Origin of the sequence: Dyadobacter sp. BHUBP1, assembly GCF_050587785.1 — a bacterium.
GTDB lineage: Bacteria > Bacteroidota > Bacteroidia > Cytophagales > Spirosomataceae > Dyadobacter.
Genome location: NZ_JBOBIH010000001.1, coordinates 1497613 through 1555283, shown reverse-complemented (window position 1 = coordinate 1555283; position 57671 = coordinate 1497613). Strand labels below are relative to the sequence as shown.

At 50.9% G+C, this 57671-nt stretch carries 53 protein-coding genes (2 of these 53 only partly in view); 21 read left to right on the top strand and 32 right to left on the bottom strand.

The genetic code is table 11. The annotated features are described in order from the left end of the window. On the bottom strand, positions 1 to 1303 hold the 5' portion of the coding sequence (gene glgB, locus ACQ4MZ_RS06380) for a 1,4-alpha-glucan branching protein GlgB (RefSeq protein WP_430843742.1). It extends 704 nt beyond the left edge of the window; only the first 1303 of its 2007 coding nucleotides appear in the window; its start codon is at positions 1301 to 1303; its stop codon lies beyond the left edge, outside the window. Positions 1304 to 1430: 127 nt separating this feature from the next. Continuing rightward, positions 1431 to 2639: a dipeptidase gene (locus ACQ4MZ_RS06375; protein ID WP_430843741.1), complete on the bottom strand. Its 1209-nt coding sequence runs from the start codon at positions 2637 to 2639 to the stop codon at positions 1431 to 1433. Between the two features lie 264 nt (positions 2640 to 2903). On the opposite strand from ACQ4MZ_RS06375, the gene budA reads away from it, so the two are divergent. The 8 genes from budA (at position 2904) to ACQ4MZ_RS06335 (ending at position 11270) form a co-directional block, all read left to right on the top strand. Then, complete coding sequence (gene budA / locus ACQ4MZ_RS06370; protein WP_430843740.1) at positions 2904 to 3683, top strand: acetolactate decarboxylase; 780 nt, start codon at positions 2904 to 2906, stop codon at positions 3681 to 3683. Between the two features lie 77 nt (positions 3684 to 3760). Beyond that, on the top strand, positions 3761 to 4771 hold the full coding sequence (locus ACQ4MZ_RS06365; protein ID WP_430843739.1) for an alpha/beta hydrolase: 1011 nt from the start codon (positions 3761 to 3763) through the stop codon (positions 4769 to 4771). Between the two features lie 83 nt (positions 4772 to 4854). Continuing rightward, positions 4855 to 5532, top strand: a complete 678-nt coding sequence (locus ACQ4MZ_RS06360; protein ID WP_430843738.1) for a response regulator transcription factor — start codon at positions 4855 to 4857, stop codon at positions 5530 to 5532. Further along, positions 5529 to 6782 carry a sensor histidine kinase gene (locus ACQ4MZ_RS06355; RefSeq protein WP_430843737.1) on the top strand — a complete coding sequence of 418 codons (1254 nt, stop codon included), beginning with the start codon at positions 5529 to 5531 and terminating at the stop codon, positions 6780 to 6782. Before ACQ4MZ_RS06360 ends, ACQ4MZ_RS06355 begins: the two co-directional genes overlap by 4 nt. 169 nt (positions 6783 to 6951) lie before the next feature. Next, positions 6952 to 8472 (top strand): Do family serine endopeptidase, encoded by a 1521-nt coding sequence (locus ACQ4MZ_RS06350; protein WP_430843736.1) that lies wholly within the window; start codon positions 6952 to 6954, stop codon positions 8470 to 8472. Between the two features lie 68 nt (positions 8473 to 8540). Further along, on the top strand, positions 8541 to 9104 hold the full coding sequence (locus tag ACQ4MZ_RS06345; protein WP_430843735.1) for a DUF4136 domain-containing protein: 564 nt from the start codon (positions 8541 to 8543) through the stop codon (positions 9102 to 9104). Next, complete coding sequence (locus ACQ4MZ_RS06340; protein ID WP_430843734.1) at positions 9101 to 10429, top strand: hypothetical protein; 1329 nt, start codon at positions 9101 to 9103, stop codon at positions 10427 to 10429. Before ACQ4MZ_RS06345 ends, ACQ4MZ_RS06340 begins: the two co-directional genes overlap by 4 nt. Before the next feature lie 199 nt (positions 10430 to 10628). Beyond that, entirely contained in the window at positions 10629 to 11270 is a 642-nt protein-coding gene (locus ACQ4MZ_RS06335; protein ID WP_223405286.1) for an HAD family hydrolase, read from the top strand. On the opposite strand, the gene ACQ4MZ_RS06330 is transcribed toward ACQ4MZ_RS06335, so the two are convergent. Next, entirely contained in the window at positions 11271 to 11771 is a 501-nt protein-coding gene (locus ACQ4MZ_RS06330; RefSeq protein WP_430843733.1) for a DinB family protein, read from the bottom strand. A 131-nt stretch (positions 11772 to 11902) separates the two neighbouring features. Here ACQ4MZ_RS06330 and ACQ4MZ_RS06325 point away from each other — a divergent pair, with 131 nt between their 5' ends. From ACQ4MZ_RS06325 to map, 4 genes are all read left to right on the top strand, one after another. Next, entirely contained in the window at positions 11903 to 12718 is an 816-nt protein-coding gene (locus ACQ4MZ_RS06325) for an AraC family transcriptional regulator (RefSeq protein WP_430843732.1), read from the top strand. 73 nt (positions 12719 to 12791) lie between these two features. Continuing rightward, entirely contained in the window at positions 12792 to 13265 is a 474-nt protein-coding gene (locus ACQ4MZ_RS06320) for a VOC family protein (protein WP_430843731.1), read from the top strand. A 149-nt stretch (positions 13266 to 13414) separates the two neighbouring features. Next, positions 13415 to 14203: a DUF3050 domain-containing protein gene (locus tag ACQ4MZ_RS06315; protein ID WP_430843730.1), complete on the top strand. Its 789-nt coding sequence runs from the start codon at positions 13415 to 13417 to the stop codon at positions 14201 to 14203. Positions 14204 to 14219: 16 nt separating this feature from the next. After that, the gene (map, locus tag ACQ4MZ_RS06310) at positions 14220 to 14990 is read left to right on the top strand and encodes a type I methionyl aminopeptidase (protein ID WP_430843729.1); all 771 of its coding nucleotides are present in this window, start codon (positions 14220 to 14222) and stop codon (positions 14988 to 14990) included. On the opposite strand, the gene ACQ4MZ_RS06305 is transcribed toward map, so the two are convergent. The 3 genes from ACQ4MZ_RS06305 to ACQ4MZ_RS06295 all read right to left on the bottom strand — a co-directional run bounded on the left by ACQ4MZ_RS06305 (position 14985) and on the right by ACQ4MZ_RS06295 (position 19137). Continuing rightward, positions 14985 to 15674, bottom strand: a complete 690-nt coding sequence (locus ACQ4MZ_RS06305) for a hypothetical protein (protein ID WP_430843728.1) — start codon at positions 15672 to 15674, stop codon at positions 14985 to 14987. The genes map and ACQ4MZ_RS06305 overlap by 6 nt on opposite strands. A 129-nt stretch (positions 15675 to 15803) precedes the next feature. Next, entirely contained in the window at positions 15804 to 16655 is an 852-nt protein-coding gene (locus tag ACQ4MZ_RS06300; protein WP_430843727.1) for an AraC family transcriptional regulator, read from the bottom strand. After that, positions 16615 to 19137: a M1 family metallopeptidase gene (locus tag ACQ4MZ_RS06295; protein WP_430843726.1), complete on the bottom strand. Its 2523-nt coding sequence runs from the start codon at positions 19135 to 19137 to the stop codon at positions 16615 to 16617. Before ACQ4MZ_RS06295 ends, ACQ4MZ_RS06300 begins: the two co-directional genes overlap by 41 nt. A 200-nt stretch (positions 19138 to 19337) precedes the next feature. Here ACQ4MZ_RS06295 and ACQ4MZ_RS06290 point away from each other — a divergent pair, with 200 nt between their 5' ends. The 4 genes from ACQ4MZ_RS06290 (at position 19338) to ACQ4MZ_RS06275 (ending at position 23782) form a co-directional block, all read left to right on the top strand. Next, positions 19338 to 19640, top strand: coding sequence for a hypothetical protein (locus tag ACQ4MZ_RS06290; protein WP_430843725.1), 303 nt, complete (start codon positions 19338 to 19340; stop codon positions 19638 to 19640). Between the two features lie 27 nt (positions 19641 to 19667). Continuing rightward, positions 19668 to 22034 (top strand): prolyl oligopeptidase family serine peptidase, encoded by a 2367-nt coding sequence (locus ACQ4MZ_RS06285; protein ID WP_430843724.1) that lies wholly within the window; start codon positions 19668 to 19670, stop codon positions 22032 to 22034. A gap of 63 nt (positions 22035 to 22097) precedes the next feature. After that, a complete protein-coding gene (locus ACQ4MZ_RS06280; protein WP_430843723.1) occupies positions 22098 to 22880 on the top strand; it encodes a 3-keto-disaccharide hydrolase in 783 nt (260 codons plus the stop codon). Between the two features lie 17 nt (positions 22881 to 22897). Beyond that, a complete protein-coding gene (locus ACQ4MZ_RS06275; protein ID WP_430843722.1) occupies positions 22898 to 23782 on the top strand; it encodes a cyclase family protein in 885 nt (294 codons plus the stop codon). A 68-nt stretch (positions 23783 to 23850) separates the two neighbouring features. Here ACQ4MZ_RS06275 and ACQ4MZ_RS06270 read toward each other — a convergent pair whose 3' ends face one another. Further along, the gene (locus tag ACQ4MZ_RS06270) at positions 23851 to 25128 is read right to left on the bottom strand and encodes a PQQ-dependent sugar dehydrogenase (protein ID WP_430843721.1); all 1278 of its coding nucleotides are present in this window, start codon (positions 25126 to 25128) and stop codon (positions 23851 to 23853) included. 112 nt (positions 25129 to 25240) lie between these two features. Here ACQ4MZ_RS06270 and ACQ4MZ_RS06265 point away from each other — a divergent pair, with 112 nt between their 5' ends. Further along, a complete protein-coding gene (locus tag ACQ4MZ_RS06265) occupies positions 25241 to 25567 on the top strand; it encodes a hypothetical protein (RefSeq protein ID WP_430843720.1) in 327 nt (108 codons plus the stop codon). A gap of 382 nt (positions 25568 to 25949) precedes the next feature. Next, positions 25950 to 27128, top strand: a complete 1179-nt coding sequence (locus ACQ4MZ_RS06260; protein ID WP_430843719.1) for an AGE family epimerase/isomerase — start codon at positions 25950 to 25952, stop codon at positions 27126 to 27128. On the opposite strand, the gene ACQ4MZ_RS06255 is transcribed toward ACQ4MZ_RS06260, so the two are convergent. From ACQ4MZ_RS06255 to ACQ4MZ_RS06225, 7 genes are all read right to left on the bottom strand, one after another. After that, complete coding sequence (locus ACQ4MZ_RS06255) at positions 27129 to 29303, bottom strand: c-type cytochrome domain-containing protein (RefSeq protein WP_430843718.1); 2175 nt, start codon at positions 29301 to 29303, stop codon at positions 27129 to 27131. 47 nt (positions 29304 to 29350) lie between these two features. Continuing rightward, on the bottom strand, positions 29351 to 30805 hold the full coding sequence (locus ACQ4MZ_RS06250; protein WP_430843717.1) for a DUF1501 domain-containing protein: 1455 nt from the start codon (positions 30803 to 30805) through the stop codon (positions 29351 to 29353). 150 nt (positions 30806 to 30955) lie between these two features. Further along, positions 30956 to 33274 (bottom strand): PSD1 and planctomycete cytochrome C domain-containing protein, encoded by a 2319-nt coding sequence (locus ACQ4MZ_RS06245; RefSeq protein ID WP_430843810.1) that lies wholly within the window; start codon positions 33272 to 33274, stop codon positions 30956 to 30958. A gap of 207 nt (positions 33275 to 33481) precedes the next feature. Then, positions 33482 to 35260 carry a DUF885 domain-containing protein gene (locus ACQ4MZ_RS06240; protein WP_430843716.1) on the bottom strand — a complete coding sequence of 593 codons (1779 nt, stop codon included), beginning with the start codon at positions 35258 to 35260 and terminating at the stop codon, positions 33482 to 33484. 98 nt (positions 35261 to 35358) lie between these two features. Further along, positions 35359 to 36891, bottom strand: a complete 1533-nt coding sequence (locus ACQ4MZ_RS06235; RefSeq protein WP_430843715.1) for a DUF1501 domain-containing protein — start codon at positions 36889 to 36891, stop codon at positions 35359 to 35361. An 11-nt stretch (positions 36892 to 36902) separates the two neighbouring features. Next, the gene (locus ACQ4MZ_RS06230; RefSeq protein WP_430843714.1) at positions 36903 to 38534 is read right to left on the bottom strand and encodes a DUF1800 domain-containing protein; all 1632 of its coding nucleotides are present in this window, start codon (positions 38532 to 38534) and stop codon (positions 36903 to 36905) included. Between the two features lie 41 nt (positions 38535 to 38575). Next, positions 38576 to 39805, bottom strand: coding sequence for a T9SS type A sorting domain-containing protein (locus ACQ4MZ_RS06225; protein WP_430843713.1), 1230 nt, complete (start codon positions 39803 to 39805; stop codon positions 38576 to 38578). A 376-nt stretch (positions 39806 to 40181) separates the two neighbouring features. Here ACQ4MZ_RS06225 and rbsK point away from each other — a divergent pair, with 376 nt between their 5' ends. Beyond that, positions 40182 to 41096 (top strand): ribokinase, encoded by a 915-nt coding sequence (gene rbsK, locus ACQ4MZ_RS06220; RefSeq protein WP_430843809.1) that lies wholly within the window; start codon positions 40182 to 40184, stop codon positions 41094 to 41096. Beyond that, a complete protein-coding gene (locus ACQ4MZ_RS06215; RefSeq protein WP_430843712.1) occupies positions 41089 to 42030 on the top strand; it encodes a nucleoside hydrolase in 942 nt (313 codons plus the stop codon). Before rbsK ends, ACQ4MZ_RS06215 begins: the two co-directional genes overlap by 8 nt. On the opposite strand, the gene ACQ4MZ_RS06210 is transcribed toward ACQ4MZ_RS06215, so the two are convergent. Further along, positions 42027 to 43259: a multidrug effflux MFS transporter gene (locus ACQ4MZ_RS06210; RefSeq protein WP_430843711.1), complete on the bottom strand. Its 1233-nt coding sequence runs from the start codon at positions 43257 to 43259 to the stop codon at positions 42027 to 42029. The two genes, ACQ4MZ_RS06215 and ACQ4MZ_RS06210, sit on opposite strands and share 4 nt — an antisense overlap. A gap of 184 nt (positions 43260 to 43443) precedes the next feature. Between ACQ4MZ_RS06210 and ACQ4MZ_RS06205 the strand changes: the two genes are divergently transcribed. Beyond that, positions 43444 to 44292 carry a dienelactone hydrolase family protein gene (locus ACQ4MZ_RS06205; protein WP_430843710.1) on the top strand — a complete coding sequence of 283 codons (849 nt, stop codon included), beginning with the start codon at positions 43444 to 43446 and terminating at the stop codon, positions 44290 to 44292. Positions 44293 to 44703: 411 nt separating this feature from the next. On the opposite strand, the gene ACQ4MZ_RS06200 is transcribed toward ACQ4MZ_RS06205, so the two are convergent. From ACQ4MZ_RS06200 to ACQ4MZ_RS06120, 17 genes are all read right to left on the bottom strand, one after another. Then, on the bottom strand, positions 44704 to 45117 hold the full coding sequence (locus tag ACQ4MZ_RS06200; RefSeq protein WP_430843709.1) for a putative toxin-antitoxin system toxin component, PIN family: 414 nt from the start codon (positions 45115 to 45117) through the stop codon (positions 44704 to 44706). Further along, positions 45114 to 45329, bottom strand: a complete 216-nt coding sequence (locus ACQ4MZ_RS06195) for a hypothetical protein (protein ID WP_430843708.1) — start codon at positions 45327 to 45329, stop codon at positions 45114 to 45116. Before ACQ4MZ_RS06195 ends, ACQ4MZ_RS06200 begins: the two co-directional genes overlap by 4 nt. Before the next feature lie 124 nt (positions 45330 to 45453). Then, entirely contained in the window at positions 45454 to 47685 is a 2232-nt protein-coding gene (locus tag ACQ4MZ_RS06190; protein WP_430843707.1) for a sodium-translocating pyrophosphatase, read from the bottom strand. Positions 47686 to 47969: 284 nt separating this feature from the next. Then, positions 47970 to 49130, bottom strand: coding sequence for a DUF2062 domain-containing protein (locus ACQ4MZ_RS06185; protein ID WP_430843706.1), 1161 nt, complete (start codon positions 49128 to 49130; stop codon positions 47970 to 47972). A 20-nt stretch (positions 49131 to 49150) separates the two neighbouring features. Continuing rightward, positions 49151 to 49522 carry a 3-hydroxyacyl-ACP dehydratase gene (locus tag ACQ4MZ_RS06180; protein ID WP_430843705.1) on the bottom strand — a complete coding sequence of 124 codons (372 nt, stop codon included), beginning with the start codon at positions 49520 to 49522 and terminating at the stop codon, positions 49151 to 49153. After that, entirely contained in the window at positions 49522 to 50154 is a 633-nt protein-coding gene (locus tag ACQ4MZ_RS06175; protein ID WP_430843704.1) for a LolA family protein, read from the bottom strand. Before ACQ4MZ_RS06175 ends, ACQ4MZ_RS06180 begins: the two co-directional genes overlap by 1 nt. After that, positions 50141 to 50911 (bottom strand): polysaccharide deacetylase family protein, encoded by a 771-nt coding sequence (locus tag ACQ4MZ_RS06170; RefSeq protein WP_430843703.1) that lies wholly within the window; start codon positions 50909 to 50911, stop codon positions 50141 to 50143. The genes ACQ4MZ_RS06175 and ACQ4MZ_RS06170 overlap by 14 nt, the downstream gene beginning before the upstream one ends. Further along, entirely contained in the window at positions 50901 to 51833 is a 933-nt protein-coding gene (locus ACQ4MZ_RS06165) for a beta-ketoacyl synthase chain length factor (RefSeq protein WP_430843702.1), read from the bottom strand. The genes ACQ4MZ_RS06170 and ACQ4MZ_RS06165 overlap by 11 nt, the downstream gene beginning before the upstream one ends. Next, positions 51826 to 53010, bottom strand: coding sequence for a beta-ketoacyl-[acyl-carrier-protein] synthase family protein (locus ACQ4MZ_RS06160; protein ID WP_430843701.1), 1185 nt, complete (start codon positions 53008 to 53010; stop codon positions 51826 to 51828). Before ACQ4MZ_RS06160 ends, ACQ4MZ_RS06165 begins: the two co-directional genes overlap by 8 nt. Before the next feature lie 12 nt (positions 53011 to 53022). Then, complete coding sequence (locus ACQ4MZ_RS06155; protein WP_106596293.1) at positions 53023 to 53283, bottom strand: phosphopantetheine-binding protein; 261 nt, start codon at positions 53281 to 53283, stop codon at positions 53023 to 53025. 23 nt (positions 53284 to 53306) lie between these two features. Then, positions 53307 to 53927 carry a hypothetical protein gene (locus tag ACQ4MZ_RS06150; protein WP_430843700.1) on the bottom strand — a complete coding sequence of 207 codons (621 nt, stop codon included), beginning with the start codon at positions 53925 to 53927 and terminating at the stop codon, positions 53307 to 53309. Continuing rightward, positions 53924 to 55006, bottom strand: a complete 1083-nt coding sequence (locus ACQ4MZ_RS06145) for a beta-ketoacyl synthase N-terminal-like domain-containing protein (RefSeq protein ID WP_430843699.1) — start codon at positions 55004 to 55006, stop codon at positions 53924 to 53926. The genes ACQ4MZ_RS06150 and ACQ4MZ_RS06145 overlap by 4 nt, the downstream gene beginning before the upstream one ends. Then, positions 55003 to 55416 (bottom strand): acyl-CoA thioesterase, encoded by a 414-nt coding sequence (locus ACQ4MZ_RS06140; RefSeq protein ID WP_430843698.1) that lies wholly within the window; start codon positions 55414 to 55416, stop codon positions 55003 to 55005. Before ACQ4MZ_RS06140 ends, ACQ4MZ_RS06145 begins: the two co-directional genes overlap by 4 nt. Before the next feature lie 17 nt (positions 55417 to 55433). After that, complete coding sequence (locus ACQ4MZ_RS06135; protein WP_430843697.1) at positions 55434 to 55853, bottom strand: hypothetical protein; 420 nt, start codon at positions 55851 to 55853, stop codon at positions 55434 to 55436. Position 55854: 1 nt separating this feature from the next. Next, positions 55855 to 56721, bottom strand: a complete 867-nt coding sequence (locus ACQ4MZ_RS06130) for a lipid A biosynthesis acyltransferase (RefSeq protein ID WP_430843696.1) — start codon at positions 56719 to 56721, stop codon at positions 55855 to 55857. 2 nt (positions 56722 to 56723) lie between these two features. After that, a complete protein-coding gene (locus ACQ4MZ_RS06125; RefSeq protein ID WP_106596299.1) occupies positions 56724 to 56990 on the bottom strand; it encodes a phosphopantetheine-binding protein in 267 nt (88 codons plus the stop codon). 215 nt (positions 56991 to 57205) lie between these two features. Further along, positions 57206 to 57671: the final stretch of a beta-ketoacyl-[acyl-carrier-protein] synthase family protein gene (locus ACQ4MZ_RS06120; RefSeq protein WP_430843695.1), read on the bottom strand. Its footprint extends 752 nt past the window's final position; the window shows 466 of its 1218 coding nt (coding positions 753-1218); the start codon falls outside the window, past its right edge — the gene reads right to left on this strand; it ends in the stop codon at positions 57206 to 57208.

Sequence of the window (57671 nt, the reverse complement as noted above, 5' to 3'; positions counted from 1 at the left end):
GGTCTTTCTCGAAATACTTGAGGGTATCGTTCATCCAGCCCATCATCCATTTCATCCCAAAGCCCAGCCCGCCTACGAACACAGGGCGGGATACGCCCGGGAACGCGGTCGACTCCTCGGCGATAGTCTGAATATCCGGAAACTCGGTGTAAACGGCCACATTCATTTCCCGCAGTAATGAGATCGCTTCCAGGTTCTCGCGGCCACCGAATTCGTTGGGAATCCATTCGCCGTGCTTACGGGAGTAATCGAGGTAGAGCATCGATGCCACCGCATCCACGCGCAAGCCGTCGGAATGGTAACGGTCGAGCCAGAAAATGGCATTACTGATCAAAAATGACCTTACTTCGTTTCTTCCGTAGTTGAAAATATAGCTTTTCCAGTCGGGATGGTAACCTTTCCGCGGATCTTCATGCTCGTATAATGCCGTGCCGTCGAACCGGAAAAGCCCGTGGGCATCGCCCGGGAAGTGTGAAGGCACCCAGTCCATATACACGCCAATGCCCGCCTGGTGCAACTGGTCGATAAGGAACATCAGTTCCTGCGGTGTGCCCATCCGTGATGAGCACGAGAAATAGCCGGTGATCTGGTATCCCCACGACGGTGCGTAGGGGTGCTCCATAATCGGCATCAGCTCCACATGGGTGAAGCCCATTTCCTTCACGTAAGGCACGAGGCTTGCTGCGATTTCCTTGTAGGTCAAATGCCTTTCGGGATTGGACGGGTCGCGCTGCCAGGAGCCCAAATGCACTTCATACACCGAAATAGGTGCATTCAGCTTGTTTTTCTCCTTGCGGACCTTCATCCATTCGGCGTCATTCCATTCGTACCAGGTATCCCATACAATGGAAGCCGTGCGCGGTGCTACTTCGCACCAGAGCGCAAACGGGTCCGACTTCTCGAGGTGCTGTCCATTCTGCGAGATAATGTAGTATTTGTAAACTTCTCCTACCCCGACGTTCGGAATCCAGCCCTCCCAGATACCGGAGCTATCCCAGCGCGGTGCCAGCGAATGGCTGCCGTGGTTCCAGCCGTTGAAATTTCCGATTACCGACAGGTAGGTCGCATTGGGCGCCCACACTGCGAAATACGTCCCTACCACCCCATTGACCTCCATCACATGCGAACCCAGCTTCTCGTAAAGCTTGTAATGCTTACCCTGACGGAACAGGTGTATATCGAAGTCTGAAAAACGGCTAATGGTTTCCACCGCATTCACCGACTGGGCCGCCACGGGAGTGCCGGCATCCTCGGCAGGGTCGACGGTTGCGTTTGTTTTTTTCTTTCCGGTTGACTTAGCCATTTGTAATTCTTCAATTAATGTGTAATCTGTTCGAGGACGTAAGATTTACAATTTTATTAAACTATTTATTAAAATGTATATATTTTTTGTCCCCTCTGTCCCGCCAGGAGCGCCACTGGAAGGCAAATCAGATATTGCCTGCGGCCTTTTCTACCTGATCCAGAACGCGCATAATGTTGCCGCCCCATATTTTTTCGATATCCTTCGCCGAATAGCCTCTTTTGACCAGTTCCTCAGTGATGGCCCCGATCTGGCTCACGTCCTGCAAGCCAATCACCTCCCCGCCGCCGTCCATATCCATACCGATCCCCACGTGGTCCACACTCGTGAGTTTGATCACGTGCTCGATATGGTTCACCGCATCCTGTACCGTGGGCATATCTGACTTATACTTCTCATTAATGGCCTTCATTTCTTCACGCAATGCTTTCTTGTCGGCATCCGAGAGGTCGGTCTGGCGGATTTTGAGGCGTAATGCTTTCAGCGACATCTCGTGCGGCTCCGAGGGTTTCTTCACAAAACCGGGCACAAAATTGATCTGGATCACGCCACCATTTTTGGCAAGCGTTTTAATCATATCGTCGGTCATATTGCGCGGTACATCGCACAATGCGCGGCACGACGAATGCGAGGCGATCACCGGAGCCTTCGTCAGTTTGATCACATCGTAAAAAGTGGAATCCGAAACGTGTGAAATATCAACCATAATGCCGAGGCGGTTCATTTCCTTCACCACCTGCTCTCCAAATGCGCTCAGTCCGTTGTATTCCGGGCCGTCGCCGTCGGTCGACGAGTCACAAATGTCGTTGTTCAGCGAATGCGAGAGTGTAATGTAGCGCAGGCCGAGGTCGTAGTAGAGTTTCAGGTTGGTCAGGTCCTTGCCTACCGGCCAGCCATTTTCCATCCCAATAAAAACGGCGCGTTTGCCTTCTTTTTGAAGTCGATAGGCATCTTTGGAAGTGGTTGCGAGCCCGGCGGTTTGCGGATTGGCTTTTACTGCCTCGTGGATTTTGTCAAAAATTTCCAGTGCCTTTTTTTTGGCTTCGGCATTGGCTTCTTCGGTGCGCTTGCCCTGTCCGAGATACACGGCAAAAAACATCCCGTCCATCCCGCCCCGGATCATCCGCGGGAAATCGATTTGCGACCGGTCTTTTTCAAAATCATGCTCCACAGCCACGTCGAAGCCGGGTTTCATCATATTAATAGGTACGTCGGCGTGGGTGTCGATAGTCAATGCAGCGGCGTGGATCTTCTTGGCTTTGTCCGACATCACGGGTGGTGCGAGTTGCGCATGTGCGAGCGCGGGAACGAGTAGCAGGAGTAAAAACCTTTTCATTTTCAGGATTAATTGGTGATTGGTAAAGGAATATTAGCAGTTTTTAAATTGATCTTTTTTTCCCGCATTATCAACTTCCGCCCCGCTTTCCCTGCTATTCTCCAAAATATCCCCTGCCAGGTGCTATAAATGCCTTTGAATAGAATGTCGCAGCACGCGTTGCAAAGATTCGGCCGTATGCCGTCATTTGTAACCATTTCCAAACCCCTTCCATACATGGTTCGTCTTTCCCCATTCCATAAAAGTGTATTCAAATGCCTCCTAGTGGCCCTACTCCCGGGCATTTGGGGAAGTAATACCATCGCTCAACCGGCAAAAAAACGCCATAACGCGGCTTCCGACCAGGATTTTATGTACCAATATTCGATCATCGATGCACTTATGGCCGGCGTTTTTGACGGCGACCTGACGATCGGACAATTGAAAAAGAAAGGCGATTTCGGCGTCGGCACCTTCAACCGGGTCGATGGCGAGCTCCTGATTGACAAAGGGCACGTTTATAAAATCAGCTACGACGGCTCGGTGAAGGAAGTCCCCGATTCGGACAGCACTTCTGCCGCATTTGTCAAGTTTTTCAAAGCTGACACCGTGCTTCGGTTGAATGGCCCCGGACTTACTTATGAAAAGGTTCAGGAGCAAATCAAACATATCCTGAACCCCAACGGCATTTACGCATTGAGGATTTCGGCCACTTTCCCAACCATGACCACACGGGCCGAGAAGCCGGCCGTGAAGCCATATACCAGTTTACCGGAGCATTTGAAGCACAATCAGGTTGTATTTGAATTAAACAACACCAAAGGAATATGCGCCGGCTTCCTGCTGCCGCCCTACCTGGCCCGTACCAATGTGCCCGGGTTCCATTTGCATTATCTGGCGGATGATCGTAAATCGGGTGGGCACATCTTCAACTTTACGGCCGACGCAGTTACCATAGAAGTTGATGTGGCGAAGGGTTTCACGATCGAGAACAATACCAATGCGGAATTTGGCAAGGTAAACCTCCAACCCGACCGTGGGGCCGAACTAAAAAAGATCGAATAAGCCGGAGGAGTTACCGTCTGTGACTTGCCGTCTGGCCCCTCAGCTTTTATATTTGCCCTTGATTAGTACGTATTTCCATGAAAAACAGCCTCCTGTCCGCACTTATCCTCACACTTTTCGCCAGCGCCGCCAACGCGCAGGTTACCTATTTCGCGGATTTGATAGGCAAAGGCTTCAAACAGGCGACGATCGTTCAACCGTCCGATTACGAAGGCAGCGTTACTTGTACGATTATCCGGAAAACCGCTCCGGAAAAAAGCACCAAAGCGGTACTTTACGTCCACGGTTTCAACGATTACTTCTTCCAGGAGGAAATGGCCGAGCGGTACATCAAAGAAGGTTTCAACTTTTATGCGATCGATCTGCGGAAATACGGGCGATCGTGGCTCAGTCATCAGAAGATCAACAACGTCCGCGACCTCTCCGAGTATTACGCCGACATCGACACTGCCCTGGCGGTCATTAAAGGGGAAGGCAACGAAAAAGTCCTTTTGAGCGGGCATTCGTTGGGCGGATTAACCATTTCCCTCTATGCCAGTGAGCGCGCGGGCAAGGAAAAATTCGATGCGGTGCTGCTCAACAGCCCGATGTTTGCATTAAATATCAAATCAGGGCTCAAAAAGACGGCATTGCCGCTACTCCTGAAAAGGGCTGAAAAACATCCGGAAACGAACTTTGACCTGGGCATTAACCCGCTTTACGGCGAAAGCCTGCACGTAACGGCTCATGGCGAATGGTCTTACAGCCTCGGCTTGAAACCATTTATCGCTCCGCCGGTTAACCTGGGCTGGATACGCGCCGTGCTCAACGCACAGGAGCGGCTTGCACAGGGTATTACCATCAACAAACCGGTGCTGGTGCTGCATTCTGCCAAATCCATCGACGAGAAGAAGTGGAGCGATGCGTTTTTCACCGGCGACGCAGTGCTGAATGTGGAGGACGTGGCGCGCCAGGCCCAGAATATTGTGGGTCAATACAGCATTCAGGCGGTTCAGGGCGGTATGCACGACCTGATCCTTTCCAAACAGCCCGTCCGCGACGAAGTGTACTCCACGATTTTCAACTGGGCTAAAAGGACCGTGAAGTAGCCCCCGGCATGGAATGCCCTGTTTGGAATACACTTCAGATTTCCTCCAAAATTGGTAGTTTCATTTGCACAAACGACAATGCTATGAAACTGCTGCTCATTGAAGACGAAAAAGCGCTGGCTACCAGCATACAGAACTATTTTCAGCGCGAAAACTTCATTTGCGAATGGGCAGCGGACTACCGCACGGCCGTAGAAAAGATCAATATCTATCGTTACGACTGCGTGCTGGTGGATCTGATGCTGCCCGACGGCGACGGCCTCGACGCCGTGCGGGAACTGAAACGGAGCTTCCCGGAAACAGGTATCATCATTATCTCAGCTAAAAACTCGCTCGACGACCGCATTACCGGCCTCAACCTCGGCTCGGACGATTACCTCACCAAACCTTTCCACCTTTCGGAGCTCAATGCCCGCGTGCAAGCGGTCATCCGCAGGCGGAGCTTCCAGGGCAGCCAGCAGATCCGCTTCGGCAAGATCCAGATCGACCCGCAGGAGCATTTGGTATTGGTCGACCAGCAGGAAATCGTCTTGACCCGCAAAGAGTATGACCTGCTCGTGTACCTGATCGCCAACAAAAACCGCGTACTCACTAAAGAATCCATCGCCGAACACCTCTGGGGCGACGATGCGGATTTAATGGACAATTTTGACTTTATATACACACATATTAAAAACCTCAGGAAGAAGCTGATGGACAAAGGCTGCCCCGATTACCTGAAATCGATTTATGGCGTCGGCTATAAATTCAGCGAGCAATGAAACTGCTGGAACGCATTCTCAAATACCAGATCGTCACATCGCTGTGCGTACTGACGTTAGGTGCCGTATTGTTCTATTTTTCAGTAGATTACCTGATCGACCGGGAAGTAAACAAGGAGCTCATGCGCAGCAAGGCGAAGGTAAGCTGGCAGCTCCGGCATATCGACGAACTGCCGGTGTACATCCTGCAACTCGGTGACAGCCTGCAACTCGACCAGGTCCGGTACCCGGGCCAAATGGTGCTTGTTGAGCGAAAACTGTTCAACGAGGCTGAAAATGACTACGAGCCCTACCGGCAGCTCATCTTCTACGAACACGTCGAAGGCGCCTGGTACCGGGTGACTATCAGTAAGTTACTGGCACAGCGCCAGCAATTACTGGAAGCAGTAGTCATGACCGTTACATTCATTGTAGCTCTGTTACTCATATCGCTTCTCCTGCTCAACAGCTGGCTTTCCCGCCGGTTATGGCAGCCGTTTTACAAGACATTGCGTGCATTGGATTCCTATAATCTTGAAAAACACGAGGTGCTTACTTTTCCCAAACAGCATACCGTCGAATTCGAGCAGTTGAACCAGTCGGTAACCCAGTTTACCGATCGCCTTGCCGCCACTTACCAGAACCTGAAAGAGTTTACCGAGAATGCCTCGCATGAAATACAGACGCCGCTGGCGGTGATATTGTCCAAGATCGAAGGATTGTTTCAGGACGAGAGCCTGAAAGAGTCGCAGCTCGTAGCGCTTTCCGAGATCAGCGAGGCCGCCAACCGGCTTGCGAAGCTGAACCAGGCATTATTATTGCTTACCAAAATCGAAAACCGGCAGTTTCTGGCCGGTACCGAGCCGATCAGCCTGGTTCCGATCATCAACCGGAAGCTCCGCGACCTGGAAGACCTGATCGAGCAGCGGGAGATTACCGTGAAGACGGCGATCGAGCCGACGGGGCCTGTAATGCACCCGGCATTGGCGGAAGTACTGGTCAATAATTTGCTGACCAATGCGATACGTTATAATGTAAATGGGGGAACGATCGATATTACGCTCAGCCCGGGGCGACTGGTTGTCCGCAACACCGGAGTGCCTATTCATATCGACCCCGAACTGATGTTCGAACGCTTCCGGAAAGAAGGCACGCATTCGGCCTCGCTGGGGCTGGGACTGGCACTGGCCAAGACGATCTGCCAGGTGAACGGGCAGACGCTTACTTACGAAACAGAAGGCCCGTGGCATATTCTCACGGTGACCTGGTGACGATACTCAAAGTTTTTCATGGCTAGTAGTGAATAAAGGGAGGGTTTCTGACCCTCCTTTTTTTATGTATTTCAAAAAAATGTTCAACTACAAATTGTCTTCAGAATTCACACAGAATTGCAACAGGATCGCTACTGAAATTTGAATACACTTAATCAATTTAATAGCGATGACAACAACACGGAACTTCAGAAAAATTACAGCAGTAGCCATTGCATCCGCATTGCTGGGCGGAACCTCCTACGCTACCTACGAACATTTTGGCAAACCAGATACGATTTCAACCTGGGTCAACGACGCGACCCCGTTCGTCAAAGCCCGGTTGGATGCCAAGTCCGGTGCTACGGCCAACGGCCCTGCCGCCATGATTCCCGCCGACTTTTCATTTGCCTCCAAAAAGGCCACCGCGGCAGTGGTACACATCAAATCGACACTCAAACCGGAACGGACGGTGAGCCAGATGCAAATCCCGGAGGAGTTCAGGGATTTTTTCGGCGGCCGCAACCCCTTCGGCCAGCAAGCCCCAGAGGGTAAAATGGAGAAACCGCAGGCTACCGGCTCGGGCGTGATCATCAATCCTGATGGCTATATTGTCACCAACAACCACGTGATCCAGGGCGCCGAAACGCTGGAAGTAACCCTCGCCGACAAACATACCTACAAAGCCAAAGTCATCGGCAGTGACCCGAACACCGACATCGCGCTGATCAAGATCGATGCGAAGAATTTGCCCGCATTATCGTTCGGCAACTCCGAAAATGTGGAGGTCGGCCAATGGGTGCTTGCCGTAGGTAATCCATACAACCTCACATCGACCGTTACCGCGGGCATTGTGAGCGCCAAAGGACGCAGCATTAACATCCTTGGCGAGAATGCAAAGGCTCCTATCGAGTCGTTCATCCAGACCGACGCGGCTGTAAACCCGGGCAACTCCGGTGGTGCGTTGGTAGATTTGAATGGTAACCTCATCGGCATCAACACCGCCATTGCCAGCCAGACAGGCTCGTTTGCAGGCTATTCGTTCGCCGTCCCTTCGAGCATTGCGCACAAAGTGGTGGAAGATATTTCCAAATTCGGTTCCGTGCAGCGCGGATACCTCGGCGTGGGGATCAGCGAAGTGGATGCAGCGAAAGTCAAATCATTCGACCTGAAAGTGGATGAAGGTGTGCGCGTCGAGAATTTCGCCGATGAAAGCGCTGCAAAAGAAGCCGGCATCAAAATCGGTGATGTGATTACCAAAATCGACGGCCACGATATTACCAGCGTACCGCAATTGCAGGAAGCCATCGCCCAGCATAAACCATCCGACAAAGTAACCGTGAATGTGAATCGCGATGGCGTCGACAAAGTGGTTTCCGTGACATTGAAAGGCATTTCAGAACCTTCCGTAGCAGACCGATCCTCGTCGGCGGTAATGGAGCAACTGGGTATCGAGCTGAAAGACCTGACCAGTCAACAGAAAAAAGAATACGGAATCGGCGCGGGTGCGCAGGTAACGGCGATCAACGCCGGCAAAATTCGCCAGAACACCGATATGGAAGAAGGCTTTGTGATTACCAGGATTGATAAAACACCGGTTGCCAATGCCCGTGAAGCCGTGAAAATGCTCCAAGGCAAAAAAGGCGGAGTGATGATCGAAGGGCTTTATCCCGGCAACGATGAAACCCAATATTTCGCAATTGGATTGTAGTACCCAGGCTTTCCGGGGTTATCTCCCGGAGCCAACCCCTGGAAAGCCTTTTAAAATGACCCATTAAAATGAAAAAGAACCTGATTTTGTTGGGAATGCTGACTGTGCTGGGCAGTGTGGTGCTCGCGCAAAGTCCCCAACTGCCAACTTCCGGCAAGGCATTGACTTATAACTGGATTGTCCCCGACATGAAAACCAACCAGAATCCCATGTACGCCAGTTCGCTTGCACGTCACCGCATTCAGAGTGCCTTCGACAAGGCACTGGAAAGCCGGGGACTCACACGCAACACCCAGCACCCCGACCTGCTCCTGCAATTCCACACGTACACGCAACGCGTACGCAGGAATTATTATGGTGGCTATCCGTTCGGAGCTTATCCGATGATGGGCTGGGGCCGGTTTGGCTGGGGATATCCCTACTACGGAGGTTTTGGCGGCTACGGATACGGCGGCTACCCCTATTCGACCACCAGCACCGACGGTACGCTCATACTCGATGTGGTGGATACCAAAACCGGGGATATTATCTGGCAAAAAGCGATTTCCGGTGACGTGAGCAATCCGAACCGGCTTGAAAAACAAATCAATAAGGGTGTTAAGAAGTTAATGAAAAGCTTCCCTGTGTCATGAAAACGCTTCAATATTTCGCCGCTATTCTGCTCTCCGCCGCCAGCTTCACAAGCTACGGCCAGGATAACCAAATGGTTAGTAATGCGCAACAAAACATTGTCACTGAACAAAGTTTGCTCAAAGCCATCGCACCTTACAATGAAGATGTCCGCAATGACATCCTGGTCGCCATCCAATATCCCGATGTACTCGCCAAACTGGCCGGAATCCGGGAGAAAAGCAGCGCAGGTTTTCAGCAAATCATTCAAAACTATTCTCAAAAAAAACAAAACTGGTTTTATGAAGTCAGCCGGTATCCCGAGCTGATGCATAAACTCGCTACACTTCCGCGCAAAACTTCACACGAAGCAGTCGACGGAATGGTAGCCAATGTGGCCCCTTCTTCCGAATTGAAAGAAGCAGCCTGGAAACTGTACAACAATCACCACAGCGACCTGGTGGCAGTCGACAACCTCAACGAAGAAGCCAACTCTTCCTTCCAGGGTATGATCGCATTGCTGGATCCCGATGCGCAGCGGGCATTCAAAACCCTGGAGGAGATGCCGGATGCATTGTCCCTGCTAAACGACCACTCCGACCTCGTAACACGGCTCGGCGAACGTTTCAAAGACAATCCGGCCGCCGTACGCAATGACCTGGCGACCATTCACGACCAGATTGAAGCACAAAACAAGGAAGAATTGGCTGCTTATCAGGATGAGCTGAAACAAAATCCGCAGGCCATGCAGGAACTCAGCCAGGCTTCGCAGGAATATGCGTCCCAGGGCGGTTACAGCTACCCTGCCCCAGCCGGTGATAAAGTGGTGAACTATGGCAGCCCTTATTCCTACTGGTTCGGCTATCCTTACTGGTACGGCTCACCGATGTGGTACCCTGGCTTGTATGCCTATGGTTCCGGCTTCTATCTGGGTCTGGGTGGTTATCCAATGGTTTACGCAATGCCTTCTCTGGGCTTTTCCAGATGGTTCTTCGGCGGTGCCTACCGGTATTATCCGCACCTGTACCGCCAGTACGACCATTATTATCACACCATCGCTCCCCGGAATTTCGTGTATTCGCCTAGAACGGCATTTATCGGCTCAGCAGCGAGACATTTCAGTCCGTCCCTCGGCTCACGCTCCTACCTGTTCGACAGAGGCCAATCGTTCCGTACGGCACCACGTTCGGTGAATGCCCAAGGGTACCGGTCGATGCCGCGTGGTAATACATTCAGCGCTCCTTCGCGGTCTTATGGTTCATTTGGTGGTAGAACCTTTAATGGCGGTGGAGGTGGTTTCAGCCGCGGGGGATTTAGTGGCGGTGGTTTTCGAGGGGGGAGACGGTAGATAGTAAAGCTGGTTTGAAGGTCTCACCTTCAAACACACTACTCGCAGTCCTCCGGCCGGTCGGTACCGTAAAGATGTACCGACCGGCCGGAGGACTGCGAATAATAGGCACGAACGTCTACGTTCGTGCCATTCGGCGTTTACGCGATTATAGCTAACTTAGCGGCCATCCTTTTTACCAATATACACAACAATTATCATGCAGATCAGCGATCTCAAAATCCTCTTTTTCGACATTGGCGGCGTCCTTTTAAGTAACGGGTGGGGCCATGAATCCCGTCTTCTGGCTGCAGAGAAATTCGGCCTCAATTATAAGGAAATGGATCAACTCCATAATTTCATTTTCAATGTCTACGAAATCGGGAGCGTGAACCTCGATCAGTACCTCGATACGGTAATCTTCAATCACCCGCGCGACTTCGTCCGGGAAGATTTCAAGGAATTCATGTACTCGCAGTCGGTTGAGTTGCCCGGCATGCTGGCCTGGCTCAAAGAGTGGAAAAAGGATTGCGGTTTCCGCATCATTTCCATTAATAACGAGGGTAAGGAGCTGAACGACTATCGCATTCAGAAGTTCAAACTACATACCTGCTTCGATGCATTCATTTCTTCCTGCGAAGTAAAAATGCGCAAACCCGATCCGCGGATATTCGAGCTGGCCATGGGCATCGCGCAGGCAACACCCAGCCAGTGCGTGTATTTCGACGATCGCATTATGTTTGCCAATATGGCCAAAACACTCGGACTGCGTGCGTACCAGCACACGAGCTTCGAATCGACGAAGGAAATCCTTGAAGAACTGAAAAAAGAACAGTTCGACCGCTTCGGTCCTCCGCGCTGATCAGAACGTACGATCGTCGGCAGAAGGCCCATAAATAGAAGGAACGGGAATTTCGTTCAACCGCATATATACGGTGAACTGGCCCCGGTGATGCACCCAGTGATTGATCGTCGAGCCGATGCCCTCGCGTTTGGGCTGGGTAAACAGTACCTGGCCCTGCCGTTTCAGATAGAACGGCGCATCGAGATCATCGTCGGTAATGCCCGCCAGCGATTTTTGAGCGCCTTTGAAAACTTCCTCATAATGGTCAAGCAATTCCTCGCTGGTAGAGAACTCGAAACGCTTGTAAGTCGCAAAGTCAACTTCGCCCTGCTCCACCATAAAAGTGATCCAAAGAGGGATTTCAGCTACCAAAAGAGCGAGGTAGCCCATCTCCATGGAGGTAGGATGCGGTTTATAGCCAAATAATGCCACCGGAAACCTTTCCAGGCATTTACGGGTCGAAGTATACTCCGCTTCCAGTTCTTTAATGTAGGCATCTACTAAGGTCCTGTTGCTCATGGTATTGTTCGTTTTTTTGTCTACAATTAAAAAAACAATGCCGTAACAATGCCTTACAAAACGCTAGCGGCCGTACGTTGGCATTCGTTGGGCCAGATACGGCGGATCAATAAATAAAACCTCCAGACCGGATGTATAAAAACCCAGATATTCGCGGGCTGTATATGCCAGTTCAGCCGACGGTAAAGCAGTCGGCTGAGCGGGTAACGTACCAGGAATTTCTTCCGGATAACGCCTTGCTGGGCTTTATTTATTGTTATTGGCAATTGCGCACCACTATTCCGTTGGATGAGCCATTTCTCTATCGCGTGGTCGCCGATGGCTGCATCGACATCTTCTTCGAGCTGCATAACCCCTCCGAAAATTTCGTGATGGGCTTCTGTAAAAAGTATACGGAGTTTCCGCTGGAAAACAGTTTCAATTACGTGGGTGTGCGATTTTTACCTACCATGTTTCCGCAGCTTTTCAAAGTCAATGCTTCGGAACTGAGCAATCGCTTTGAGAATCTGGATGTGGTAATACCCGGCACAGCACAATTCATTGCCTCGGCCTTCGAACCGGGACTGTCTCTCGCGGAAATCAAGCGCAGGCTGGACGACTATTTCCTGCATTGGGTAGCCGGTATTGATTTCAACCACGACACCCGTTTGTACGGTGCATTGACCCTAATTCTTCAAAATTTCGGTGTGCTGAACGTCGAAAAAGACCTCGACACTGGTCTTAGCTCCCGACAGCTCCGCCGGCTTTTCGAGTATTACATCGGCGACTCAGCCAAAACTTTCAGCCAGATCGTGCGTTTCCAGAAGATCCTCCGTGCCAAACCCTCACAGCAGAGCCTTCGCGAGAACAAGCTGTTTTATGACAACGGCTACTACGACCAGGCCCATTTCATCAAGGAATTCAAGAACCTCTATGGCGTGACGCCGGGAAAAGCTTTCGGGAGGTGATTTTGTCCGTTTTTTACAATCCTGCCCGGCTGGCCAAACCGAAATTTGCACCGTCAACAAAACGGACGGTATTATGAAACGGCTCATCCTACTACTGGCATTGGTCTGCATCTGCGCCAGTACATTCTCTCAAAACAATCCATCCACTCAAACTAAACCCCAAATGAAACTGAACGCAGGCATTGTCACCTCCAAACTCGCGGAAACCAAAGCATTTTACACGCAGATACTCGGCTTCGGCGTTACATTCGAAAATGAGTTTTACCTGCTGCTCCACACGCCGGGCGGCGCGTCGGAACTTAGCTTCCTGCTACCCGGGCATCCTTCACAACAACCCTTGTTTCACAAAGCATTCCAGGGACAAGGCATGTACCTGACCATCGAGGTAGACGACGTCGATGAACTTTACAAAGAACTTCAAAACAAGGGAATACCCATCAAAATTGATATCCGTGATGAGCCCTGGGGCGACAGGCATTTTGCGATCCAGGACCCGAACGGTATCGGGATCGATCTCGTGAAATATTCACCTTCGCAGGAGAAATAGCAGACCCGATACCATGCAGGTACCCTTCATGCATTTGCATGGTATTTTCTGTAAACCCCGGCGAAGCACTTTACCAGATTCCCTTTATTTGCTGAAAATTCGAACAAACATTCTCAAAAGGCAGTTTAGAAGAAAGAACTACGCAAATAATGAACGATCACATTACCAGAATTCAGCAGAACATCGAGCCCCTCCGGCAGCAGATTATCCAGCACAAAGTTTATTCGGTTATCAATGACATCGAGGACCTGAAAGTATTCATGAAATACCATGTTTACGCGGTCTGGGACTTTATGTCGCTGCTCAAATCACTTCAAAACAGCCTTACCTGCACGTCTGTACCCTGGTTTCCGACCGGTGACGGTGAAACGCGCAACCTCATCAACGAGATCGTGGCGGGCGAAGAGTCAGATGTGGATAGTGAAGGGAATTTCAAAAGCCATTTCGAACTGTACCTCGATGCCATGGCACAATGCGGCGCCGATACCACGGAAATTGGCCGGTTTATTTATTCGCTGCGGGAGACGCGTGATTTCGAAAAGGCATTCGACGCAGCCGGCACACCCGAAAAAGCCCGTGAATTTGTCCGCTTTACATTCGACACCATCGGCACCAGGAAAGACCATTTGCAAGCCGCCATTTTTACCTTCGGGCGCGAGGACCTCATTCCGGGCATGTTTATGTCGATCATCGAGGACATACACCGCAATTTCCCGGACAGTATTTCCATTTTTAAATACTACCTTGAACGCCACATCGAGGTCGACGGCGACCACCACAGCCACCTCGCGCTTCGCATGACCGCCAATCTCTGCGAACGGAACGAGGCATTCTGGCAGGAAGCCGAACAGGCCACCATCGCATCCCTCGAAAAGCGTATTGCATTGTGGAACGGCGCTTTCGAGGAGATTACTTTACAGGTAAGTGGGTCGTATTAATCAAGACTATAAATAAATGTCTATCAATAAAGAATCGGAACTGGCCGGCATGCAGGAAGCCAGCCGTGCAGTAGCTACTACTTTACGCGCGATGCGCGAGCATGCGAAGCCGGGTATGACGGCAAAGGAACTCGACGATTTCGGAGGCGAACTGCTCAATAGTCTCGGCGCGAAATCGGCACCGAAGCTCACGTATGGCTTCCCGGGCTGGACCTGCATTAGTGTCAACAATGAAGTCGCACACGGAGTACCTTCTGAAACAAAAATTTTGCAGGAGGGAGATCTGGTCAATATCGACGTTTCTGCCGAACTGAATGGATTCTGGTCCGATAACGGAGGCTCTTTCGTGCTGGGTGAAGATATTCACGGGCACAACAAACTGGTGAATGCGTCGAAACGGATCCTGGGCAAAGCACTTAGCCAGATCAAGGGCGGCGTAAGGATTGCCGACATTGGGCGGCTGATCGAGACGGAAGCCAAACGGTCAGGCTACAAAGTCATCAGAAACCTGGCCGGCCATGGCGTAGGGCGCAGTCTCCACGAGGAACCGCACGAAATTGCCAACTTCTACGATCGTTACAACACGACCCGCTTCCGCAAAAATAGCGTAGTCGCTATCGAAACGTTCATTTCAACCGCTTCCACAAACGCCGCTACTGAACGCGACGGCTGGACGCTCGTTGGCTCGCGCGGCGGATATGTAGCGCAGCACGAGCACACGATCATCGTTACGGACGGCAAACCCGTAATCCTCACGGCCATGAACGGCATTTTCGATGGATTATGACCAAAATCCCTGCACCTGGATCCCTAGCGGGGAATCATCCCGCTTTTTGAGCTCCTTCCGCAAACGGATGCAGGTGGGGATATGCCCCGAAATATAGACGTTCGAATTGGCCAGCTGCCTGTCGCTGGTCCATTTGAGCATCGAATGCAGCCCGCCGTCACCGTTTTTTTTCACCGGTTGGATATTCCAGTTGAAATACTCTTTGAATTCCTCGCGGTGATTTTCGTGGGCGATCGTAATGGCGCCGCTGATTTTACGTGTGCCGGCCAGCTGCTGCAAAGCCAGGTAATGCCCGATACTGCTCATGTCACCGAAAACGACCATTTCTCCTGCATACGTGGGCCTGTGCATGGTCGCGCCTACGCCCACGTACGTAATGCGGTCGCCTGTGCGTAGCGACCGTATCCATTGCGCGCCCGGGCCGTCCTGTTCGGCATTGATGTACAGGGTGCAGGTACGGATATCCTCATCCCAGCCGGCGGGGGTGTAATCGCGGTATATCCCCTCTCCGACCCGTACTTTAATATGCTGGACACGTTTCCAGCCACTCATATCCATTTCCGGGAAATGGACGTCCACTTCAAAAAAGGTAGCAGGTTCCCAGGCCCGTATCGCAAGTACGGTTCCAGTCTTTCCAAAGGCATTTTCAAGCAAGTGCAGCGCTTTCTGTTTGATGATGTTCATTTTTCGTGCAATTGGATTGGTGTTGTTTCATGGCTGACGGTCCAGCCGAAATTTTACTTTACAAAACAACACGCCCGCGCGACGAAATTAAAGGGCAAAAGAGGGGTAATGATTGGACAAATCGCGGTTTTATAACTTCCGAAGCTCCTCCCGAAACTGCCCGGCCGATTTACCTGCGACTTTCCGGAACAGCCTTGAAAAATAGGTATGATCTTCGTAGCCCAACCCAAATGCGATCTCTTTAATGCTCAAATCAGTATAATAAAGCAGCCTTTTAGCCTCCATTATCACTTCGTTTTGAATCCAGTGGCTTACCGGTTGCCCCGAAGTTTCTTTCACAACCTCATTCAGATAGGATGAGGTAATGCTAAGCATTCCCGCATATTCCGAGGGACTTTTCACAGTTTTAAAATGCTGTGATAAAAGTTTGCGAAACTGCGAAGTAATGGCGGACGGCCTTGTTTGCGCCGTCCGCTGCAAAATCTCCTTTTCAAAAAGTGAAGTAAAAATGCCCAGGCACGTTTTCAGCATCGATTGCATCACAGGATGTCCGTATTGCGAAGGCGCCTCGTAAAATTCCAACAGCAAGCGGAGGCTGCGCGTCAGTAGGTCCGCCTGCTCGGGATCGAGGCCGATTGGGAAGCCGTGTAAGGCATATTCGTCCACTACGGCGCGGTGGTGATCGTCGAGCAAGCTCATATCGACACCCAGGAACCAGCCATATGAGCCTTCCGTTTCCAGCGGGCAATGCACCTGGCCCGGCATGATGCAGAATACCCCGCTGCCCCTCAGCTCAACCTCCCGGAAATCGACCATCATCCTCGCATGGCCGTCTTCCTGGAAAAAGAAATTTCCGTGATCATCCCGGTGCGCATCCATATGCGGCGCATTCACCCGGTTCATCCGGTCGATGCGGTGCAGGGAAATGCCCAGGCCCGACTCATTGCTGAGATAATGCAGGGGAATACTCCTTCTGGGCATAAATAGTCGACAGTTTTACCGAGCGATCGAGCAAATCGGTCGCTTGCAGTATTTTATTTTTCAGGAAATACGGATAATCAGGATGTTCCTTTAAAAAAGTCTGCGCGATCTGCGCGGCTTCGGGCGACGAATGCCCGGCAAATGTGTTATGCAGCCAGCGCGTTGGAAAGAAAATATCACCGGTAAGCTGGATTTCCTGCAAAAGGTCGAGCGACGGGCGCAGGTATTTCAATGCACTTTGTGCCCGCAGCGGATGGTGCAGGTAGGCCAGCGCATCGAGTACCCAGGCCTCTTTTTCACGGTTTGCTTCCTGCTTTAATGTCTCAAAAAACGCGTCGCGCTCTGCTTCGCTGGCGCTCAGCGCGGGTATCACAAACTGCATTCTTGCCTTCCGGTCGGGATTCTTCGTCGCATTCAACTGGCTGTTCAGGATAGCTTTTCCATCCTCCTTTCCTTTCAATGCCAGCTCGTAAGCCAGGGAAATTTTATCCTCTTCCGAAAGTACGAGGCCCTTCACTTCCAGTTTGCCCGTCCAGAGTCCGTGCATTTTCTGCCAGCCGTCGTCTGTCAGGGCCAGCGACTTAAATGCCCGGAAATAGGAGGTTTGAATGCCTTTGTCACGGGTAGTGTTCAAAAGCTGCCAGATTTCAGTTTCAACGCGCGCCTGATAGGCCCCCCTTTGAGCTGCATTCAGGAACACCCACCAGTCGCTTTGCAGGTTACCCAGCAAATAATCCACCAGAAGCGGGTTTTGCTCTTTGGGTAATACATTCAAAATATCATTCACCAGCTTCTCCGGCCCGGGACCGTCGCCGCGCAGCAACCCTTCCCAGCAATTCACCAGCATAGCGCCCTTGAAAACCGGATCGGACACTTCCGCATTGCCGTAATGCGCAAAGAACCAGGCTTTGGAAATGGTATCCATTTTAAAATACCCATAACCCGTCCCGTCATTATTGGGAAAAACAAGCTGCCCGTTTTGCATTGTTTTCAAAACCAGCGGCTGTTCCCACACGCGCCCCGAAACCGAATCTGTCAACTGCACCAGTTTGCCTGCTTTGATATGGTACTCCGGCATTCCCGGCGTTTTCACCCACACATTGCTCCATGTAGTAATGTCTTCCGGCGAGCGTTTGTCGATAATACCGATCAGATCGTCCCAGCGGGCATTACCAAATGAGTAGGTTTTCAAATATTCGCGCAAGCTCTCTCGCATGAGTTCCTCCCCAATCTTTCTTTCCAACTGCCGCATCACAATGGGTGCTTTCATATAAATGATGGCCCCATAGAGCGTCCCGGCATTTTTGAGGTTACCCAACTCCTGCAAAATCGGGTTGGTACCCGCGGTCCGGTCTACTTCGTAAGCATTGGGATAATGCGCCAGCAAAAAGCGGAGTTCGTGATTGATCTCCGGAAAACTGGGATGGACGATCTTAGCGGCCATGAAGTTCGCGAACACCTCTTTCAGCCATACGTCGTTGAACCAGTCCATCGTCACCAGATCGCCGAACCACATATGCGCCGACTCGTGCGCAATCACGCTCGCACGGGCCATAAGACGGTTCACTGAGGCATTTTCATCCAGAAAAAGGGCCGGTTCATTGTAAAAAATAGTGCCCGGATGCTCCATTCCGCCATATTGGAACGATGGCAGCAGTACGAAATCGAATTTCCCGAATGGATAGTCAATATTTGTGTAATCTTCCAACCATGCCAGCGACTTCGCGTGGAGCTGAAAAACCTCGTCGCGGTTGCGGTTTACTTTCGTGGTGTCGGTCTCGCGGTAGTACATCGTCATTTCGCGGCCATCCATCGTGCGTGTTTCCTTGAAAAATTTGCCCGCAGCAAATGCAAAGAGGTATGAGCTCACCGGCTTCGTTGCTCCGAAATGGTACACACTTTTACCATTTTCGGCCGTTTTAGCATGCAGCTTGCCGTTTGAGACAGCCTCCCACCCTTCCGGTGTTTTTAAAGTGAGCAGATACGAGGCTTTCAGGTTCGGCTGATCGAACAGCGGAAAGCAAGTGGAAGCGCGGTCGGGGACGAATAGTGTGTACAGATAATCCTCGCTCCTATTCAGTGACTGATCCCCCGCGATAAAATCGATTCCAACTTCATTTTTGCCTTTATTCAAATACTTTGCATCAATAACAATATGCTCGTTTACAAACTGATAATCTACTTTTTCACCTCCCACGCGGACCTCTTGTAAATGGCTGGTATCCACATTGAAATCCAGCATCAGCGCCGAGTCGAGAGCATCCAGATGAAATATAACAGTCTCTTTCCCCATGATCTTCCCCGCCTTGCCCGCCGGAATGTCCAGCTCGATATCGTACCGAATGCTGTCGATATGCTGCTTGCGGTATTGGTTCAGGGCGAATGAAACACCTTTTTCGGGGGTAGAGCTTTGCTGGTGCGTGCAGGCGAAGACCACGGAAATTGTGGTCGCAAGGAAAATGAGAGGGCGTATGAAAGTCATGGGATTAAGGATACGCTCAAAAATAGCATATCCATTTTAATACTGGACAAAACTCGCTCCGTATTCTGTTACGAAACGTAACATTTTGTATATTGCTTCAAAAAATTCGCACACTATGAGGAAATGGAGATTCGCATCGCTTCGCAAAGTAATGCAGGTGCTCGCTGAGTTAGAAAAGCGGAAAAGGTAGAACAATGCATATGAAAACAATCACAGAATCAGCCCCTGATCAGCTCGATGAACTGCTGGAAGCGGCACGGAAAACTTTGGCGAAAGCGCAAAACTATCTTTCGAAAGACGGCAAAATTTACGAACTGCATGATTGGGTGACCGTCGCCGAATATTGCAGACGTTTTAACATTCCTAACACACAAACCGTAAGCAACTGGCTCAAACGGGGCATTATTCCCGCAGAGGATACAATTGTTATTGAAGAACTCAACAACACCCGTCTCATTAAAGCGATTCCATATCAGGAAGAGAAAGTTGCCCCAGGCAACTGATTACATTGCATTTTCAACAACTCAAACATGAACCACTTTTACAAGCTTTCCTTTTTCATCTTAGTTTTTTACATCAGCAATCTTAAAGCCCAATCCCTCGCCCCCCTCACCGTCGAGAAAATCATGCGGGATCCGAAAATGTGGATCGGGACTTCACCGAGTGATATTACCTGGGCGGATGACTCCAAAACGGTGTATTTCAATTGGAATCCTGACAAAAATCCTTCCGACTCACTCTATGCATATTCACTAGCAGGTAAGAAAATCAGCAAGGTAGCCCCTGCCGACCGCAGGCGTATGCCTGGCAAGAACGGTATCTATAACCGCGCCCGTACGATGCGGCTCTACGAGAAGAACGGCGACATTTACATGATCAATTACAAGGATTTCGCAATCCGCCAGCTCACCAATACGACCGAGCGTGAGTCTGATCCGGTTTTCAGCGGTGATGAATCGGCAGTCGTTTTCGAACGAGGTAACAACCTTTTCAGCATTGCATTGACTTCCGGGCTGATCAACCAGTTGACCGATTTTAAAACAGGCACCAAAAAAACTGACAGCAAGCCCGGTGAGCAGGAAAAGTTCCTGAAAGCCGATCAACTTGCGATGTTCGAGGTTTTGAAGGAAAGAAAGGCAAAAAAAGATGCGGGCAAAAAGGTTACCGAAGCAGACAAACCGGCCAGGCCGAAGGAAATTTACCTCGGCGACAAAAACGTGACGAATCAGCAAGCGAGCCCGGACGGCCGGTTCGTGACCTACGAGCTGGTACAAACCGATAAAAGCGCCAAATCGACTATTGTACCCAATTATGTGACCGAGAGCGGGTTCACGGAGGAGATTCCGGCGCGGACAAAGGTGGGAGCACCGGCTTCGGAAAGCGAGTTTTGGGTATATGACGTAAAGAAAGATACGGCCAGGAAGGTTTCGACGACGGATATCCCCGGCATCTACGACAAACCCGACTACCTCAAAGATTATCCCAAACTGGATACTACCTGGAAAAAAAAGGAGCGGAAAGTGATCTTCCATGGGCCATTCTGGTCGGATAACGGGCGCCATGCCGTGGTGGTAATCCGGTCGCTCGACAGCAAAGACCGCTGGATCATGTCGTTTGACCCGGCGACGCTTTCACTTAAACTCCTCGACCGCCAGCGCGACGAAGCGTGGATCGGCGGGCCGGGCGTGGGCGGCTACCCGCAAAGCGCGGGGGAAATAGGCTGGCTCGACGACCAGACGATCTACTTCCAGAGCGAAGCCACCGGCTACTCGCATTTGTACACATTCAATATCGTTTCCGGCAAGAAAACTGCATTAACCTCGGGCAAATTCGAGGTACAGAATGTGGTGCTTTCGAAAGACAAAAAGACTTTTTACCTCATCACCAACGAAGTGCACCCCGGCGAACAGCACGTTTACCGTATGCCCGTGACGGGAGGCGCTCGCATACGCCTCACACACGCGCCCGGCGCGCATGAAATGACGCTTTCACCTGACGAGAAGACCCTGGCGATCCGCTTTTCGAAAAGCACTGCTCCGTGGGAGCTGTATCTGCTGGATAATGCGACCGGGAAAAACGGGCAACCCGTTCAGATTACCCGCTCCGTCTCCACCGAATTCCTGTCCTATCCATGGCGCGAGGCCAAGGTCGTAACCATCAAAGCCGGTGACGGCCAGGATATTTATGCGCGTGTTTACGAACCGAAACAATCGAATGGGAAAGCCGTAATTTTCGTCCACGGAGCAGGCTACTTGCAGAATGCCCACAAATGGTGGAGCCAGTATTTCCGGGAATATATGTTTCACAACCTGCTCACCGACAAAGGTTACACCGTGCTCGACATGGATTACCGTGCGAGTTCAGGCTACGGTCGCGACTGGCGCACGGGCATTTACCGCTTCATGGGCGGTAAGGACCTCACCGACCACACCGATGGTGCAAAATGGCTCGTGAAGACCTACGGCGTCGATCCCAGGAAGATCGGCATTTACGGCGGCTCGTATGGCGGCTTTATTACTTTGATGGCACTTTTCACGACGCCCGATGTATTTACGGCGGGTGCCGCGTTGCGCCCCGTGACCGACTGGACTGCTTACAACCAGTCGTATACCGCCAATATCCTTAACGAACCGCAGGCCGACAGCCTGGCTTACCGTAAGAGCTCTCCCATTTACCACGCGGCCGGATTGAAAAACAACCTGCTGATCTGCCACGGAATGGTGGATGTGAATGTGCATTACCAGGATGTGGTGCGTCTCTCGCAACGGCTGATCGAGCTGGGCAAAAACAACTGGGAGCTCGCTTCCTATCCGATGGAAGACCATGGGTTTGTGGAAGCATCGTCCTGGACGGACGAGTACAAGCGCATTTTGAAACTGTTCGAAGAGAAGTTGTAGCCGACCGGTGAGTAAATTCTAAAATTTCCAACCCTTATATCCAGCATAAAAAACGAAAACAACATGAACCGAAATTTCTCGAAGCTGAAAAGCATCTTCCTCGGCCAGGCGCTCGCCATTGCATTTGCCGGTCTCACATACGCACAGGTAGGCGTGGGTGTGAAAGCTCCCAAAGGTGCAGAAGTGTACCTGGACGGCAGCCGCAAAATGCTGGATGAAAAATGGATTTACTGGGAAGGCCCGCGGTTTGCGGCCAAGCCGCCGATCAAATGGACGGTGGTGAACGACCCGGTCGATAAGGGCACGGTGATCAACTGTAACGATCCGGCGTCTGCGGGCGGGTTGTATGGTTCGGCGGATATTGTCACCAAAAAGCAATTCAAGGATTTCCGCGCACATGTAGAATTTCTGATCACAAAGCCCGGCGGGAACAGCGGTGTTTACCTTCAAAACCGGTATGAAATCCAGGTGCTCGACGGCGACACCACATCACACGGGATGGGCGCGGTGATCAACGAATCCAAATCGCCCTATTACGCATACAACGGTATTGGCAAGTGGAATTCGTATGATATTTTGTTCCGTGCGGCGCGCTTCAAAGACGGGAAACTGGTGGAGCAGCCGATGGTCACTGTCTATTTTAATGGCAAAAAAGTACATACTAATCAGAAAATCAGCCAGGTTTGGGGTGGTAAAAACTCGGGCATCGATGGCGGTAACGACGGAGGCAAAGGTATTACCGATACTCCCGGCGGTTTGAAACTGCAATCCGAAGGTCACGATGTGTATTACCGTAATATATGGATCAAAGAAGTGGAACTGGCAAAGCCGGATACCAATTTCTAACAGCATTGCAATCCCCTATGGATCACCGAGTAGTTTTTGATTTTGAAATTGAGTTTACCAACGGCGGAGGTATTCAGGGCCAGGATTTCCGGCTGGATATTGCCGGCGAAACAATCTCCGACGCCGCGCTGGCCGATTATATCATCAAAGACCTCCGTCTGCTGATGGTTGGGAAGGTCCGCATCATCAATAAGTTTTATATTCAGGAAAAACATAAACGGCGGCCTGTCAACGAACCGTCGTCGGAATTGCTCGTAGATCTGAGTCATACAATTTTTGATGGATTAGTTACGTATAAAGGCCTTCCGGCACCGGTAATCTGCGATTTTCTCAGTCGGAAAGATTCAATCGGTAAATATGAAGAAGGTACCGAATTCCAGATCGGTAAAATCGAAATGGTGAGCAACACAGGCACCTACATCGACTGCCCATTTCACCGTTACGCACATGGGAAAGACCTTTCGGAGGTCGAATTGGAGGCTTTTGCGAACCTGGATGCCGTTACTGTCTACGCAATCGGAGCGCTGGAAATCGGGATTGAATTTTTCCAAAACCTCGAAATCCGGAACAAGGCGGTCATTGTAAACACGGGCTGGTCGAAAAACTGGAATACTGAAGCCTATTTTGAAAACCACCCGTTCCTCACGCGCGAGGCGGCCGAATACCTGCGCGACTGCGGTGTAAAACTCGTAGGAATCGACAGCCACAACATCGACGACACCCGCGGCAACAGCCGGCCGGTACACACGATTTTGCTGGGTGCCGAAATCCTGATCGTTGAGCACCTCTGCAACCTGGATAAACTGCCGGCCTCAGGCTATTTGTTCAGTGCAGTACCACCGAAGTTTAAAGGCGTAGGTACATTCCCGGTGAGGGCATTTACCACATTACCAAAAGCATAGTTCTTACCAGCAGTTCCCAAAAAAACGGGATTGTCAATGTGACAATCCCGTTTTTTTACGCATCCTGCTTACTTCTTTTTGTAAGCAATCTTAAAAATGGTTCCGTTGAGATCGTCCGTCACGTACAATGCGCCGTCGGGCCCTTGTGCAAGCCCGCACGGGCGATGCTGAATAGGGCCCGTCGGTTTGGCGAGGTCGGTACCCGCAAAATTATCGGCAAAAATCTCCCATTTGCCCGGTTTGCCATTGACGAAGGGCACAAACGCCACGAGATAACCTTTTTTCAGCTCCGACGACTGGCTGTGAAAGGCAATGAAAGCCCCGTTACGATACCGCGCCGGGAACATATTGCCCGTATAGAACATCAATGCATTCGGTCCCAAATGTGCAGGAAACGCTACCAGCGGATTGATGGCCTTCTCCCCGCCCGTTTTCTTCCCATCGCCGCCGTACTCAGGTGCAAGCATTTTCTTGTTCTGGAAATGATCGTAATAAATGTAAGGCCAACCCGCGTCGTCGCCTTCTTTCAGGCGATAGAGCGTTTCGGCTGGCAGCTCGGCACTGTGCTTGGGGGTATAATACTGCGGGTACATATCGTCGAACTTCCCGCGCCCGTGCGTAGTTGCATACAGGGCGTTGGTCTTATTGTCCCAGTCGATCCCCACCGCATTTTTCACGCCTGTCGCATAACGCGTACCGTCGGAGAATTGCTGATTCAGCTGCCCGGCCTTGAACCGCCAGATCCCGCCCGCCGAATCCAGGATCGAGCAGGGCGACATGCCTTTCGCCGAGCCTGCCGCGCGGCAGTTGTCGTTGTAGGAGCCTACGGTCACGTAGATATTGCCATTATTATCCAGGGTAATAGGCTTTGCATTGTCGCGCCCGTGGTCGGTTAGCCCGCTGATAATGCTTTCCGGTTTGTCAAAATCAATGATTTCATCCTTTTCATTCAACTTATACCTGAAAACACCTTTGTTGGAAGAACTATATAAAAAGCCGTCCTTGATCGCGATGCCTGTGCCGGGGTAGTCGCCGAAAAGCTTCTGCTCATCGATCGCGCCGTCGCCGTTAGTGTCGCGCAACAGGTAAATACCTTTACCGTCTTTCAGTTTGGAAAGCTTTACATACATGTCGCCGTTTTTACCCACCACCATATGCCGGGTAGCCCCCAGGTCGGTAGCGAGCACGGTCGCCGAGAAGCCGGCGGGTAGTTTCAGTTCTTTGGCATCAACAGGCGCGTAGAGGGAGGATTTCTGGGGAGACTCGTTTCGGTAACCTAACAGTGCGGCAGCCGTAGCGGCCAGTACTGCCAGGGCCCCGGTCGACCGGATTAATTTTCTTTGCATGCAATCGTAAAATTGGGTGAAAACACTAATTTTAGGTAAAAGCGTACAGGAACGCTTTTTTAACCAATCCCAAAACGAGTAACCGATTTTAGTACATTTAACCATTACAACTATGGGTCCATACGATGAAGACGACGAACTATATGATGATGATCTTCCCGGAAATTATCCAGCGGGTGAAGACATTTACCGCCAGGGACTTATTGACCCGGATATTGATCCCGAAGACATTTCCCGCGTCAAGCGTGCACTCGACCTGGACGCCGACGAATGGAACGAAAAATCGTTTGACGACGACCTGACCGGCGACGATCTCGACGTTCCAGGCTCAGAATACGACGATGAGGACGAGGAAATCGGGAGGGAAGATGAAGAAAACAACTATTACAGTCTAGGTGGCGATAACCACGAGTGGCAGGAAGAAAACCAGGGCGACTGAGGCACGAGCAAACAAGCATTAGTACCGATATATCAACTTGTTATAGGAATATTTTGAAGAATTTGTAGCTTAGAACATCGTCAGGCAACGCTCTTCAATTTATTCCTATACCCATGCAAAAGCACTTCGGGGCGTTCCGGTCGCTACTACCTATCTTAACGTCTTTCCTCCTCTGCTTACTGCACACATGTAACGGAATCGATACCAGCCATTTACGGGCCGGGATATAAAAACCTTAAAAGCTCGCTGTCCGAAGACCTCGGATAATTTGCTAAGTGCATTTCTTGTAAAAGAACAGTTACGTACGGAATGCGGGTAAGGAGTTTCATTGTAAGTATGAACCAACCTGAGGTTGCTTTTCCCTAAAAACCAACCCGGAACCATGGCCGCATTTACGCCCGAAGCATTTAAGAAAGAGTTTGTTGCAATTCTCGATTATTGGGAAAAATACGGGCCGGATCCAGAGAAGGGCGGATTTTACGGGCGAGTGAATTATGATAACCAGCCGGTGAAGGATTCCGCAAGGTCGGTGGTACTTACCGGGCGACTTCTATGGACGTTTTCACTCGCGCACCGGTTGTTAAAAGAGGCCAAATACCTGACCCTGGCCGACCGGGCCTACCAGCAGCTGATCAAAAATTTCTTTGACGCCGGACATGGTGGCGTATACTGGTCGGTGAATGCGGATGGCTCGCCGCTGGAAACCAAAAAACAGATCTACGGCAACGCATTTGCGATCTACGGACTGGCCGAATATTACCGTGTTACGCATTTCAAACCGGCATTGGAAAAAGCGCAGTCCCTTTTTGAAGTGATTGAAAAGCATGCGTTCGACCCCGTAAATGGCGGTTACCGCGAGGCATTCGCCCGCGACTGGTCGGCGACGGACGATTACATCCTGAGTAAAAGCCCATGGAACAAGAGTATGAACACGCATTTGCATTTGGTAGAAGCATATACCAACCTGTACAGTGTGTGGCCCGATGCAAAGCTCAAAAAGCAGACGGCCGGCCTGCTCGCCACGATCATTACACACATCGTGAATCCAAAAACCGAAACAATGCAGCTGTTCTTCGACGAGCAATGGAAAGCCAAAGACCATATCGTTTCGTTTGGTCACGATATCGAAGCCTCCTGGCTGCTTTTTGAAACGGCGGAAATATTGCACGATGAAAAGCTGATTGCCCGGATGAAGAAAAAATCCATCGCCATGGCCACGGCGGCCTCCAAGGGGCTCGGATTGGACGGTGCATTAAACTACGAATATGATCCCGAAACGAAGCATACCCAAACCGACCGCAGCTGGTGGGTAGCGGCTGAACAGCTTGTGGGGTTTTACAATGCCTACCAGCTTACCAAGGATCCACAGTTTAAAACAAAAGCCGAAAAAAGCTGGGATTACATCGTCAACGAGTTCGTCGACCACGAAAGGGGTGAATGGTTTGGCACCGTCAAAGAGGACGGCACACCGGTGAAAGGCGACAAGATCAGCTTCTGGAAATGCCCTTACCACAATGCACGCGCCTGCGCGGAAATGTGGCGCAGGCTCGGCAAAGCATAATCAATTGAGAAACATTTCATCGACGAGCAGCAATGCGCGCTTGTCTTTGTTACGGTGCCACGCGGGTATTTTGCTGAGCGGTTTAGCTACGATTTTAATGTAAGACACCTGCTGCGGCTTAAACGACCCCGCTACGCTGCGCAGCGACGGCCGCTCGCCTTTCACAGGCATAGGTGCCTTGAACTTCGTGAGCAGCTTCATATTCTCACGCGTGGTACCGCCCCATATTTCAACCAATTCGGGGGGGAAAATACCCGTATCTTCTTCCACCATGTAACGTACGCCGAGCGACGACAGCGTCACAGGCTTTTTAAACTCCGACACAAAAGCCATATCGTTGTCCTTAACGCCCGCCCAGTTGTTGGCCCAGGCGGGATTATTGGCCCCGATCACTCCCAGTTTATGATCGAAGAATGTTTTCACGCCATCGGCCTGGTGTACGCGGTTCAACGGGGCAAGTAATATACCGCTGTCGGGTTGGTAGGCACTTTTATAATAGTCGAATGTAATCATATCGCTGCCATACCAGCCATCTTTGTAGGCCTTGGCACGAATGGTTGTGTTACTGTTAATGACCGTTTTGTGGTCGAGCAATGGAGATTTTATGCTATCCGGCTCCGAACCGTCCATCGTAAACCGCACATCCACGCCCTTGATCGGGTGCTGAATGTCCACAACCAGCGTCTGCGCGAAAATCGGCGAGGGGTTCTTCATTTGCGGTGGATTGAGTTTCAATGGGTTCTTGCCATCGTCTTTGAAACCTCCGATAATGTTTATACCCTTATTGGCCTGCTGCAATTGCGTAACATCGGCAGCCGACAGTTTTGTATCCCAAACAGCGACCGTTTTGACACTTTTCAGTTGAGGTAACAGCCCCTTCAAATCCTTCAGATCCAGTTTTGTGCCGGATAACGTGAGGTTTTGCAAATGCTTCAAGCCCGAAAGTTCCTTCAAGCCCGCTGCACTGACGTCCGTAAAATTGAGGTCGAGTTTGCGGAGATTTTCAAATTTCGCAATGCCTTTCAGATCAGCGTCTTTGACCGGCATTTTGTTCAGGTTCAGAGAGATGATCTGTTTACGGATATCACTCAGTTCCTCGAGCTGGCTGACGTTATATGCCGCTGCATTGTAAATATTCACCGCCAATGCGGGAGACTCGCGCGCGAGAGGCAATATCGTCCGGTAATCGGTATTGAGCGCCTTCACCTTGTCTTCATCAGCAGCCGGGAAATCGTATTCCGCTTCTTGTGTATGCGGTTGCAGGAACGCGGTAGCGAGCATTCGCAATGAATCGGAGGCAGGCAAAGCAGTCAGTTTTTTTTGGAAATCGGCTTTTTGTTTGACCCACAATGTCAGCAGGGAGATTTCCTGCAAAGTAAGCTGTGCCTTTCCCGATGGCGGCATGTGCTTTTTTTCTTCCATCGGTAAATGCACGCGTTGTAGCAAAAGACTCATTTGCGGGTTACCGGGGACAAGCAGCTTACCCGATTTTCCTCCTTTCATAATCGATTGCGGATCGGTCAGGATCAGTTCGCCTTTGAGTTTATCGGGATTATGGCAGCTTGTACATTTTTGTTCGAGAATAGGCTTGATGACATTGGTATAAACAACCGCCTGATCCAACGGCACTTCCGTAATTTCCTTTTTATTGGAAATGGGCTCCCAAATGAAGTTACTGCCATGCGTGAGTGCAGCGCCATAGTGGCCCGTCAGTACGAGGGCCACGACAGCCATCAATGCACCTGCCCTGGCCACTATCGATTTGTACCACCGGGCATTCCTTACCCAATAAATGACAGATGCAAAAAAGAAGATACCTGCTCCAGTCCACTTGTGGTAGGTCAGCGTAGCGCCTTCATAACCTTCCTCTCTCGACAAAAACAGGCCCATAATCACCGTTACCGCCGCAAAGAGTGCCCCGATCAGCAGCAGACCCTGTAAAAAGTTACGGTAGAATGCATTGCCTGCATATTCCGGTCTGAAGCGGAAGAACTCGAGCAGCATGGCCAGCAACAGGATCACGATCGGGAAATGCAGAATGAGCGGGTGCATCCGGCCGATGGTTTGCAGCCACGCCGGGATCACGAGTTTGCTTTCGAAGAGCAGTAAAAACAGTATAAAAATATTGGAAGCAACCAGTAACTGTTCCGCGAAAACCCTGAGTTTCAAATGCATTTATAATTCCACCAAAAAATGACCAATGATAAACAATTCTGAAAAAATCAGCTGATAATGTCCCTGACTACCTTGCCCGATACGTCGGTGAGCCGGTAGCGGCGCCCAAGGTGTTTGAATATCAGCTTTTCGTGGTTCAGGCCGAGCTGATGCAGGATCGTCGCCTGAAAATCGTGCACATGCACAGGGTCTTTGGCAATGTTGTAGCCAAGTTCGTCGGTTTCGCCGTAGACAATACCGGGCTTGATACCTCCGCCGGCCATCCAGATCGTGAAGCAGCGCGGGTGGTGATCGCGGCCATAGTTTTCGGGTGTGAGCTTGCCCTGGGTGTAACTGGTACGGCCGAATTCCCCGCCCCAGATTACGAGCGTTTCGTCGAGTAGCCCCCTTTGTTTCAAATCGGTGACCAAGGCAGCGGATGCCTGGTCGACGTCCATAGCTTGTTTGGTTATTTCAAATGGCAGGTTACCGTGCTGGTCCCACCCCTGGTGATAGAGCTGCACAAACCGCACACCGTTCTCTGACAGTTTGCGTGCGAGCAGGCAGTTGGCCGCGTACGTACCCGGCACCAGGCATTCGGGCCCGTACAGCTTGATAATATCATCGGATTCTTTGGACAAATCCATGACTTCCGGTACCGCGGTTTGCATGCGGTAGGCCATTTCATATTGTTTAATCTTCGCTGTAATTTCCGGGTCACCAAATTCCTGGTACGACAATTCATTTAGTTCCGAAAGCTTGTCGAGCATATCGCGGCGCTCTTTGCGGTCCATTCCTTCGGGGTCACGCAGGTAAAGCACCGGATCTTCCCCTTTACTGAACTGCACGCCCTGGTGTACCGAATCGAGGAAGCCGTTGGACCATAATTTCGAATACACGCCCTGCCCGTTTCCGACACCGCGCGACAGCAATACCGTAAAATTCGGCAGGTTTTTATTCTCATTCCCCAATCCATAACTCAACCACGAGCCCATACTCGGCCGGTTTCCCTGCTGCGAGCCTGTTTGGAGGAACGTCAATGCCGGATCATGGTTGATGGCCTCGGTGTACATCGAACGGATAATGCACAGATCGTCCACGATTTTGGAAGTATAAGGCATAAGATTGCTCACCCACGCCCGCGACTGGCCATATTGTTTGAAATCCACGAAAGATCCGACCAGCGGAAACGACGCCTGGTTGGCCGTCATGCCCGTGAGTCGCTGCGTACCACGGACGGAAGGCGGTATTTCCTGCCCGAACATTTCGCGAAGCTTCGGTTTATAGTCAAAAAGCTCCTGCTGCGAGGGGGCGCCATTTTGGAACAAGTAGATTACCCGCTTCGCTTTAGGCGCGAAATGCGGGATACCTGGCGCGAGTCCCTCCTCCTCGAGTCCGCCCCCTTTCAACAGATCGGGCATGAGCAACGAGCCCAATGCTACACTCCCGATGCCGAGGCTCATCGTGGACAGGAAGCGCCTTCTGTTGAAACTAAATCCGTGTTCAATGATTTCCTTTTCCATTTTTTTTGAACTTCGGCTTTCGGCTGTCGGCCGTCGGCCTTTTTTTGAACTTCGGCTTTCGGCAATCGGCCGTCGGCCTTTTTTTAAATACTACATATATATTTACAAGATCACCATATCCGAAAGCCGAAAGCCGAAAGCCGACAGCCGTCAAGACTTCGTGATAGTTTCTTCCAAATTGTAAATCGTGGAAATGACGCGCATCAGTGCGGCCTGTACCCTTTTGTCCACATTTTTGGTGATCGGGTACTCTCCCACCGAGATCATCTTTTCGGCCTTTTGAGGCTGAATTTCTTTCAGTTCCTTTGCATAGTAGCCTGTAAGCACTTCCAATTCTTTCTGGCTTGGTTTGCGGCAAACGATCTGCCTGAACGCCCTGGTGATCTTCTCCTCTGTCGTGGTCTTTTCCTGCAACAGCTTCGCGGCGAGCACGCGTGAGGCTTCCAGCACCGTCGGGTCGTTCATCATCACCAATGCCTGTAACGGGGTATTCGTTTTGAGACGCCTTACTTCGCACAAATCCCTGTTACTGGCATCGAAAATCGCCATCGTGGGAGGTGGAACGGTGCGCTTGATGAGCGTGTACATGCCGCGCCGGTAAAGACTTGCCCCATGATCCTGGTTATAGACCGATAGCAACCCGCGTCCCGAAGTAGCGCCTTCCCACAAACCCGCAGGCTGGTAAGGTTTCACACTCGGGCCGCCGATGGTGCGGTTGAGCAGCCCGCTGCTGGCAAGCACGAGGTCTTTCACAAACTCCGCGTGTATGCGGTAGCGCGGTCCGCGCGCGAGGTACACATTATCCGGGTCGCGCGCGAGGTGTTCCTTCGTTACCACGGCCGACTGGCGATAAGTAGCCGACATCACCATTTGCTTCACAAACCGTTTGATATCCCAGTTATGCTCCATGAAATCCACCGCCAGCCAGTCGAGGAGTTTCGGGTGCGTCGGCAGCTCGCCCTGCATCCCGAAATCACCGGAGGTTTTGACAATACCTTTTCCAAAGAACTCCTGCCAGAGGATATTCACATACACCCTCGCTGTCAACGGGTTCCGCTTATCGAACAGCCATTGCGAAAGTCCGAGCCGATTTTTAGGATATTTTTGATCAAATGGAAGGATAGCCGCAGGTGTACCAGCCTGCACTTCCTCGCCCGGCGCGTCATAGGCCCCGCGTTTGAGGACGTAAGTCTTGCGTAACGTATCCAGATCCCCCATAACCGACACGATCAGCCGGTTGGTATCGGGCTTGTTAATGAATGTCAGAATGTTCCTGACATCCTCGTTACTGATCTCCATCAGCGGCTTTTTCGCGTAAGTCTCCGGTCCGCCGATCACCGATTCGATGCCGACTTCATTCACATTATTAAAGAACGCGAACATCTGGTAATATTCCTTTTGCGAAAACGGGTCGTATTTGTGGTCGTGACAATGCGCACATTCGAGCGTAACGCCTAGTAACCCTTTGCCGAAAAGGTCGTTACGGTCGGTAACGTACATAATGCGGTATTCCTCGGGTATCACCCCGCCCTCTTCGGTAATCTTGTGGTTGCGGTTGAAGCCCGTTGCCAGGAGCTGTTCCTTTGAAGAGTTGGGAAGAAGATCGCCGGCCAATTGCCACGTCACAAAATCATTGTAATGCATGTTCTTGTTGAAGGCGTGGATCACCCAGTCACGCCACGGCCATTGGGTACGGTAGCCATCGTCCTGGTAGCCGTGCGAATCGGCATAGCGGGCGAGATCGAGCCAGTGAATAGCCATTTTTTCACCGTAAGTGGGGTTGGCAAGCAGCTTATCGACCATTTTCTCGTAAGCATTCGGGCTTTTGTCTGCCAGGAACTCGTCCATCAGCTCCAAGCTCGGCGGCAGACCGTTCAGATCTAGGCTCAGGCGTTTGAGCAAGCGCTCATTATCCGCTTCGGCGCTGGGTTCGAGCCCTTTCTGCTCCTGTTTTTCCAGAATGAAATAGTCGATATCGTTTTTGACCCAGTCCTCGTGATGCACCTCAGGCCGTTTTGGCTTTTTGGGTGCCACAAATGCCCAGTGCTTTTCATATTTCGCACCTTGCTTGATCCATTTGCCGATCAGGTCGATTTCCCGCTGGGATAGTTTGAGGTTGGAGGCAGGCGGCGGCATACGGAGAGTCGTATCCTCCGTCGTAATGCGCAGGTAAACGGCGGAATGATCGGGTTTGCCTGCCACCAGTGCATGTGCTTTGGGATTGTCTTTCAATGCGGCGAATGCGCTCGCAGGATCGTCTAGACGCAGGCCTGCTTCCCGCTTATTCGCATCGGGACCATGGCAGGCCAGACATTTGTCGGAAAGAATGGGCCGGATATCGAAGTTGTAACTTACCTGCTCGGGCAGTTTTTCCTCGGCAGCATTCCCCTGCCTGTCGTTGCACGATTGGACGCCCAAAGCAACCACAACCGCTCCGGTCAGCAGCAAAAAACGAGTCCTTAAATACATCATTTTGGGTTCAGGTTCTGTGACATTTTTTTACCCAGTATATAAATTTAACTAAAAAAATGCACATTTAATGAAGCGATAATACCAATTTGAGATCAAAGAACTGTCCTGTTCTATACTGCTCTTGTCCAATTATTTACTTTTAACCAAACAAAAAGAGCAATGCCGTACAGACATTGCTCTTTCGCCGGTCGCTATCCGAAAAAACTACTTACCTGCCGCTATCCATGCATTGGCTTTGTCCTCGAGCAGTTTGAGCGGCACGCAACCCGATTCCAGTACCAGCTTGTGAAATGCGCGGATATCGAATTTCGTCCCCATTTCTTTTTCCGCCTTCGAACGCAATTCCCGGATTTTCAGCTGGCCGATCTTATACGACAATGCCTGCCCGGCACCCGCCATATAGCGCTCGACTTCCGCCGTAATGCTTTCCTCCGATTCTGCTTCGTGATCCAGGGAATATTTGATCGCCTGATCGCGTGTCCAGCCTTTCGAATGCAGGCCGGTATCCACCACGAGGCGAATCGCGCGGTGCATTTCCGCGCTCAGCATACCGAAATACTGATAAGGGTCGGTATAGAGCCCCAGTTCTTTGCCCAGCGACTCGGTATACAGCGCCCAGCCTTCGCCATAGGCACTATACCAAAGATTTTTCCGAAACTCCGGCAAGGCGGTATTCTCCTGCTGTAACGAAATCTGATAATGGTGTCCCGGAATGGCTTCGTGCAGGAAAAGACTTTCATCCGAAACAATATTGTATTCTTTGGCGTCCGGCACAGGAACATAGAAAATCCCGGGACGCGAACCGTCGGGCAGCCCAGGATTATATTCAGCAGAAGCCGATGCTTCCCGGAATGCCTCCGTCCTGCGTACCTCGAACGGCGTTTTCGGGGTAAGCTCAAAGAGCTTGGTCAGGTTCGGCTTCATCCGCTCGTGAATCTCATTGAAATGCGCGATTACCTGTTCTGCTTTGGTAAAAGGCATGAGCTTCTTATTCGCCCGGACTGCATTGAAGAAAGATTTGAGATCACCCTGGTAACCAACCTGGGCCTTCACTTTCTCCATTTCAGCTGAAATACGCGCTACTTCTTTCAACCCGATCTGATGAATTTCTTCTGCCGTCAGATCGGTGGTGGTATAGTATTTAATGTAGTGGTTGTATAAAGCCTTACCGTTCGGAAGCGCCGCGAAGCCATCGGTCATCCGACCGGCCGGAAGGTATTCCTTTTCCATGAAAATATGCATTTTCTGAAACGTCGGAATAATTTTCGATTCAACCATTGCCGCATATTCCTTTTCAAGCCTTGCCTTGTCTTCATCCGAAAAATCCTTGGGGAAGTTCTTGACAGGCGAATAAAACAGATGGTCTTTCACCGGCCCGTGGTCCATGTCTGCCAACTGCGGGATCACCTTTTTGATCAGCGGTGCCGGCAAAACATAGCCCTGCTTGATCCCATTACGCATATTCACCACAGCTGTATCGCACCACACCACGAAGCCATCCACCCGTTTCAGCCAATTATCGTAATCTTTCACAGTCTTAAACGGCTGCAAACTGCTGCCGCTCGCCATTTGCCCGATCATCAGGTGTGTAGAGAAAATCTGGTTGATCGGCATCAGCTCGACCGGGTATTTTAAGCCTTCCAGGTTAATGCTGCACTCCCATTCGATCAGGTCCCAGCTTACCTTTTCCTCCGGTGTCAGCTTCCCGTGATCGTACCTGGCAAGCTCATCCTGGTACTTTCGGTAAAAGGCGATCATACGTGCTTTTCCTGCCTGCGAGAGATCATCCGACATTTTGTCGTTGTAGCGGTTATCACCATTCATGGTCGCCTCCAACGGGTAGAGTGGAAGCCTCTCTTCATAGTATCGGGCAAATACTTCACTAATCGGTGGCATAGTACTTTCTGCTTTTTCTGATTTTTTCTGACACGCCTGCATGAGCACGACCGTGGCGATAAACACGTGACAAACCAGTTTTTTCATGAATAATATCGTTTGGAACAGCGTAAAGTAAACAAAAAGTGCCGGAAGAAATCAACGTTCTCCGGCACTTTCAATATGGCAACAGGGAAGTCCAGTGCTTAGCCTGTGGTGTTAATCGTATAATTTCCGAGGATATTCAACTCTCCTCCGCCCTCTACTTCGATGTTCCGGACAGTGATATTCTGGCCAACCGCCACCACGTGTCCCGGATTAACACGCACATAGTCGCCTACGCCCGGAGGTCGTCCCGCCGACCAGATCGAGCGGTCAAGCCACGCGCCTGAAGCGGTTGTTTCGATCACATTCGAAAAGAGGGAAGTCGTTTTGAAGTTCCTGAACAATAGTGAGTCGGTAACAGTACCTTGCGCCCCGAACCAATCCCGCAGGATATCGGAATAAATCCGCCTGAAATCCACCTGCATTTTGATCTCCTGATTCTCATTGGTCGGGCTGGTGGTAGGCGGTTCGAGATCATTATTCAGGTCCGGCACGACGCCTACCATTTGGCGCTTGATACCTGTTCCAAAGACAAACATCGGCGCTGCAACGCCATGATCGGTCCCCCGCGAAGCGTTGGAGTTGGCGCGCCGTCCGAAATCCGAGAAGGTCATACCCACCACCCTGTCGGCAGTCCCCTGAAGGACCAGGTCGTTTTGGAACGAAGACACCGCGTCGGAAAGCCTTTTGAGCAAGTTGGCGTGAGTTCCCAAGGTCGTGTCGCTTGCTGTGACCTGATCACCATGTGTGTCAAATCCGCCTTGCTCCACAAAATATATCTTCGTCTGCAAACCTCCGTGGATCAGTCTCGCTACGATTTTAAGCTGTTCCGAAAGTTCGGTGGTGGTACCCGCCGTAGGATATGTCGCCAGAGTTCTGCCGGCATCGTAAGCCCGCTTGATCTGCCCCGAATAACCCGTAGAAAGGAGCTGCTGCTGCCGCACATGCTTGATCATCTCCCCGGCGTCGCAGCAGGGCAGATCGTTGGAGGCCAATCCAGCGCCACCATTCAGCAACGCATAAAAGTTATTTACGTTTTCCACAGAGATATTCATCGGGCTTTGCGGCCCGAGCAAGCTTGTCGAATTCAGTACCCCGATCTGCAAAGCCAGCGGGTCCTTCATGGTGTCGTTCGGGTAATTCTGGGGATAACCCGGAAAACGGTTGTCGAGGTAACGACCGGCCCATCCACTGTTGGAATATTGGTTGGCATCCGTGGCCGTCATCCAAATGTCCGACGACCGGTGGTGTGACTGGTTCGGGTTCGGATATGAAACCGAATTGATAATCGCGAGCCGCCCCTGGTTGTACATGTCCCGCATACCGGTCATCGAAGGGTGCAACCCCGCCTCCGCCATACCCGACAGCGTGAGTACTTTGCTTTGCGGGATAGCGATGTTACTCCGGATACTCTGGTATTTGGAATAATATTGAAGCGGGATGACCGTGTTCAGCCCGTCATTCCCTCCATTCAGATAGATGATCACCAAAATGCGGTCCGTAGCCGCAGCAGCAGTTCCCATGAGCGATCGCACAAGCGATGAGCGGTTGCTGAGGCTGCTTATGCCAAATCCGTTTACCATTACAGGTAACGCCATGGCTGAGGCTGATGCCAGAAAGTCTCTTCTTTTCATACGATTTCTAATTAAAACACCTCATACTCAGCCATCCTGATCATATACCGCATCAGGTTGGAACATCTGTTTCTAACGGCATTGGCAGCGGTGGTACTCGTCGGGTTGGTACGATAGGCATTCAATTCGTAGCGCCATTCGATCCGCGGCAGGTTATTCATAAATACCACATCGATGAGATAGGTTTTCTGCGTCTCCGAAAGGTCGATCGCAAAAAGATTTTTGGAAAATGCGGCCAATACCACATCCGGGGTGATGGCCGCGGTGTTCGTGTCGGTAAAGTTGGGCTGGAGCTTCTGAATCCAGGCGAGGAAATCGATCCCTAAAGTATAGCCAGGCTTTACTACCACGTTCGGATAGATGATCGAGTCACTATTCCCCCTTCGCGCAGTGATCGTCGAGCCGTTGATCCAGTTTTTGGAGTAACCTACCTGGTAATAAGGCGGATACCCAAACACCAGCGGCTGCGTGAGGATTTCGAGGTTCATACCGCCCATTCCCCAAAGGAAAAAACGGATGTAATTGATATATGCCGCAGTGTCCGTCATCATATCCGGGCAAGGCAATTCAAAATAACGCCCCATGCCCACCAGGTATTCCATCGGCGATTTGATGATCGCGCCAATATTCTGGTCACTGAAAAATATCTCGCTTTTGAGCAGCTTTTCAAGCACCGGCTTGATATTATAATTGTTCTCAGGGCTCGCGAAGAATGCAGCTAACGGAACGATCACATTGTTTTCGATGTCCTGGGTTACATTCTGGTTAACATACCAGCGGTAAAGCTTGCGACAAATGTGCTTCGGTGTCTCGGGATGCCGCAGCAGCATATCTACCAGTTCATTCATCTCCACGTCACCGGCAGTGTCGTCGCTGCGGCCCTGAATGGTAATGCCGCCGTACTTCGCCGAAAACGTTTTATTGGACGTATCGTGGTAGTTCCTATGGAAATTCGAAGTAAAATCGGTCGTTCCGTTGACATAATAGTTGGTAACCATCCACCCTGTCAGCACTTTCGACGCCGCCTTTACATCCTCTTCGGTATAGTTCGGATTACCGTAATAATCAAGCTGCCCTACGGTAAAAAGCTCTTGCAATTCTCTGGCGTAGTTCTCGTTGGGATGGTCTTTATTATTGCCGTGCCCGTTCTGAAAAATGAGCATGGCAGGATCTTTCGTAATCCCGATGGTCATTGTTTTGAAATTTCCGAGGCTGTTGTCGCGCAGGAATTTCAGGTACCGGTACATGTAGCGGTAGTCGGCCATGACGTTCTGCGACACCACGAAATGGTTCTGCCAGAAGGCCGTCAATTTTTCAAGCACCGACGGTTTATTATTCTGCAACATCATCAGCCCTACCCACCAATAGCGCAAATACACGCTAAGTTCGCCGCTTCGTGACGAGACGAACGGAAAGGCCGTAAACGGCTGCATATAGTAAGGGCTGGTAGGCGCATAATCAACCGGAGGCGGGGGCGATGCCGTGTAGGAAACATTCGCGAATAGCTGGTCAACCGCCGTGCCGGGGTTCAGACCGGTAAATGCGGCAATCTCCGCGCGTGTGGGGCCCATTGTAGCTCTTCTAAGCAGGTGAGCCGCCTTGTTGGCTGTAAGCGGTACTGTATAAGGATCAAGATAAGCCATAAGTCATTGAATTAATATTTTCCGTTCGGTTGAGCACATGATCATCTGCTGACCAATACTTTATATGATTTTGACAACCCATCGGTAAAGGAGAATTTCAACAGGTAAATGCCAGCAGGGATACGGCTTACGTCAATTCCGTCGCCTGAAACTTCACGCGACGCATACACCGTCCGCCCGCCAGTGTCCGTGAGCCGGGCAGAAGCCAGATTTTGCCTGATATTCGAAGAAAAAAACAGTTTTTCGGCAACTGGGTTAGGGTAAACGGCCCAGTCAGGCTGGCCATCCATCGCCACTTTCACGATGCGGCTATATGCGAAAGTCTCATCCCCGCGGTCCACCATTTTCAGTCGGTAGAAATTATTGCCACCCAGGGGATTTTCATCCACAAATTCATATTGCGACGGCGCCAAAGGCGTTGTGATACCATCTCCCCGGGCAGCCACACGGCCTATCTGGCGCCAGGATTTCGCGTCATCGCTGCGTTCGATATCAAAGTGGCTGCTGTTAACCTCCTCGGAGGTAGACCATTGCAGATAGCTCGCATGCTCACGCGCGACGGCCGTAAAGCTCACTAGTACAACCGGCAATGCCCCATCGCGCAATGCGGCCAGCGTGTACACATTGTAAGTATTGGGTGCAATGTCAAGAATAGTGGTCAGCGATCCGGACGTTTCCGTACTAGGCTGCCCGAAAAGGGACGTATCGTCCACGGTAGCAGGCAAATTCACCCATTTGGTACCGTCCCAGCCGGCAATAGTCAGTTTGGAAAGCCCCCGGTTGGTAACCAGCGCATTCACCGCGCTGCTGCTATTCCACGAAAGCGTAATGCGACTCGGAGAAGCGCCATTGATATCCCAATATTCACTGGTACTGATAGCGGCTAGTCCCTCGCCCATGGAACTGGTACTGAATGGACCCCCTTCCGGCAAAACGCCATAGTCACCGCCGGCAGGGTTGCTTGTAATAGCCACCCCCGGGTTGACGCCGTAGTACGCCCCAACCGCCTGATCGGAACCGAGGGAGAACGGGCGCAACGCGCCATTATCGCCTACCGGAAAAATGAATGGTTCCGAACCTGATTTTTTGACATAGCCGTCGATAAATTTGCCATCGCCCAGCACACCGGAAGTGACTGCTGCTCCGAAACTTACAATACCAATGGGAGAATCTCTTTTGGTAAAGATCGCACTGTTGTCTTGCGCACTCACACCCCGACTACCTCCCCAGAAAAACAACACAGATAGAGTTATAGAACAAATTCTAGACATAGTTATAAGGTTCTTCAATACTACATCAAATATAAAATAAATCCGTCACATAATGTGTGACAAAATTATACCAATTAATACTACAAATTATTGAGTGTTTGGTAAAAGTACAGTAATTATCAGGTAAATAGCCGCTAAGAACACTACAAAAGCACTTTTTTTATTCAAAAAAATATTTAAAATTCTTCTACACGCTAGCTAAGGAATTTAGACACCCCTCGAAACTATTCGTTTAGTTTTATTTCATTCCACACTATGAATAGAAATGAGGGGACACTAATTTGCGCAGGGCAACATTGTGAACAGCTATATTTAATTACTCTCATCCCTATGGACCGGGGATCCTGGTCGATACAAAATGAATCACGAAACGGAAATGAAACAGAGCGTGCTGATTATCGGGAGTTCCAATACCGACATGGTGGTCAAGACGGAACATTTTCCCAAGCCGGGCGAAACCGTGCTGGGAGGGACATTCCTGATGAACCCGGGAGGTAAGGGGGCAAACCAGGCCGTAGCCGCGGCAAGGCTCGGCGCCGATGTGCGTTTTGTAGCTAAAACCGGAAATGATATTTTCGGAAAGCAGGCGCTTGAAGGATTCGGAAAGGAAGGTATCGATACCCGGTTCATGACCGAATCGGGCGGCATGGCATCGGGCATTGCATTGATTACCGTCAATGCGCAGGGGCAAAACGAGATTGTAGTCGCTTCCGGTGCGAATATGGACCTGTATCCCGCCGATATCCCCGACGATGTATTTAAAGACGTGACTCTGGTCCTTTTTCAACTGGAAATCCCGGCAGAAACAGTGCATTGGGCATTGACGAAATGTGCGGAAAAGCAAATCCGGGCAATCCTCAATCCCGCTCCCGCCGCGCCGCTTGGCCCCGGGTTCCTCAGCGGCTTATATCTGATCACCCCCAATGAAACCGAGACTGAACTCATTACCGGTATCGCCATAGAAAGCGAAGAATCACTTCGCAAGGCGGCGCGACACCTGTTTGAGCAAGGTGTGCAGAACGTCATCATTACGCTGGGCAGCAAAGGCGTTTACCTTGCCAGCGACAGTTTCACGGGCATTATCCCGACTCCCGTCGTGGAAGCGGTGGATTCCACCGCGGCAGGGGATGTTTTCAATGGCGCATTATTGAAAGCACTTGCCGATGGCGAAACGCTCGAACAGGCCTGTCGTTTCGCCTGCCGGGCCGCCGCAATTTCCGTTACGCGTATGGGCGCGCAAAGCTCTGCTCCTTTTCAACATGAACTAGATTCCTTTTTTAATCATGACTAAAATCCCTGTTATCATAGACTGCGATCCTGGCCACGACGATGCGCTGATGCTCATGCTCGCGCACGGAAGCGGATGTTTCGACATTAAAGCCGTCACCATTTCGGCCGGTAACCAGACACAGGCGAAAACCTTGCAGAATGCACTGAAAGTGTTGACGCTCATTGGGGCAACCGACATTCCCGTGTACCACGGTGCCGATAAGCCGCTGTTCAGAGAACTGGTCATCGCGGATTATGTGCACGGCGAAACCGGCCTCGACGGCCCATCCCTGCCTGCACCGGTAATGCAAGCCCAGTCGGTGAGCGCATTGGAAGGGATCGCCGCAATACTGACTACTTCGGAGACGCCCGTCACTATCGTGCCCACCGGCCCGCTGACCAACATTGCGACGTTTCTGCTTGCTTACCCGCATCTCAAAAGTAAAATCGAACGCATTTCGCTCATGGGAGGCGGGATATTCCGGGGCAACATGACGCCCCTCGCCGAGTTTAACATTTACGCCGATCCCGAGGCAGCCGCCATTGTATTCAAAGCCGGTGTCCCCATCACCATGTGCGGACTTGATGTGACCCACAAAGCCCTCGTATTTCAAAAGGATATCGAACTTTTACGCGCATTGGGGAACCAGGCCGGCAGAGCAGCCGCCGATCTCATGGATTTCTTTTCGATTTTCTACCGCGAAAACCGGGCCGAGCTCAACGGCGGTGCCGCCCTGCACGACCCCTGCGCCATTGCTTGGTTGATTAACCCGGGCATTTTCAAGACAAAGTCCTGTTATGTCGATGTAGAAACAAAAGGCGAGCTGACCCGCGGCGCAACAGTTGTGGATTTTTATAATACCCTGCAAATGGAGCCCAACGCGACCGTAGCGTATGATATCGACCGTGACGCGTTCATGGATTTGCTTTTCAACGCGATCAAGGTATTGCCTTAAAGCAGCACGGAAACCTCGTCTTCGACATCCCGGCGCGCGGCGCGATGGCGTACTGCCACGTTACCTGCGTGAAGGATTACCAGGCCGCCGAAAGCGCAGAAGGCCATCATGCCCACCATCGGCATGGCCGTATTGTTATGCAGGAAGCTCACTATGGCTGAGATAACGGCGCCGGCGCCCATACGCCAGCTGCCCATGAGCGCAGACGCACTACCTGTATGCTTGCGGAAAGGTGCGAGCGAAAGCGCCGAGGCGTTCGGGCCGGTAAGGCCCTGTCCGGTCAGGAAAACAAACATCGTTCCGATCAGTGAAAAGAGCCCGAACCAGTTGTTGTACACGCCGACGATCAGGAACAACCCTACAATGCTCTGGTAGATGAGCGTGAAACGGATGATCTGCTCGCTGGTGTATTTTTTAAGTAAAAAGTGATTCAACTGGGTGGAGCCGATCATCGCAACGGCCAGGAATGCGAAAATCCAGCCGTATTGCTGCTCAGAGACTTTATAGATGTTCATAAACACATCCGAGGAGCCTGAAATATAAGCGAATGGCGCGGCCGTTGCCAAACCACCTGCGAGTGTATAAATCAAAAACTGTGGTTGCGAAATCACCGTCATATATCCTCCTAACACCGCCTCCGGACGAAGTGAAACGGTGGCATCGGCGCTACGGCCTGTCGGCAGGAAGAAGTAAATAGCCGTGATAATCAGGCTCACGATACCCGCCAGGATCACGAAAATCCAGTACCAGGCGATGGAGGCTGTCACGTAACCGCCCACCGTGGGAGCGATCATAGGGGAAACTGCAATAACCAGCGTAATGAGCGAGAAAACTTCCGCGCGCTTATCGGCAGGAAAAAGGTCGCTCACAAGTGCCTGTGACGCAACGAGGCCCACACATCCTCCCATCGCCTGGAAAAAACGCATGGCGATCAGTGCATCCACCGACGACGTCATCGCACAGCCGAACGAGGCGATTACGTACAATATCAGCCCGGCGTACAGCGGTTTCTTACGGCCAAAGCGGTCGAGCAGCGGGCCGTAAAGCAGCTGTCCGATACAAATACCAATGAGGTAGCTCGTTAGCGAAAGTTGTACTTTGTCGATAGTGGTTTTCAGATCCGACGCAATCCTGGGGAAACCCGGCAGGTACATGTCGATGGAGAAAGGACTGACGGTCGCCAGCGATCCGAGGATCAGGATAATAAAGAAGTATTGCTTACGGCTCATGGACTTACATTCACTCAATGCAAAGTTAACGGGCAGGTAAGCACATTAAGTTCCTGTATTTTGATAAGTGCAAGAATTTCATCAATCTGCAACAAAAAGGGCAGCGTAGCCGATGTTTCCATTGGTCCGTATTTTGTATATATTTAATATCACAATCCTAACTGTTCATTTCAAATCTGTACACATGAGAGCTATTTTTATCCTGGTAACCATTTTTCTGGTCAAAATGAACCTGCCCGCCCCGGAAGTTACCCCAACGGCTATACCGCTTTGTCACACGCCTGCCAATGCGATGTCGGAGTTGGCTGCCAACCCGGATTTCCGGATGCTGCACGAAACACCGCTGCCGTTCAGCTACCAAGGTGCCGGCGAAACCGTCACTTTCCCAACGTCCGACGGGAAAACCGCTTCCGGTTTTTTGCTTAAATCACCGAAAAAGTCCGACAAATGGCTTTTTGTATACCAGGAATGGTGGGGACTAAACGACTACGTCAAGCAGGAAGCCGCCAAACTGCACAAAGACCTGGGCGACGTGAACGTACTGGCATTGGATATGTACGACGGCAAGATAGGCACCACGCGCGAAGAAGCCGGCCGACTTATGCAAAGCACACCCGCTGAGCGCCTGGCCGCCATTACGAAAGGCGGTATTCAATATGCCGGTACCAACGCAAAAATCGCCAGCATCGGCTGGTGCTTTGGTGGAATGCTGTCTTTGCAGAATGCCATTGCCGGGGGCAATCAGGTAGTAGGTTGCGTGATGTACTACGGTCGTCCGGAAAGCGATGTGGACAAACTGAAAAAGCTCAACACCGACGTCCTAGGCATTTTCGGTAGCCAGGATCAGGGGATTCCGCCGGCCACCGTTGCCAAATTCGAAGAAGACATGAAAGCCGCGGGCAAGAAAGTGACCATCAAAATGTACGACGCCGTCCATGCCTTCGCCAACCCCAGCAACCCAAAATACGACGCTGATGCCGCTGCGGATGCATATAAGTTGTCGTTAGCGTATTTGAAAAGGAAGTTGGGCTAGAAAATCGCGTTTGCAAAGCGATGCTTGTGAGGGGGAATCGGTGTAACATCTGCACAGAATAAATCGCGTTAGCGATGTAATATTGATAGCAAACATTTGTCGAAACGTAACCGACAAAATCCCGGTCAGGGATGTAACAACAATAGGAACGCCGTTGCGACGATGTACTTGTTGTTGCATGCCCAAGGGCATTTTACTGACCTGCCTGGTGATGATCTGCTACCAATGTTACATGCCTAACGGCGTTAGGTCTACGAGCGTTCTACCAAATTTGCGCAATGGGATTGATCAATCCGGTGGTTATACGCTCCATTTTCCTCGTATTGCAGCAAAAAAGATCCATCTTATCTCGTTACTAAATCCGTCTTTTAATCGGCACAGAACAAACAAAGCCCGGCTCATCGCCGGGCTTTAAAGTTCATGCAAATCAAGGAATTGGCTTAAAGTAACTATTTCTGTCTTCCCGAATCGCTTCAAGTCTAACAAGTCTCTCTTGTTTCCCGTAATCAGGTAATCCGAAGAGCTGTCCTTGCAGAGCGCCAACAAAAAGTCGTCCTTTGGATCCGGACTATGCCTTACAACCGAAGTTGCTTCGAAATGCAGGCTCTTTTCAGATAGGAGTTTCAGAAAGTCTTGGATCTGCGATGTCGACATGAAACGAATAAATTTGGGGCGAAAAATCACGACGCTAAGCTCACTCAATAATACTTTATCCGTAATGACTTCAAACCGCCGGTTATTAAGGACAAGGTTGAGTCGGCGCCGTGAGTTTTCATTAATCAACGCACTGACATATAAATTCGTGTCAAGAACTACCCGAATCAATTTGATTCGCGGCCTTCCCGAACCGCCTTTATTTCTTCGAAAATATCCTCTTCTGTTATTGAATCAATGTCCGGAAGTGTTTTGGACAACTCCTCCCAACGCTCGTTCCAAGAAAGTTTCTCCTCCTTTACCGATATCAACCCTAGGTCTACCAGATCGTCAATCAAGCGTCTGGCTTTTGGATTGTTTATTTCAATAGTTAGCGTTTCCATGATATTCAGTTTTAATCTAAAATATGAATTTCAACACCTAAAACCAAATCGAATGTCCTAACGCCATAAAGCAACAAAGCCCGGCTCATCGCCGGGCTTTGCTATATCTTCCCAAAAGAGAAAACTACTCTCCTTTTCTTTCGAGACGCAACACCGGTGCAGCAGTATCGGCATTTTCTGCCGCTTTTGCAGCAACTATTACAGCCTGGGCATTCTCGTCAAGCTTTACACTTGCCGCATCGTGCGAACCCGTTCCGATATGCGGGGCGATTACGAGTGACACGATCGACATCAGCTTAATGAGGATGTTCATCGATGGTCCTGAGGTATCTTTGAATGGGTCCCCAACGGTATCGCCGGTTACCGCAGCTTTGTGCGGGTCCGACTTTTTGTAATAGGTTTCGCCATTGATCACCACCCCTTTCTCAAACGACTTTTTAGCATTATCCCACGCGCCGCCGGCATTGTTCTGGAATATTCCCATCAATACTCCGGAAACCGTAACCCCTGCCAGCGTTCCTCCCAGTACTTCCGGACCAAAGAAGAAACCTACCAGCACGGGTACAATGAGTGCGATGAGACCAGGCGCGACCATTTCCTTGATGGATGCCTGTGTCGAAATCGCGACGCATTTATCATATTCAGGCTTCGTTTTGCCTTCCATGATGCCCGGCAGTTCGCGGAACTGACGGCGTACCTCTTCCACCATTTTCATGGCGGCACGTCCTACCGCAGCAATGGCAAGTGAAGAGAAAATAAACGGTATCATGGCCCCGACGAAGAGGCCCGCCAGTACATTGGCTTTATAAATATCAATGGAGTTGATCCCTGCTACACCGCAGAATGCTGCAAACAGCGCGAGAGACGTCAATGCAGCGGAGGCGATCGCAAAGCCTTTACCAGTTGCTGCGGTAGTATTCCCTACTGCGTCCAGAATGTCGGTACGACCGCGTACTTCTTCGGGTAAATGCGCCATTTCGGCGATACCACCTGCATTATCGGCAATCGGGCCGAATGCGTCGATCGCCAGCTGCATGGCCGTAGTGGCCATCATACCCGCCGCAGCGATAGCCACACCATACAAACCAGCCACTTCATAGCTCAGGAAAATACCGGCAGCCAATACCAGAGTAGGGATAACTGTGGATTCCATCCCTACCGACAGCCCGCCGATAATGTTGGTAGCATGGCCGGTAGAAGATTGATTTACAATCGATTGAACCGGGCGCTTGCCCATAGCAGTATAAAACTCCGTAACCATCGACATGATTGCCCCCACAATGGAACCTAAAAGGATAGCCCAGTACACATCCATTGCCGTAAAATCGACGCCACGGATATTTAAGTTACCTTCCGGCAGCATCCACATCGTGAGCGGATAGCTTACGACGAGTACCAGTATGATCGAGCCCCAGTTACCTCGGTTCAATGCGGCCTGTACGTTACCGTGATCGTCGCTCACGCGCACGAGGAGCATGCCGATAATCGACGAAATGAGGCCTACTCCGGCGATCACCATCGGCAAAAGGATCGGCGCAATGCCACCGAAGTTATCGGTTCCCTGCGCCACGATTTCACGGCCGAGTACCATCGTAGCCAGAATGGTGGCCACATAAGATCCAAAAAGGTCGGCACCCATACCAGCCACGTCGCCCACATTATCCCCTACGTTGTCGGCGATGGTGGCGGGGTTACGCGGATCGTCCTCCGGGATACCGGCCTCCACTTTACCCACGAGGTCGGCGCCCACGTCGGCTGCTTTGGTGTAAATACCGCCGCCTACCCGTGCAAAAAGGGCGATCGACTCGGCACCCAGCGAGAAACCCGCAAGGACTTCCAGCACACGTTCCATCGGGAGGCCATTCACATCGGTGCTATCGCCGACAAAAATGGAATACAAAATGATAAACAAACCACCCAATCCCAGCACCGCAAGGCTCGCTACGCCGATTCCCATCACGGAACCGCCCGTAAACGACACTTCGAGTGCTTTTCTAAGGCTCGTACGCGCCGCTTGCGTGGTGCGTACGTTCGACTTGGTAGCGATGTTCATCCCGATATATCCGGCAAATGCGGAAATAAAGGCCCCTACCAGGAACGATACACCAATAAACGCGCTGGAATTTTCAACCAGTGTGCCTGAGTAACCCAGTATCACACTTACAATCAAACCAAAAACAATGAGTACACGCCATTCGGCTTTCAGGAAGGCCAGGGCACCATCTGCAATTGCGTCCGCTATGGTTTTCATTTCAGGACTTCCCCCATCCTGCCGGACAACCCAGCCTCTTTTGAAGAACATAACCAGCAAGCCAACAAGGCCTAACGCCGGCACTAAATAGGTAATGTTACTCATGCGATGATCAATGATTTGGTTAAATGGTTTTTTATAATTCTCGTAAATATAGAGAAAGGCACCTCATAACAAAATCACGAAACCGCTATTTTTGGCCAATTCGTATAGATTTTATTAAAATTCTGAGAGTTTTTGACTCCATTTCGAAGTAATGTTTCGATAACAAACTGGCTCTCAAGGAATAACAAGAGCACTTGACGAAAGCACTCTCATACGCACTTAATTGAATAATAAAATGAATTATTTGGGATAATCAATGAAAATAAAGCCCCAAAAGGGCTGTTTCAGCGCTTTGGACGAAGCAGGGCCAGCAGTAAAAAACTACCCACAAAACCGACCACGCCCACCGCTGCAGCAAGTAGCGTGCCACCCAAAAAATATTGTACAAAGTTGACATGAATTGACTCCAACGTCAGGTTTTCCAGGGAGGTAATCTGCACGCCATTGCGGTAAAACAATCCGCCGAATTTGTAACTAGCGTAGATAATGAAAGGTATCGCCGGGGGAATGCTGATGTGCGCGGCCGTGAGGAATAGCACCTTGTTCATCCGGAAAACGATCGACAGCGGAATGCCCACCATCAGCTGGAAACCCCAAATGGGCACAATACCCATGAAAAAACCGAAGCCCACCGACTTGGCTTTACTGAAATTGCTTTCGTCGGACTTCACTGCCTCGTCGCGGATGATTTTCCAGAGTCCCTTTTTTTGAATGTAGCGAAACAGCCGCTTCGGAAAGTAGTATACCAGCGTGAGCGTGACCAGCCAGGTGTTAAGGATACTAATGCGGGTAAAATCGCGGAACGGCCTGAAATGCGTCACGCGCTCGTCTTTATCGTAAATCACCTGAATATTAATCGGCACAATAGGCACCTCTTGCCAGGCCATTTTGACGATCACTTCGATCTCCGTTTCGAATTTTGTCGTGAAAAGCGACATCCTCCTTAGCGGTCCGAGCGGGTACAGGCGAAAGCCGGTCTGCGTATCGGGCAACGTGAGCCCGGTTTCGAATTTGAACCAGAAATTGGAGAACTTATTCCCGAAAGAGCTTTTCCCCGGTACGCCTTCCTGCTGCATGTTCCGCGATCCCATGAGCAATGCGCCCGGGTTTTCGATGGCGGCTTGAATAAAAAGCGGAATATCGGAGGGTAAATGCTGGCCGTCCGAATCGATGGTGATCGCATTTGCAAAACCGAGCCGAATAGCCTCCGCAAATGCTTTTCTAAGCGAAAATCCCTTCCCTTTGTTTACAGCGTTATCCAGCACACGGATTTTTGCGCCGTAACCGACCAAAATGGCCGTCGTGTCGTCCGTGGAGCCATCATTCACGACAATCACCTCTTGTCCGGACGCATATTGTAAAACGCCGTCGATCACCCGCCGCAATGTCTTGCGATTGTTGTAGGTAGGAATGATCACACAGCATTGAATGTCCGAAAGGGTCATTAGGGCTATTGAATGTGGGTTTAAACGATTGAATGGAAACTGGCGCGCGCCTTGAAATACGTCTTTTCACCATGTCTGCCTGAGGCGTTCACATCCAGCAATGCTTCGCTTTTGTATTGAATGTGAATCGTCAGTTCGGGCGTTTCGACCGGATTAAGCACTTCGAGAAACTTGCACGTGCTCATTTCTTTTAATGCAAACGGTTTTCCAAATGCTTTGGATAAAACCGTTTTCACCATTTCCATCTGCACCACACCGGGAAGTACCGGCGAGCCGGGAAAATGTCCCTGAAATACGGGATGCGCGGCGTCGATCCGCAAGGTTCCGGTGATCTGATTCTCGCTCCGTTCCAACGCTGTAATCGTATATAAACTGCTCAGTGGCATGGTCATCAGAGATCTTTGAATAGGTTTTCAGCGATGGGCTGGTTGAATTTTTCCTGCTGAAACTTCATAATGCTTTTGTCCCCGCTCTTCTCAAAAAAAGAGAGCTCTTTCAACCGCAGCGAACTCCGGGAGAAGTTCATCACGATTTTGGAATAAATATTCTTTAAACGGCGGTTCACCGGCGTCAGCACGATCTGGTACTCATCGCTATCTTCCAGAACAGCCGATGAAAAGCCTTTATTCTGCTGAAAATCACCATTGACCAACCCGATCATCAGCTCTTTGATCTGCGCCGCCATACGTCCCGCCTGCCCCATATTCTTCTCCTTGGTGCCCTCCTGCACGCGTAGCTTGTCTCCATTGATCAGGATAATATATTTTGAAGGTGTCCGTTGTTCCCAACGCATCTTATCCTTCTGCTGGTAGTAAAACAATCCCGACGACTTTTCAGGCTCTTTGAGGACGGCCAGGTGCTTTTCTTCGGTAAATAATGCCTGAATTGACGTCGTCGCCTGCGAAGTTTTTCGCAGCTCGGCCAGCACCTTTTCAGGGCTGCCCGACGGCTTGAAAGACTGCGCCATTGAGCCATGCGCCGCCATTAAAACGGCCACTATGATGAGTATTCTAATGCTTTTCATAAGGTTCCTTCCCGATCAGCCGGGGAAGCGGTTCTATTTTAATACCCATTTCACGACAATGCCCGATGATGTCCGGTAGCGTATCGGCCGTCAGCGACAAGTGATCATGCAACAGAACGATATCCTTAGGCTTCAATTTTGAAATGATGGTGTTGATAAGCTGGTACTTATTCTTCGCACGCGTATCCATGCTCCTGAGCGACCAGCCGATGGACTGCATTTGCAAATCCTTCAAAACGGCGGCGTATCGTGGATTAGTCACCCCGAATGGCGGTCTGAAAAACACCGGAACACGACCAGTAATGTCGCGTATTGCCTCATTGCACCGCTGAATGTCCGTCCGCAATTTCTGCGTCGAAAACAATGCTATGAGGTAATGATGGCTGTACGAATGGTTGGCAATAGTATGGCCTTCGTCCACAATGCGGCGTAATAGCTCCGGGTGGTTCACCGCTTTTCTTCCGATTACGAAAAAGGTTGCTTTCAAGTCGTTTTCAAGCAAAATGTCGAGAATGCGGGGTGTCGAATCCGGGTCCGGGCCGTCGTCGAATGTGAGTGCAACAGCCTTTGTGCGGCCTTTATTAATTGATTTAACAAAATAATTGGCCTGAATCTGCGCAGAGCCGTAAGCCGTCATGCCGACAAACAGCAGTGCGATGCCCCCCAGCACCAGCCACAAGTAATCCGTCTCCCAAAAGATGATGGAGCTGAGCGCCGCCGCGGTAATGCAGAAGAATATGAGAAGATTATGCTTCAACGGCTTTCAGAAGGGTTAATCCCAAATTACTTTTTCTTAATCCATTACAAATCAACACATTTCTTATTCCATTACTCGTACCGAGCAAATCCATCGCATAATGCAATGCAAATGCCGAAGCAGTTGGATAAACACCCGCCAACGACAGGTAATCGACGTTTCGCGCTGCTCCCTGCACGGGCGTGCCGGCATACAATACGAAGTCAATATCGCCCGCCTGCAAGCCGTTGCGATCCAGAAATGCGCCGATGTCTTCCTGCCCGTATTTCGCTCCACCGCTGGTGTAAACATCGGTCAATACCGCTTTTGCACCCATGTTTTCAGCGGAAAGCACAAAAAAGGAAGCAGCGGAAGTAAGCGGAGCGCCGGCTTCGAATGCCAGTTGTACTGCAATATCTTCCAGGATATCGATATGCTCATCCGCCGCGCCTACGAGCACGTTGCGGTCGCCCTCACGCAGGAGCATGGCCGCGTCGAGCAGCGCGTGTTCGAAGGAAAGCGTATTCTGCGTGTGGGTCATATTGTAGCCATGGTTGCCCAGGCTCAGCGAAATCTGCCCCGCCATGGTGTTATGCGTCGACTGGATGAATGAAGTAGGCGGCAGCAATCCCTCGACGGTCAGTGAGGTGTTGAGAAACTTCTCGGTATCCTGCAAACAGCCCAGCCCCGTCCCTACTACGATTGCGTCGGGTTGGCCGGTACCGGCTTGCTCAATGCAATCTTTGGCACACGTAACCGACATCCTGAGAATCTTGCTCATGCGTCGCAGCAAGCCGGCGTCGATATAGGCCTTATAGTCAGGGCTGATCAATGCGGAAGACGCCCCAACCGGCTCCAATACCCCGGAAAAGCCCGGATTGCCGAATGTAGGCTGGTGCGAAATCGTGGACGCCGCCGATAGGAATAATGCCGGTTTATTCATATTTCGTCAAAACCAATGATGAATTATTTCCCCCGAAGCCGAACGAATTGGAAAGCACTGCATTCACTTCCACGCCGGTTTCCAACTGTGTCGCCGGTACGAGGCCGGTTTCGGCGATCGGAGTACGGTAATTCAGGTTTGGGAAAATGAGGTTATGCTGAATGGCCAGTACCGAGAATACCGCTTCGATAGCACCAGCCGCAGCAAGGGTATGCCCCGTAAATGCTTTGGTAGAACTGAATGGCGGTACGCGGTCGCCAAAAATGTTTTGCAATGCTACCGATTCGGAATGGTCGTTGTTCTTCGTACCCGTACCGTGCGCATTCACGTACGAGATCTGGGCGGGCCCGATGCCCGCGCGGCGGATGGCATTTTCAATCGCCAAAGTTGCGCCCTTACCGTCCGGCGAGGAGGCCGTCTGGTGATACGCATCGGCTGCGTTGGCCCAGCCGCTCACCTTACAAATAGGCTTGTTACCCGTCAGTTCAAGGCTTTTCTCACCTTCCAGCAACAGAAACCCTGCTCCTTCGCCGAGATTCAGTCCCGCCCTCGACTCATCGAATGGCCTGCACCACTGATCGTCGTAGATCATCAGCGACCGGAAACCATCGATCGTGAAACCACTCAATGCATCGGAACCGCCGACGAGCACGCGGTCGAGCGTACCTTGCAGGATCAGCCGGGCTCCGAGCATAATGGCGTTCACACCCGAGGAACAGGCGGTTGAAAGCGTATTGATATAACCCGTAATGCCCAGTTCCTTCGCAATGCGCTCAGTCGTGCTGCCGCTGTCGTGGGTAGTAAGCAAACGGTAATCGGGGTTATTTTGGGCCAGATAATCTTTGTAAAAAATTTCACTACGGTCCATACCGCCTACCGACGTGGCCGAAATAATGCCGGTACGGATCACGCCCGAACGCTTGTTGTTGCCCCACGCTTCACGTGCTGCCTGTAAGCCAAGGAGCGAAGTCCTTGAAACGTATTCGGTATCCACCCCCAATGCGGCGCGCAGTGCGTCGTTGGAAGCCTTCACCTCGCCGGCCAGTTGGGCCCTCGTGCCTTGCAGATAATGCAGCGGCCCGATGCCCGTTTTGCCCCCACGCAATGCGTTCAGGTTCTCGTCCACCGACATGCCAATGGCCGACACGACGCCGATCCCGGTAATGCAAACGCCCATTCGGTGTGGTGGTTAAGCTGCTTTTCTTTTACGGATATATGCCGCCATCGTGTCGATGGACTTGAATGCCTCCTTACCCTCTTCCGGGTTCGTCAGCTGGATACCGTGGTATTTTTCGAGCAGCACGATCAGTTCGAGCGCGTCGATCGAATCGAGACCCAGGCCCTGATCATTGAAAAGCAGCGCATCGTCTGCGATATCCGCCACCGTCAGGTCTTCCAGGTTAAGCTGTTCGATAATTTGTTTTTTAAGATCTTCTTTTAAACTATCCATATTGCTGATTAATTGAGCGTCTGTTAATATGCCGCAGCTGTCTGCGACAGGTGGAGGAGGTTTTCTTCGTTGAATTCGATACCGCTTGCCTGTTCTTCCACCATAAAAAGGAAAACATCCGTGCTGCCTGCCGTCACTTCCAGCCATCCGCCCAACAGCGCGCGGCTGTCCGAGGCGAGTAGTATCCGGCTGTAATCGAGGTAAAAACCGGGGACGAATTTAGGCAAAACAGCAAACATATTTTCACCGTACCATTTGTTGAGAATGGCGATTTCACCCAGCACAATGTTGGGCAATGTGTATACGAAAAGCGACGGGCTCGGGGAGCCGCCACTTTCATAAGACTGAATAAACCGCCGGTCGGTCTCCGCGCTCGACGACGCATTGGCAAACACCAATGCAATCTCATCGTCCGCGTATGCCTCCGAAATGCCTGGATTGGCCCGCTTGATGAGCTCCGAGGCCAGGTAACCGGCCTGTGACAGCACGTCCATTTTGTAAAATTTAGGGTATGCCAACCCCTGCTGCCTGTAAATCTGCTTGAACCAGGAATCCTCCGAGCCGGTATCGCGCCGCGCGACTATTTCGCCGTTCACGAAGCATTCATCTGCCCGCAGGTTACAATATGCCGTAATCACTTTCATAAATCCCTGATCATCAATGAAGCATTGCCCCCGCCGAAGCCTGAGGCCGTTTTGAGGACTGTCCGCAGCTTTTTCGGCTCGTTTTCAAGAATGATATTCAAAGGCATGGACGTACCCGCATCGCGGTAGCCCAAACTTTTGATCAGTATACCATTCCGCATCATTTGCATACAAACGGCCGTTTCAATCACTCCCGCCGCCCCGAGCGTATGCCCGAAATAGCCTTTTAGACTATTCAGCGGTTTGTCCGACAATGCAAGTCTGTCAAATGCAATGGCTTCCATTTCATCGTTGAAAACTGTTCCCGTGCCGTGGGCGCAGACGAAATCGATCTCTTCAATCCCGGTTCCATGTTTCAGCATCGTGCGGCTGACACTTCTCACCAACCCCTCGCCCGTCCGCGACGGCCCCGAAATGTGGTTCGCGTCATTGGCGCTAGTACCTGTGAGCAATTCCAGGGGTGTATTGTTAAAAACAGATTTTGTGCCCGAAACCAATGCCGCCCCACAGCCTTCTCCCAGCGTAATGCCGTTTCGTGCCGCGTCGAATGGTGCACAGGGCTTATCGCTTACGGCAAATAGGGATTGAAAACCATATAGGACAAAGTCGGATGCTACATCACAACCCACCACAATGACGTGATCATACTGCCTCGCTTCGACCATATTCCCGGCCACGTTCAGCGCCAGTACGCCCGAAATGCAAGCATTGGAAATCACAATGGGCATATGAAACAGACCGAAGTGCTGCTTTACAGCTGCATTGGTTTCGCTGAACGGGTCTTGCAGATTATCGTCCAGCGCCCCCTTCGTGGAACTGATCAAAACGAGCGTACGGTCGGATGCGAGAATCGAGGCGTCGATGCGCTCTTTCAGTTGGGTTAGTGCTTTGATTACCAACTGCTGAAAGCGCAAAGGGCCATTCAGGCCGGCTATTCTGGACAAATGAATGTCTTCGTTGTTGAATCCGGCCGCCGGAACGAGCGCTATGCCGCTGCGGTTTTCACGGAGCGCCTCCCAGTTATCCTCCGCAGTCTCGCCCAGCGGGCTCACAATGACCTCCGCACCAATGTAGATCATAGGTCGTACTGCGCTTTCCATTCCTTATAAAAATCCGGCGAGATCAGTTCCAGCTCACGGGAGTCGCGGTCCAGAAATACCTGCATGGTTTTACCCGTAGCACAAAGCTGGCCGGTGGTAACATTGATCACCTCGTACTCAAACTGTATTTTCGCCGATTTTGTGGGAATATACCGGGTAATGACCCGGATAACCTGTCCATAGTAAACCGGCGCTTTATGGTCGATCTCCGATTTCACGATGGGCGTCACATAGCCTTTGGCGTGGATGTCCAGGTATTCCAATCCATATTTTTTCCCAAAAGCCTCCCTGCCGTCCTCGAAAAATTTCAGATAGTTGCCGTGCCATACCACGCCCATGGCATCGGTTTCGCTGAATCGGATATCAATATCTATTTCGGAAGCAATCATCAATCAATTGTTAGGGGTTACTCGCTTACCACGATTTTTAGTTCACATCCCAGCAATATACGCCCATCCAGGAAACTTTCGCCCTTTACAAGGTAAATATTTCCCAACTGGTGCAAGGGGGTAACCACCGTGCGGATCATAGCACCGACGGGGGGCAGCTCAGTTACAAGCACTTTGCTGACCGCGCCGATAAAGCCGATTTTCGGCTCACCGCCATCCTCGCTATCCAGGTAACCAAAAGACGCAGCGCAGGTCTGCGCAATATGCTCGATCAGCCCCGTTTCCTGAAAAAAGCCGTCCTGCACCAGCATGTTATCGTCCGTAACCGTAAAATCCGATTCGAATAGCTCACGCGTGGCATTCACAAGGCTATCGACCATCACAAACGGCGGGCGGTGCGGGATATAATCGGTTATGGCGTCTTTCGCGACGATCATTTTATTGAAAGAAATTGAAATAGTTAAACCATTGTTCCGGGAATGCTTTCACCTTCCGTTCCAGTTCTTCCACATACAGCTGCGCGATTTCCTCGGGCTTCATTTTCTCCTCAATCGGCTTGGTGGAACTTAAATGGTAGCTGTATTTGCCGTCCTTGGCTGCAAATACAAAGGTAACCGGTGCATTGAACTTCGAGGCGATCACAAACGGGCCGTACGGGAACTTTGCTTTGCGTCCCAGGAAATCCATTTCGATGTATCGGGCGCCTTCGAGGTAGCGATCGGCGTGAATGGCTACAAACTCATTGTTCACCAATGCATTGCGAATGGATATAATATGTGAAAGGTCGTCCTTGATGGCGATCACTTTAAAACGTGAGCCACCGGTGGACAAATCCATGTATTTCTTGATATTCTCAACCTCGGCATCGAGCATCACGATGTTGATGGTCGGAGTAATGCGGCCTTTCAGCAGGTTCCCGGCCGTTTCCCAGTTTCCTACGTGTGCGCTCAGCAAAATTCCTCCTTTTCCTGCATCCCGGATGTCGATCAGGTATTGTTCGTTTTCAAAAACGTGAGAGAATTGCCGGTCTTTCCCCAATAGGAACGCTGCACGGTCCACGAGCGTCTGCCCGAAAATATAGAAGTTCTTCCGTGCCATTTTCCGGGCATCGGGGGCGGCAATGTGAAGGATGTTCTGGTAAAAATCCAGCAAGGCCTTCCGGGGCTTTGCCGCAAAAAGATAATAGTAGTAAGTAACCACCCGGAGGAGCCCGTAGGCAAACCCGAGCCCCAGGGTATTGATAAAAAACAGGAAAATTTTGTAACCCGTTAACGATCCTTTGGTCTTACCGTCCCAACGGCTCATTCTTACAATGCAAGTTTCTTACCGACAAGCTGATAGAAATCGCCGAAGGTTTCAATTCCTTTAAAATCCTCCCCAGTGAGCTTGATATTGAGGTTTTCATCTATGAGCACAACCAGATCGACGTAGTCGAGACTGTCCAGATCCAAAGTGTCTTTCAGACTGTTTTCAGGAAGAATCAAATCCCGGTCCACCTCAAATTCTTCAGATAAAAAATCTCTGGTCTCTTCAATAACTTCTTCCAAACTCATTTTTACGTCGTTAGCATACATAGCTACAAAATTAGTTTATTCTTGCCGATAGTTTAAAAATATTCCCAAATTTTCAAATAAAAGCCCCACGTCATACAATAAAATCCATTGGAAATCATTGCAGTTGGCGGATGGAATATTGGAGGTTAACAAAAATACAGAATTTCGACCGGCAGCCTATCGCCGTTCACGAAGTTGTAGTAGTAATGTGACGGGCTCCCTACCCGCCCCCGCATTCAGATTTTCCTGACGATCAGCGTAGAGTTGGTACCGCCGAAACCAAATGAATTGGAAAGAAAACAATTGATTGTCTGCTCCTTAGTTTCGGGGATAATGTTGATTTTCGCCGAATCCTCATCGGGATTTTCGAAGTTAATATTCGGAGCAATGAACGAATTCTGCATCATGAGCAACGAGTAAACGATCTCGCTCGCACCCGCCATCCAGCATTCATGCCCCGTCATCGACTTTGTGGAACTCACAGGCACATCGCCGCCGAACACCTCGTAAATCGCACGGGCCTCGCTGCCGTCACCCACGGGCGTGGAGGTAGCGTGTGCATTGATATAGTCTACTTCGGCAGTGGTAATGCCGGCCTGTTTCAATGCCATTTGCAGCGAACGCGTCTGACCGTCGATGCTGGGATTGGAAATATGGTCGCCGTTGGAAGAGAAACCGTAGCCGATCAACTCGGCCAATATC

Bases quoted from the DNA above. Each gene is read 5' to 3' on its own strand.
- ACQ4MZ_RS06375 (WP_430843741.1), bottom strand. From the start codon at position 2,639: ATGAAAAGGTTTTTACTCCTGCTACTCGTTCCCGCGCTCGCACATGCG.
- ACQ4MZ_RS06365 (WP_430843739.1), top strand. From the start codon at position 3,761: ATGAAAAACAGCCTCCTGTCCGCACTTATCCTCACACTTTTCGCCAGC.
- ACQ4MZ_RS06360 (WP_430843738.1), top strand. From the start codon at position 4,855: ATGAAACTGCTGCTCATTGAAGACGAAAAAGCGCTGGCTACCAGCATA.
- ACQ4MZ_RS06355 (WP_430843737.1), top strand. From the start codon at position 5,529: ATGAAACTGCTGGAACGCATTCTCAAATACCAGATCGTCACATCGCTG.
- ACQ4MZ_RS06350 (WP_430843736.1), top strand. From the start codon at position 6,952: ATGACAACAACACGGAACTTCAGAAAAATTACAGCAGTAGCCATTGCA.
- ACQ4MZ_RS06345 (WP_430843735.1), top strand. From the start codon at position 8,541: ATGAAAAAGAACCTGATTTTGTTGGGAATGCTGACTGTGCTGGGCAGT.
- ACQ4MZ_RS06340 (WP_430843734.1), top strand. From the start codon at position 9,101: ATGAAAACGCTTCAATATTTCGCCGCTATTCTGCTCTCCGCCGCCAGC.
- ACQ4MZ_RS06335 (WP_223405286.1), top strand. From the start codon at position 10,629: ATGCAGATCAGCGATCTCAAAATCCTCTTTTTCGACATTGGCGGCGTC.
- ACQ4MZ_RS06330 (WP_430843733.1), bottom strand. From the start codon at position 11,771: ATGAGCAACAGGACCTTAGTAGATGCCTACATTAAAGAACTGGAAGCG.
- ACQ4MZ_RS06325 (WP_430843732.1), top strand. From the start codon at position 11,903: ATGTATAAAAACCCAGATATTCGCGGGCTGTATATGCCAGTTCAGCCG.
- ACQ4MZ_RS06320 (WP_430843731.1), top strand. From the start codon at position 12,792: ATGAAACGGCTCATCCTACTACTGGCATTGGTCTGCATCTGCGCCAGT.
- ACQ4MZ_RS06315 (WP_430843730.1), top strand. From the start codon at position 13,415: ATGAACGATCACATTACCAGAATTCAGCAGAACATCGAGCCCCTCCGG.
- map (WP_430843729.1), top strand. From the start codon at position 14,220: ATGTCTATCAATAAAGAATCGGAACTGGCCGGCATGCAGGAAGCCAGC.
- ACQ4MZ_RS06305 (WP_430843728.1), bottom strand. From the start codon at position 15,674: ATGAACATCATCAAACAGAAAGCGCTGCACTTGCTTGAAAATGCCTTT.
- ACQ4MZ_RS06300 (WP_430843727.1), bottom strand. From the start codon at position 16,655: ATGCCCAGAAGGAGTATTCCCCTGCATTATCTCAGCAATGAGTCGGGC.
- ACQ4MZ_RS06295 (WP_430843726.1), bottom strand. From the start codon at position 19,137: ATGACTTTCATACGCCCTCTCATTTTCCTTGCGACCACAATTTCCGTG.
- ACQ4MZ_RS06290 (WP_430843725.1), top strand. From the start codon at position 19,338: ATGAAAACAATCACAGAATCAGCCCCTGATCAGCTCGATGAACTGCTG.
- ACQ4MZ_RS06285 (WP_430843724.1), top strand. From the start codon at position 19,668: ATGAACCACTTTTACAAGCTTTCCTTTTTCATCTTAGTTTTTTACATC.
- ACQ4MZ_RS06280 (WP_430843723.1), top strand. From the start codon at position 22,098: ATGAACCGAAATTTCTCGAAGCTGAAAAGCATCTTCCTCGGCCAGGCG.
- ACQ4MZ_RS06275 (WP_430843722.1), top strand. From the start codon at position 22,898: ATGGATCACCGAGTAGTTTTTGATTTTGAAATTGAGTTTACCAACGGC.
- ACQ4MZ_RS06270 (WP_430843721.1), bottom strand. From the start codon at position 25,128: ATGCAAAGAAAATTAATCCGGTCGACCGGGGCCCTGGCAGTACTGGCC.
- ACQ4MZ_RS06265 (WP_430843720.1), top strand. From the start codon at position 25,241: ATGGGTCCATACGATGAAGACGACGAACTATATGATGATGATCTTCCC.
- ACQ4MZ_RS06260 (WP_430843719.1), top strand. From the start codon at position 25,950: ATGGCCGCATTTACGCCCGAAGCATTTAAGAAAGAGTTTGTTGCAATT.
- ACQ4MZ_RS06255 (WP_430843718.1), bottom strand. From the start codon at position 29,303: ATGCATTTGAAACTCAGGGTTTTCGCGGAACAGTTACTGGTTGCTTCC.
- ACQ4MZ_RS06250 (WP_430843717.1), bottom strand. From the start codon at position 30,805: ATGGAAAAGGAAATCATTGAACACGGATTTAGTTTCAACAGAAGGCGC.
- ACQ4MZ_RS06245 (WP_430843810.1), bottom strand. From the start codon at position 33,274: ATGTATTTAAGGACTCGTTTTTTGCTGCTGACCGGAGCGGTTGTGGTT.
- ACQ4MZ_RS06240 (WP_430843716.1), bottom strand. From the start codon at position 35,260: ATGAAAAAACTGGTTTGTCACGTGTTTATCGCCACGGTCGTGCTCATG.
- ACQ4MZ_RS06235 (WP_430843715.1), bottom strand. From the start codon at position 36,891: ATGAAAAGAAGAGACTTTCTGGCATCAGCCTCAGCCATGGCGTTACCT.
- ACQ4MZ_RS06230 (WP_430843714.1), bottom strand. From the start codon at position 38,534: ATGGCTTATCTTGATCCTTATACAGTACCGCTTACAGCCAACAAGGCG.
- ACQ4MZ_RS06225 (WP_430843713.1), bottom strand. From the start codon at position 39,805: ATGTCTAGAATTTGTTCTATAACTCTATCTGTGTTGTTTTTCTGGGGA.
- rbsK (WP_430843809.1), top strand. From the start codon at position 40,182: ATGAAACAGAGCGTGCTGATTATCGGGAGTTCCAATACCGACATGGTG.
- ACQ4MZ_RS06215 (WP_430843712.1), top strand. From the start codon at position 41,089: ATGACTAAAATCCCTGTTATCATAGACTGCGATCCTGGCCACGACGAT.
- ACQ4MZ_RS06210 (WP_430843711.1), bottom strand. From the start codon at position 43,259: ATGAGCCGTAAGCAATACTTCTTTATTATCCTGATCCTCGGATCGCTG.
- ACQ4MZ_RS06205 (WP_430843710.1), top strand. From the start codon at position 43,444: ATGAGAGCTATTTTTATCCTGGTAACCATTTTTCTGGTCAAAATGAAC.
- ACQ4MZ_RS06195 (WP_430843708.1), bottom strand. From the start codon at position 45,329: ATGGAAACGCTAACTATTGAAATAAACAATCCAAAAGCCAGACGCTTG.
- ACQ4MZ_RS06190 (WP_430843707.1), bottom strand. From the start codon at position 47,685: ATGAGTAACATTACCTATTTAGTGCCGGCGTTAGGCCTTGTTGGCTTG.
- ACQ4MZ_RS06185 (WP_430843706.1), bottom strand. From the start codon at position 49,130: ATGACCCTTTCGGACATTCAATGCTGTGTGATCATTCCTACCTACAAC.
- ACQ4MZ_RS06180 (WP_430843705.1), bottom strand. From the start codon at position 49,522: ATGACCATGCCACTGAGCAGTTTATATACGATTACAGCGTTGGAACGG.
- ACQ4MZ_RS06175 (WP_430843704.1), bottom strand. From the start codon at position 50,154: ATGAAAAGCATTAGAATACTCATCATAGTGGCCGTTTTAATGGCGGCG.
- ACQ4MZ_RS06165 (WP_430843702.1), bottom strand. From the start codon at position 51,833: ATGAATAAACCGGCATTATTCCTATCGGCGGCGTCCACGATTTCGCAC.
- ACQ4MZ_RS06160 (WP_430843701.1), bottom strand. From the start codon at position 53,010: ATGGGCGTTTGCATTACCGGGATCGGCGTCGTGTCGGCCATTGGCATG.
- ACQ4MZ_RS06155 (WP_106596293.1), bottom strand. From the start codon at position 53,283: ATGGATAGTTTAAAAGAAGATCTTAAAAAACAAATTATCGAACAGCTT.
- ACQ4MZ_RS06150 (WP_430843700.1), bottom strand. From the start codon at position 53,927: ATGAAAGTGATTACGGCATATTGTAACCTGCGGGCAGATGAATGCTTC.
- ACQ4MZ_RS06145 (WP_430843699.1), bottom strand. From the start codon at position 55,006: ATGATCTACATTGGTGCGGAGGTCATTGTGAGCCCGCTGGGCGAGACT.
- ACQ4MZ_RS06140 (WP_430843698.1), bottom strand. From the start codon at position 55,416: ATGATTGCTTCCGAAATAGATATTGATATCCGATTCAGCGAAACCGAT.
- ACQ4MZ_RS06135 (WP_430843697.1), bottom strand. From the start codon at position 55,853: ATGATCGTCGCGAAAGACGCCATAACCGATTATATCCCGCACCGCCCG.
- ACQ4MZ_RS06130 (WP_430843696.1), bottom strand. From the start codon at position 56,721: ATGAGCCGTTGGGACGGTAAGACCAAAGGATCGTTAACGGGTTACAAA.
- ACQ4MZ_RS06125 (WP_106596299.1), bottom strand. From the start codon at position 56,990: ATGTATGCTAACGACGTAAAAATGAGTTTGGAAGAAGTTATTGAAGAG.